This is a genomic window from Tropicimonas sp. IMCC6043, assembly GCF_004146235.1.
Lineage (GTDB): Bacteria > Pseudomonadota > Alphaproteobacteria > Rhodobacterales > Rhodobacteraceae > Tropicimonas.
The window spans coordinates 1-57,671 of sequence record NZ_SELO01000025.1 but is presented as its reverse complement, the minus strand read 5'-3'; the positions used below and the strand labels follow the sequence as shown (position 1 = coordinate 57,671).

Below are 57,671 nucleotides of genomic sequence, written 5' to 3'. Positions count from 1 at the left end.
GTCGCGGATATTCGAGAGGTGATCGACAGCAATCTGACCGGAACAATCCTGGTCACCCGCTGTGTCGTGCCGGGGATGATCGAGCGCGGGGCCGGCAAGATCATCAATCTCGGGTCGATAGCCGGCATCGTCGGACGTGACCGTCGAATCTATCAGCCGTCCGGGATGAAGGGGCAGCCGGTGGACTACGCCGCCGCCAAGGCCGGAATCATCGGACTGACGCGCGATCTCGCCGGCTGGTTGTCGCCGATGGGAATTAACGTCAACGCGATCTCGCCCGGCGGGTTCGGCCCGCGCGACCTGCCCGACGATTTCGTCAGCGCCTATGGCGACAAGACACCGCTGGGGCACATGGGACGCGACGGGAAAGACATTCTGGGGGCTGCCCTGTTCCTGGCATCTTCGGCGTCGGACTATGTCACCGGCCAGAACCTTGTCGTCGACGGTGGCTTCTCGATCTGGAAATAGCCCGCGAAGACGCGAGCCCGGCGGCATGGAGGGGCGCCATGACCGCCGCACCGACGGCACTCGGCGCGTCAGGCGGCGCCAGCCATGGCCGTTTCTGTCAGGGGATCATTGCAGGCACTCATCTGAGCAATGAGATGCTCCATCATAACCGCAACCCGCTCCTGTGATCTGTCGCCGGCCGCCAGATTGTCGGTCTCGAAAGGATCGGCCCGCAGATCATAGAGTTCTTGCGCGCCGCCCTTATGCCAGACCAGCTTCATCCGGTCGATCTCGATCATCCGCCAGGACTCGGCGCCCATCCAGTCGCCCAAGGGCCTGTGAAGCGCGAAGAGCGGCCGGTCCGACGGTGGCATCCCGGACGACAGGTCAAGGCCGCGCCAGTCCTTCCGCGCTTCCAGTCCGCACAATCCCGCCAATGTCGGTGCGACGTCTATCAAGCTCACCGGCGCGTCGGTCCGCATACCAGATGGCAATCCGCCGGGCCAGCGCCAGACCATCGGCACCCGGATTGAGTCCTCGTAGGCGACCATCTTGTGCCAGAGGCCATGGGCGCCCAGGTTCTCGCCGTGGTCGGACAGGAAAAGAATGATCGTGTCGTCGGTGATCCCCTGTCGGTCGAGCTCTGAGAGCACCCGCCCGAGCTGATCGTCGATCAGAGAGCAGAACCCCCAATAGACGGCAAAGCTTTTGCGCCAGACGTCGAAATCGACGCCGTGATCGAGAAAGAGCCTCCGGTAGTAGCTGGTTCGGTTCACCTCGGGTTCACCCGGCTGAGGACCGAAATTCCGCGGCTCGACGACATCCGCCGGATCATACATCGAGAAATACGGTTCAGGTATCATGAAGGGCGGATGCGGCCCGTTGAACGCGCAGACTTGGAAGAACGGGCGCGTCACGTCGCGCGTCCGAAGTTGCTCGATCGCGAAATCCGCGATGTAGGCGTCGTTCGTCTTCTGCGGCGGCATGTCGAGCGGCAGGGCCACAGGCGTGGACATCGAGGGCGTGCGATGGGTGCGGACGCGCGGATCGTTGAACGTCCACCCGTCCACCAGCCCCTGCTCACGACACCACGCGGAATAGTCTCGCGTGCTGTCGCCCGCGTCGCGGTCGGTGAAACGCCCGATGTTGTCGTGACCCATATGCCATTTCCCGGCATAACTGACCTCGTATCCATTGGCCCGGAACAGGTCCAACAACTGGCACTCGGTCAGAGAACTCGTCTGATTGTCGAGCATGTCGTTCTCATGCGGATAGAGCCCGGTGAACAGACTCGCGCGCGCCGGCAGGCAGAGCGGGCATGGCGTCATCGCGCGGTCGAAGCTCGTGCCGTCCCGCGCGAGGCCGTCCAGATGCGGCGTGCGGCAGGGTGTCTCGCCGCGAAATCCCATTGTGTCCGGGCGCTGCTGGTCGGAGATGACAAGAAGAACGTTAGGACGATCCGCCATCGTCACGCTCCATGAAATCCGGAATCCATCTGTCCGCCGCCAGCCGGATCCGCTCGACATCCTCGATCGTGGCCCCGTGATAGGGCCACATCAGGCGAGAAGAGATCTGCGCCCAACCTCCCGCAGCCGCCATCGCCTTGTCACAGGCGTATCCCGGTGTTCCCGACGCCAGGATCGGCGCGATAGCCTCCTCCATGAAGCGCGCGATGCGCTGCTCGATGTCCGCCGCCGCGTCCGGGGTGCTCCGACAGGTCGCAGCCCAGCGGACCGCTCCGCTCGGGTTGAGGCAGACCATGTTGGAATAGGCGCCATGCGCACCCTGCCCCACTCCACTCGCATAGAAGTGGCCGGGGATGAAAACGGACCATCGCTCCAGAACCGGCCGCATCTGCGCGTACCAGGCGGTGCCGCCGCCACCGCATTTCAGGCCGATCAGGGCCGGAACCGCGTCTGCCACCACTTCCAACTGGCTGGGCGAGAGAACCGTCTTCGCGTGTGGCGGGTTATACAGCACCAGGGGACAACCGCTGGCAGCCTCGGCACATGCCGTCAGAAAGGACAGCGCTGTCTCCAGGTCGATCGGGGTCCAGTCCGGCAACGTCACCTGGATCGCGTCCGGGCGCAGAGCGGCGGCCATGGCCACCCGATCGAGACTGCCATGTGGCAGAGGATGCGCCGCGCCGAGCTGGACGGGCAGCCCCGTCGCCCTTGCGGCCCGCACGGTCCTCTGCATGACCTGCCCGCACGTCGCATCGTCCTGGCAATGGAATTCGGTTGCAGTCCCGTTGCAGTAGATGCCGTCGCACCCTGCCTTCGCGAGGAAGCTCGTCTGCTCTTCGATGCAGTCCAGACGCGGGCTGCCGTCCTCCCGGATGTCGAGAAGGACGGTCGCCCAGACGCCGCGCAGTTCCGCCGCCTTCAGCATGGTCAGTTCTCTCCGACGGCATCCCGGCGCGTGGACAGATGGGTGCGCACGGCATCTGCCGCCGCCTCCGCGTCGCCACGCTTGATGGCCGAAACGATGGATTCGTGCTGTGCGATGACCCGGCTGTGGATCGCCTTGAGGTTCGGCCCGCTTTCGGGATTGAACAGGCCCCATTCGATCAGCGCGCCGTGGAACGCATCGACCACCGAGTTCCCCGAGATCGCCACCAGCACAAGGTGAAAGGCTCGGTCGGCATCCCGGAACGCCTCGGCCTCGCCGCTGGCGACCCGGCAGGCGCTCACGGCATCTTCGAGGACGCGTATATCGTCATGGGAGGCATCGCGTGCCGCGTCGAAGGCCGCTGCCGTTTCCAGCATCATGCGCAACCCGTAGAATTCCAGGCGCCGCTCATCATCGGCCAGCATGGCCGACACCATGTCAGTGATCGCATTCATCGCGCTTTCCGGCGTCGGCTCGATCACAACCGGCGCAACGCCCCGTTTCAAGCGCACGAATCCCTTGCGCTCGAGCATCAGGAGCGCTTCCTTCACCGACGGCCGGCCGACATCGAACATCTCCATCAAGGTCCGTTCCGAAGGCAGCTTGCTTCCGGCAGGGAACTCGCCACTGCGGATTGCATCCAGAATCGATTCCTGGATCTGTTCACTCAGTCGCGTGCGGCCGAGGGTCGTCTCCATCTCAAACCTCGACTTCGGCCGGCTCACCGAGGAGGCGTTCGGCCGCTGCTTCCAGCGCCTTTTTTGCCTCCGTGCCAAGCGGCGCAATCGGAGCCCGGCAGGACCCCATCGGGATCCCACGCAACTCGAGCAGATATTTCAGCGACGAGTTGACGCCGTGCGTTACCAGAACGTCGATCAGTTTGTTCATCTGGACCTGAATCCCGCGCGCACGTTCCACATTTCCTTTCGCATAGGCGCTCGCCAGCGCGAGCACCTTGTCGGCCTGCACGTTATAGGTGGAGCCGACACCACCATCCGCTCCCAGGGCGAGACCCGCAAGCAAGGTTTCATCGAAACCGTTCAGGATGGTCTTGTCCGGCATCTCGCGGCGAAGCCGCTCCAGCGCATAATGGTCCGAACAGGTGTTCTTCACGCCCACCACGTTGGGAAGGCTCATCAGTTCGGCAAGTTGCCCGGTGCTGAACCGCACACCGGACAATGCCGGAAAGTTGTATACGAGAAACGGCAGATCCGACGCCGATGCCAGCGCCTGGTAATGCGCCTTTATCTCGGCAAAGGAAAATCCGTAGTAGAACGGCGGAACGGCCGAAACCGCATCATAGCCCGCCTCGACCGCCGTCTCGATCAGATCCAGTGAAAGCCGTTGGTTGATGTCGCCGACATGGGCGATCAGCATCGTGCGTCCGCCGGCGGCCTCGGCAGTCTGTCGGAGAAGCGTTTTGCGCTCTTCCGGCTGCATGAGAAACGCCTCGCCTGTGCTTCCGCCGACATACAGCCCATCCAGTCCGGTTGAGATGACATGGTCAACCAGGGCCCCAAGCGAACCTGCGTTGATGCCACCGCCATCATGAAACGGGGTCAACAGCGCAGCATAGTATCCCGAGAGCAGTTTCTTCTCCACGAGCGATCGTCCTCAGATTGTTAGATGCCAAAGTGGCATGACATGTTGACACCATGCTAGGTTGCTAGGTAACGTTCGTCAACGGTAAGTCTTGTCTGTTTGAATGTCGCGAAAGGGAGGACGACAAATGAACCATGCCACCAAAACCCTGGTAGTTGCCTTGGCGCTCGCCGCTATGGCCGGGACCGTACAGGCGCAGGCGCTCAAGTTTTCCACGAATGGAAAAGGAAGCGATCCCGACGTCGCGGCCATGAACGCCTGGGCGGAATATATCGAGGCGAACTCGGGCCTCGAGGTGGACGTGTTCGAGGGCTCCTCGCTCGTCGAACAGGGGAAACAGGGGCAGGCTCTGGCGCGTGGCACGATCGACGCAGCATTTATGTCGCCGGCATGGTTCGCCGAGGCCGCGCCGCAATGGGAAATCCTCGCGACGCCCTATCTGCTGAGCGGTCCGGAGCATATCTGCGCCTTCCGCAACAGCGAGTATTGGGATCAGATGGTCGGCGAGGTCGAGGATGCGATGCAGCTCAAACTGCTCGACGCCGCCTACCAAGGCACCCGCACACTGAACCTGCGCAAGAAGAAGGACGTGAAAACGCCGGCCGACCTTGCCGGCATGTCGCTGCGGGTGGTGCCGTCGCCCTCCAACATCCTGATGGGCGAGGGCCTCGGCGCAAATCCGACGCCGGTTCCGTTCTCCGAACTCTATCTCGCGCTCCAGACCGGCACGGTCGATGCGCAGGAAAACCCGCTGACGCTGATCTACTCCCAGAAATTCTATGAAGTCACGGAGCAGATCGTGAACACCAAGCACAAGGCTCTCTTGCAGATGCCCGCCTATTCCTCGCGCAACTGGGCAAACCTGAGCGAAGAGGAGCAGAAGGTTATCGCCGAAGGTGCCGCTGTTGCGATGGCCGCCTACACCAAGGACGTGATCGATCAGGAAGCCTCCCTTCAGGAGAAGATCGAAGCCGAGGGCGTCGTCTTCACCGATCCCGACCGCGACGCTTTCCGCACGTCGGTTCAGGAAAAGTTCCTTAACAGCGAACTGGCCGCCAAGTGGGAACCGGGCATGTTCGAGAAGATTGCGAACCTGGAGATCCCCGAAGAGTGCCAGAACCTGGCACAGGACTGACCAAGATCCCGCGCCGGGCGCCCCAGGGCGCCCGGTGACGTCTGAAAGATCCGGAGAGGCAGATGGCAGAAGAGGCGCGTGCCCCGATGTCAAAGCTGGGGCTTTGGCACGGGCGTTTCCTTCGGTTGTGTGAATGGATCTCGGCGACAATGTTCGCCGTGTTGTTCCTGACATTTGTCGCACAGGTGTTCTGGCGCTACGTGCTGCGCGACCCGCTCGTCTGGACCCTCGAGGTCGCAGGCATCCTCTTCGTCGCCCTGAGCCTCTTCACGGCAGCCACGCAGATGCCCCTGCGCGAACATGTTGCGCTCGACCTTGTCATGGACATGCTTCCAAAAGCGATCTCCCGATGGCTTCGGGTGGTCTCTCTGTTGGTGTTCTCGGTGATCATGCTTTTGTCGATACCGGACACCATTCGCGTGCTGGAATGGATGTTCAAGGAGTTCACCTTCGCCCTCCACTTCAACCTCGGCTACCTGTTCGTGCTGATGATCGGTTTCGTCTGTGCCTACGCGGCCAAGGCGCTCTTCGACGGATGGCACCTCGCGCACGACGGGGCCCGGAAAGGCGACGCGGATGTCTGACGCCATGCTCTGGGCCACGGCCTATTTCGGCCTGCAGATCCTTTTCGGCCTGCCCATCGGCTTCGTGATGATCTCGACTGTCGTCGTCTGGTCGCTGGCCTCCGGCAACGATGTCAGCATGATGGCCGAACGGGTGATCTTCGCCTCGGTCGAGAACATCGTCGTGATTGCGATCCCGCTCTTCATCTTCACCGCGAAGGTCATGGACCATGGCGGCATATCCGACAGGCTGCTGAAATTCTGCCTGGCGCTGGTCGGCCACAAGCCCGGCGGGCTGGCGCAGGTCAACATCGTCTCATCGATCATCTTTTCGGGCATGAGCGGTGACGCGACCTCCGACGCGTCGGGGATCGGCCAGGTGCTGATCAAGATGATGCGCCAGGAAAACCGCTATCCGCCCGCCTATGCTGCCGCGGTGACAGTGGCCTCGTCGTCGATCGGCCCCATCATCCCGCCTTCCATCCCGATGCTCGTCTACGCCTTCTTCTCGGGCGCGTCGGTTGGCGCCCTGTTCCTTGCAGGGATCATTCCAGGGCTGCTGATGGGACTGGTGATGATGGCGCTCGTCGCGTGGCAGGCCCGCCGCCGCGGTTTTCCGACCGAGGAGAAGCCGGCACGCGGTGCGCTGCTCTCCACCACGATCAGCGCGATCGGGCCGCTGCTGATGCCGGTCATCCTGCTGGGCGGGATCTATTCCGGCGTCTTCACGCCGACCGAGGCCGCCGCGGTCGCCGGAGCCTATGCGATCCTGCTCTCCGTCTTCCTCTACCGGATGTCTTCGTGGTCGGCCCTCTATGACGCGCTGGTCGAGAGCGCACGCCAGTCCGGCATGGTCTTCCTGCTGATCGGCGGCGGCTTTGCGCTGAACTATGTCTTCACGGTCGAGAAGGTGACCGAAGCGATCACCACCTACATCCTCGCGATGCAGTTGACCAATCTGCAACTGCTGATGGTCGTCCACCTCGCCTTCATCATCATGGGCATGTTCCTGACCAAGGCGCCGATGATGTATGTCGTCGTGCCTGCCCTGCTTCCCGGGCTGATCGCGGCCGGGATCGACCCGGTTCATTTCGGCGTCATCATCGTGCTGAACATGATGATCTCCATGATCACGCCGCCGATGGGCCTGATGGTCTTCATCGTTGGCGGGCTCTCCAGGATCCCGGTCGGACCGATCTTCCGCGAGAGCGCGCCGTTCATCGTGACGCTCTACGCGGTGATGATCCTGATAACGGTGTTTCCGGAACTGGTACTCTGGCTGCCCAATCTGGGGAGTTAAGCGGGATGACCTTCCGAAACGTTCTTTTCATCGGGGTCGACCAGATGCGCAGCGACGTTGCCGGGCCGGAAAAGACAGTGCCGGCGCTCACGCCGCATCTCGACCGCCTGCATGCCGAAAGCGCACGCTTCACGCGGGCCTATTCGCCCTGCCCTCTTTGCTCCCCGGCTCGCGCCTCGATCTTCACCGGCGACTATGCGTTCCGGCATGGCATGGGCACGAATTGCGACATGTATCACAGCCTGTCCACCGAATTAGCCGATCCCTCGCGCCTCTTGCACCATCCCCTGCTGGACGCCGGATATCGCTGCGGCTTCATCGGCAAGTGGCATGTGGGGACGACGCTCGGCCCGGGAGCCTTCGGCTTCGAGGGCATGGATCTTGCCGGCTATGGCAACGTGACCCGCTCCAGAGGATTTCTCGACTACCTGAAGCGGAACGGGCTGGACTACACCGTCGAGCCGACGACCTATTTCAACCCGGACGAACAGACGATGGCCGCGGGCCGCTGGCACGGACCGGTGGAATCCACCCCGTCCTACTACCTCACCGAGGAGACGATCGGGCTTCTGTCAGAGTTCAAGGCGTCCGGCGCCCCCTTCTTTGCCACCGTGCAATACTGGGACCCACACCAGCCGCATCTCGTCGCCGACGCGTTTCATGGAATAACCGACCGCTCCACGCTGTCGCCATGGTACAACTTCGCCGACGACCTGATGTCCAAACCCCGCCGCGTGAAGCGCGAGCGCGACGATTTCTATCGGCTGCATCCGCGCACGGAGAACGACCTGATCGAGTATATTGGCCAGTATTGCGATCACATGGCCATGCTCGACGCCCAGATCGGCCGGCTGCTTGCCTGGCTCGACGAGAGCGGGCTTTCCGAGGACACGCTCGTCGTCTTCACGTCCGACCACGGCGACATGACAGGGGCGCATGGCGGGCTCATCGACAAGGGGCTGCTCTACGAAGAAGCGATCCGCGTTCCCCTGCTCTTTCGGCACCATTCGGTCCGGCCCGGTCCGCGCGACATCCTCGCCACCAATATGGACATCATGCCCACCCTCCTTTCCGGTCTCGGGATAGAATACGGCGAGCGGCATGGACGCGACCTGACCGCAGCACTGAAGGACCCCGCCACCCGGGTGCGGGAGGCGCTTCTGATCGAGTATCACGGCCTGCGGTTTCTCTATTCGCAGCGGGCACTCCTTTCGGAAGACGGCTGGAAATTCATCTTCACCCCGGGCGACGAAGATGAACTCTACGATCTGAACGCGGACCCGGATGAGCTCGACAACCGCATCGATGATCCAGCCGCGAAGGCTGTCCTCGACCGGATGCGCGACCTGATGATCGCCGAGACCGCCCGGCAGGAAGATCCGCTGCGGGATTGCGTCGCCAAGTTCAACGGCCGCTGGCGCACCGGATCGGGTCAGTTCGATGCGACAGCGGCGTATCTGAAGACCTGAAGCGCCCCACCAATCCGGCCAAGATCCGGGCCGACCAGGGCGGCGCGTTCATGTCTCGGGACATGCGCCGTTGTTCCTACGGGCGGTGTCGTCGACGTCTCGCGACCGGGCAAATGTCCTTCCAGTCTTGCTGGGATGGGTCGCGCCGAGTCCGCACTGCTTCGCAACCGACGGCCACCGTGCCCATCAGCTCCAACGACTCGAGCGGCGTACTGATTGCGCAGCATTCTGAGGGAAAGCGTCTCGACGACATTGGCGTATTTCGCTTCGTGCGTGTTTCCGAACAGATGCGCGCCGCCAAGAAACCTTGGCCGTCGCGCAGGCTGCTGTCCGCGAGCCGCACAGAACGGGTCAAAGCCGCCCGCAAAAGATCAAATCCAGTGCAAGGCGCACAAAAATGCGGCAAGGTAACGGCAGAATATCCCGTCACAGACCACTTCATCTTGCGCGACAAAAGTGGCCATGCTCTCAATTCTCAAGACAACCGAAAGTATCGACGGCAATCGAGCCCCATCCCCCTCCAGCTGAGGGCATGGGGCTTTCTGTATTCGGCAAACGCCAGGTGAACGAAACGTGGAAAGCGCATTCCAGATCGGGCTGATCTTCTCGCTGAGCGGACCCTATACGGCATTGGGTCGGGCCTCTCTCGATGGCGCGCTCATGGCGGTGGACGAGATCAACAGCGAAGGGCGCGTGTTCCTGCAGGCGATCCACGGCGATCCGGAAGGGGTTCCCGCCCGGTACGAACAGTTGGTCGAGGAACTGACACGGAACGGTCGTGTGCGGCACATCGTCGGCGGCATCACCTCCTGGTCCCGCAAGGACATGATCCCGGCACTGGAACGCAAGGGGGCGCTTCTGTGGTATCCCTGCCCCTATGAAGGCTTCGAGTGCAACGATCACGTCGTCTATCTCGGAGCCTGTCCGAACCAGCATCTGCTGCCGCTGATGGACCATGTGATTGCCAACGGCAAACGCCGGGCCCTGCTGGTCGGGTCGAACTATGTCTGGGGCTGGGAGACGCTTCGCGTGGCCCGGGAGCAGCTTTCCTCGCGGGGCGTGGAGATCGTCGGCGAACGGTATCTGCCACTCGGGGACACCGACTGTTCCAGGGTGATTGCCGACGTCGAGACTTTCGCGCCGGACCTGATTGTCGACAGCCTGATCGGCCCATCGAACCACGTCTTCATGCGCGAGCTCGGGCAAATCGCAACGGGTGCAGAGCGTCCCCTGATCGTCAGCGCCAACCAGACCGAGGCCGACCTTGACTGCCTCGGCCCGGCAGCGGACGGGATGCTGTCAATGGGCGCTTGGTTCGAGAGCCTGGCCGGCGATGCCATGGACGATTTTCGGGCGCGCATCGCTGCACGGTACGGCGACGATTATCGCGCGTCCTGCAACTTCGCCACCGCCTATGCCGCCGTCCAACTGCTGGCCAAGGGCCTGACAGCCGCCGGATGCGACGATCCGGATACAGTGTTCTCGGCCCTGGCTGGGCACCCCCACGACACCGTGCTTGGCCGGATCGAGATCAATCCGGTGTCCCGGCACACGAGCCTTGTGCCGAGGCTGGCTGTTGCCGATTCCGGCGCGTTTCGGATCATCTCCGATGCGGGGCAAGCCGTGCCTCCCGACCCCTATCTGACCGCACTGCCCACCCGGCCCATCCGCCGCGCTCCCAATCTGAGGATCGTTTCATGACCGGCGCTCTTGAGATCAATTTCGCGGGGCGCACCGCAGCAATCCTGCACCCGGCAAAAGGCGTCCGAAAGCAGCTCATTGACCGTTTGTCGGCCCTTGGTGTTGTGGCCGCCGGTCACTGGCCAACGCTGCCGGAAGCGGACTTGGCGTTCGATTTCCTCTTGGTCGATATCGACATGGGCCATGATGAGCAAATCCCCTGGGAGCCCGGCAGCGCGCCGATCCCGATGATCGGCCTGATCCGCTCCGAGAGCCCCGGACGGCTCGACTGGGCCCTGCGGCATAACTTCGACGCCTTCCTGTCCCAGGCGGCTCCGGGGCTGATCTATTCCAGCCTCGTCGTGGCAACCGCGAAATGCGACGAACGACAGCGCATCGCCATGCGCGAGGCCGAAACCGCGCGACGCGCCGGGATGCGGCAAATGCTGATCCAGGCGGTCATTTCGCTCATGCAGCGGGACGACATTGACGAGATCGCGGCGCTGAAGCGCCTGAGGGCCTTTGCCATGATCGAGCGGCTGCCGCTCGAAGACGCAGCAGCACGTCTGCTGGAAAAGTCGGAAATGAAACGCGGGGGCGGTCGGCGGTGAGTGAAACGGCTGCGATACTCGCTCGACCTGCAAGGTCGCGCAACGTCGCCTGGGTTCTGCGCGAATTGTTGCGCCGGCCGCGCTCGGCCTTCGGACTGATCGTCATCGTCATCCTTGTCGCTGCCGCGCTGCTGGCGCCCTGGATCATGCCCTACGACCCGAATGACCAGATGTTCGACGGGCTGAGCCTGGAGGGCGCGCCTCTGCCGCCATCTTCCCGGTTCTGGCTCGGAACGGATCTTCTGGGGCGCGATCTCTTCTCCCGCCTGATCCTCGGCACCCAGACCTCGCTTATCATCGGGGTGCTCGCCAATGGCATCGCCATTGTGCTGGGCGCGACCGTCGGCATCACCGCCGGCTATTTCGGCGGCTGGGTCGGCGGCGTGCTCATGCGCTTCACCGACCTGATGATGGCTTTCCCGGCGCTGCTGCTCGCCATCGTGCTCGCCGCGATCTTCAAACCCTCGCTGCTGATCGTCGCGCTCGTCATTGCCATGGTGAACTGGGTCCAGATGGCACGGGTGATCTACACCGAGACGCGCTCCCTTGCGCAGCGGGAGTTCATCGATGTGCAGCGCGCCATCGGATCGTCGACATGGCGCATCCTCGGTCGCCATATCCTGCCGCATCTCGTCTACTCGATCATTGTCTTCGGAACGCTGGGCATCTCGACGACCGTGCTTCTGGAAGCCACGCTCAGCTATCTCGGGGTCGGCGTACAGCCCCCGACCCCCTCCTGGGGCAACATCATCTACGAGAACCAGACCTATTTCGCCAACGCGCCATGGCTGGTCTTCTTTCCCGGCATGGCCATTCTGCTTCTGGCGCTGTCCTTCAACCTGCTCGGCGACGCGCTCCGCGACACGCTCGACCCCAAACTGAAGGGGCGGCACTGATGTGGGGCTACCTGATCCGTCGGCTCGGCGAGTCGCTGCTGATCCTGCTCGGCATCAGCCTCGTGACGTTCGCGCTGCTCTACCTTGTGCCGGCCGACCCGGCGCGCCAGATCGCCGGCCGTTCCGCCACCGCAGAGACCGTTGCCAATATCCGCGCCCAGCTCGGGCTGGATCAGCCGTTCTACGTCCAGTATTTCCGCTACCTCGGCAACCTGCTCTACGGCGATCTCGGCCGCTCCTACCTCCAGCGAACGGAAGTCTCCGAACTCATCGCCGCGCGCATGCCGGCAACGCTGCTGCTGATGCTTGCGGCCATCGTGGTCGAGCTGATCATGGGGCTCACCATCGGCGCCATCGCCGCCATCCGGCGCAATTCCGCCCTGGACCATTCGCTGATGGTCTTCTCCTTCGTGACCATCTCGGCACCGCAATTCGTCGTCGGCATCCTGTTGCTCTACGTCTTCGCGGTACAGCTTCAATGGTTTCCGATTGGCGGCTACGGCACCTTCTCCCATCTCGTTCTGCCCGCCATCACCATCGGGCTTCTCGGAACCGGCTGGTATTCCCGCATGATGCGCTCCTCGATGATCGACGTGCTGGCGCAGGACTACGTCCGGACCGCCCGCGCCAAGGGACTTGGACGGTTGCGCATCCTGGTGCGCCACGTCGCCCCCAACGCGATACTTCCCATCATCGCCATGATCGGCATCGACATCGGCCTTTTCATGTCCGGCATCGTCGTCGTCGAAAGCGTGTTCGGCTGGCCCGGGATCGGCCAGCTGGCCTGGCAGGCAATCCAGCGCGTCGACATCCCCATCATCATGGGCGTCACGCTGGTCTCGGCCTGCTTCATCGTCCTGGGCAACCTGCTGGCGGATCTCGTCGCGCCGCTGGTGGACCCGAGGATAAAACTGAAATGACGACGAGAAAGAACCAATCCGCCCAGCCTCGCCTTTGGCCCGGAATCAAGCCGAAGGCGCCGGGCCAGCGCCGGACCGAGGGCTGGCGCTTTGTCGAAGCTGGGCGCACCGCTCAGACGTCGGAAGACGGTGGCTGGCATAACGCGCTTCCCACCCACGTATCAGCGCCACCCCTCGGTCCGGCGCTGGCCCGGCTCCCGTTCCGCGGGTGTCCGGCGCATCCCCCTGAACGAAACCCAACAGGAGAGAGAAAACAATGAAGACAACATTGATGACCAGCGCCCTCGCGCTCGCGGCCGCTCTCGGCACGGCGCAGGCACAGGATTTCACCGACGCCAAGCAGGGCGGCTCGATGATCGTCACCTACAAGGACGACGTCTCCACCCTCGACCCGGCCATCGGCTACGACTGGCAGAACTGGTCGATGATCAAGTCGCTCTTCGACGGGCTGATGGACTACGAGCCGGGCACGACCGTGCTCAAGAAGGACCTCGCGGAGGATTACACCATCTCCGAGGACGGAACGGTCTTCACCTTCAAGCTGCGTGAGGGCGTGAAGTTCCACAACGGCCGGGAACTCACGGCCGAGGATGTGAAATATTCGCTCGACCGCGTCACCAACCCCGAAACTCAGAGCCCCGGCGCAGGTTTCTTCGGCTCCATTGAGGGTTATGACGCGATGGCTTCCGGCGAGGCGACGAGCCTTTCCGGCGTAATGGTGATCGATCCCTACACGGTCGAGATCAAGCTTTCCCGCCCGGACGCGACCTTCCTGCATGTCATGGCGATCAACTTCTCCTCCGTCGTGCCGAAGGAAGAGGTCGAGAAATATGGCCCGGATTTCGGAAAGAACCCGGTCGGCTCCGGCGCCTTCAAGCTCGCCGACTGGACGCTCGGCCAGTCACTCACCTTCGAGCGCAACATGGATTACTGGCACGAGGGCGTGCCGAAGCTCGACCAGATCACCTTCGAGATCGGGCTTGAACCCATCGTCGCGCTCCTTCGCCTTCAGCAGGGACAGGCCGACATCCCGGGTGACGGCATCCCGCCGGCGAAGTTCCTCGAAGTGACCGAAGACCCGGCCTACAAGGACTTCGTGATCGAGGGCGGACAGCTCCATACCGGCTACATCACCATGAACGTCAAGATGCCGCCCTTCGACAACGTCAAGGTGCGCCAGGCGATCAACATGGCGATCAACAAGGAGCGCGCGGTGCGCATCATCAACGGCCGCGCCGTGCCGGCGAACCAGCCGCTGCCGCCCACCATGCCGGGTTATGCGCCGGACTACGAGGGCTATCCCTACGATCCCGAAGCCGCCAAGGCGCTGCTCGCCGAAGCGGGCTTCCCGGACGGGTTCGAGACCGAGCTCTTCGTCTACAACACCGACCCCAACCCGCGCATCGCCCAGTCCTTCCAGCAGGACCTCGCGGCGATCGGCATCACCGCCGAGATCCGCAACCTCGCCCAGGCCAACGTCATCGCGGCCGGTGGCGAGCCGGACCAGGCGCCGATGATCTGGTCGGGCGGCATGGCCTGGATCGCGGACTTCCCGGACCCGTCGAACTTCTATGGCCCGATCCTCGGCTGTGACGGCGCGGTTCAGGGTGGCTGGAACTGGTCCTGGTACTGCAACGAAGAACTGGATGCCGCGGCCGTCGAGGCCGACGCGATGACCGACCCGGCGATGGCCGCGGAGCGCGAGGCCAAGTGGCGCGACATCTACCTGAAGATCATGGAAGACGCGCCCTGGGTGCCGGTCTTCAACGAGCAGCGCTACACCATGCGCTCTGCCAAGCTGGGTGGTCCGAACGAGATCTACGTCGATCCGGTCCACGTTCCCGTCAACTACGACTATGTGTTCTCCAACGATGTGCAGTAACTGCGACCACACGATCCACGGTCGTCATCATCATTTCGGGTGGGATCGTTCGATCCCACCCGTCGCCACCGTGGCCCCGGGCGAGAGCGTGTTTTTCGAATGCCTCGACAGCTCGGGAGGGCAGCTTTCGACCGACGCAACGCTCGACGATCTGGCCGCGCTCTCCTTCGACAAGGTCAACCCTGTCACCGGGCCGGTCGTGATCGACGGCGCCGAGCCGGGCGACGTGCTCAAGGTGACAATCGATGCCTTCACCCCCTCCGGTTGGGGGTGGACGGCGAACATTCCGGGCTTCGGCCTGCTCGCCGACCAGTTCGGCGACCCGGCGCTGAACATCTGGAAATACGATCCGAAGAGCCTCGATCCGGCACTCTACTGCGAGATCGCACAGGTGCCGCTCAAGCCCTTCGCCGGAACGATAGGTGTCGCGCCGGCCGAGCCGGGACTGCACTCGGTCGTCCCGCCGCGCCGGGTGGGCGGCAATCTGGACATCCGCGACCTCGCCGCGGGCACCACGCTCTACCTGCCGGTGGAGGTCGAGGGGGCGCTGCTCTCGGTGGGCGACACCCATGCCGCGCAGGGCGATGGCGAGGTCTGCGGCACGGCCATCGAGAGCCCGATGGACGTGGCGCTGAGCTTCGATCTGATCAAGAACGAGCCTCTGAAGTTCCCGCGTTTCACCACGCCGGGGCCGGTGACGCGGCATCTCGACACCAAGGGCTACGAAGTGACGACAGGTGTCGGACCGGACCTGATGGCCGGTGCGCGGGACGCGCTCTCGGCCATGATCGACCTGATCAGCGCGCGCTGGAAGCTGAGCCCGGTCGAAGCCTACATGCTCTGCTCGGTCTGCGGCGATCTCCGGATCTCGGAAATCGTCGACATGCCGAATTGGGTCGTGTCCTTCTACCTGCCGCGCGCGGTCTTCGAATGAGCGCTGCCGCTGAAATCTCCGGGCGCGAAGCATCGCGCCCGGTCCTCACCGTGAAGGGCTTGACGATCCAGGTCGCCACGCCGGAAGGCGCCAAGATCGTGGTCGAGGATCTCGGCTTCACGCTGAATCACGGCGAGACCTTGTGCCTTGCCGGCGAAAGTGGCTCCGGGAAGTCGATGACGGCGCTTGCCATCATGGGCCTGCTGCCCAAGCCGATGGCGCGGATCGCCTCCGGCTCGATCACGCTCGCCGATGGCACGGAGCTGACCGGGCGAAGCGAACGGGCAATGCGGAAAATCCGCGCCCAGCGGATCTCGATGATCTTCCAGGAGCCGATGTCCTCGCTCAACCCGGTGATGACCATCGGCAAGCAGCTTGAGGAAGTGCTCCTTGAACACGGCATGTGTTCCCGCAGCGAGGCCCCTGCCCGCGCGCTCGACCTGCTGCGCGACGTCCAGCTTACCGAGGCCGAGAAGCGCCTCGCCCAATATCCACACGAGCTTTCCGGCGGAATGCGCCAGCGGGTGATGATCGCCATCGCGCTGGCCTGCAATCCCGAGATCCTGATCGCCGACGAGCCGACAACCGCGCTCGACGTTACCGTGCAGGCCGAGGTCCTCGAACTGATCCGCGCGCTCCAGCGCGAGCACGGCACCACCGTCCTGATGATCACCCACGACATGGGCGTTGTCGCCGAAATGGCAGACCGCGTGGTTGTCATGCGCAATGGCAAGCAAGAGGAGGCCGCCCCGGTCCGCGAACTCTTCGCCGCACCGAAAACCGCCTATGCGCGGGAACTGCTCGCCGCCGTTCCCCGGATCGGTGCCGCCCCGACACGGCCGGAGCTTGAACGAACCCGCCACACGGTCGATGTCGAGGACCTCTGCGTCCGCTTTCCGATGCGCGGCGGCCTTCTGAACCGTGTCAACGCCCGCCTGCACGCCGTCGAAGGCGTGAATTTCCGCATCGCGCCCGGCGAAACGCTGGCGCTGGTGGGCGAATCCGGGTGCGGCAAATCCACCATCGGCAAGGCCATGCTCTCGCTCGTCCCGTACGAGGGGTCGATCCGCATCGAGGGCCAGCAGATGGCGGGCCTTTCCCCGCACGCGCTGAAGCCGATCCGCCGCAACGTCCAGATGATCTTCCAGGACCCCGGCGCCTCGCTCGACGCCCGCATGACCGTCGGCAAGCAGGTCGCCGAGCCGCTGGTCGTCCACGGCCTCGCTTCCGGTTCCGAATTGCAGGACCGCGTGGAGTGGTTGTTCCGCCGAGTCGGTCTGCCTGCCGATCATATCGACCGTTTCCCGCACGAATTCTCCGGCGGCCAGCGTCAGCGCATCTGCATTGCCCGTGCCCTCGCCCTCCGCCCCAAGGCCATCGTTGCGGACGAGAGCGTCTCTGCACTCGACGTCTCGGTGCAGGCTCGCGTGCTGGAATTGCTGCGCGAGCTGCAGGAGGAGGAAGGGCTGGCCTATCTCTTTATCTCCCACGACATGGCGGTGATCGATCAGGTGGCCGACCGGGTCGCGGTGATGAACCTTGGCCAGATCGTCGAGAGTGGTAGCCGCGACCAGGTCCTCCGCGACCCGCAGCACGCCTACACCCGCCGCCTGCTCTCGGCCGTTCCTTTCCCGGACCCAACCCGCCAACGCCCGCCGGTCATCGCGCGCGAGGGGCCGGTGGGCTCCCCAGTTCGTCCGCTGGACGACCCGGCCCCGCGCTTTCCTCTCGCAGAGGTTGCCCCGGGCCACTGGGTCGCCGGCGACGCCGCCTGATTTCCCGAAAGGACGCCAACCATGAGCTGGAAAACCGCCTATCGCTCCTTCTACTACGAGACCGCCGAGGAGCCCGAGGATATCGTCCTGCCACCGTCCGAGACGGCGCTTCTCGTGATCGACATCCAGAATACGTATCTGGAGGTTCCCGTTGACCCGGCCGAGGCCAGACGCTGGGCACCTTTCCACGAGCGGATGCACGAAATCGTCATCCCCAACACCCGCAGCCTGCAGGACTGGGCGCGCGCGAGCGGCGTCGAGGTCATCCATGCGCGTATTGCCTGCTTGAAGGAAGACGGCCGAGACCGTTCGCTCAGCCAGAAGAAACCGGGCTTCAACTACCTCCTCTTGCCGAAGGATCGCGAGGACAGCCAGATCGTCGCGCAGGTCGGGCCGATGGGCGACGAGATCGTCGTCACGAAGACCACCGACAGCGCGCTGACCGGCACAAACCTGCGGATGATCTTGCACAACATGGGCATCCGGAACGTGATCGTGGCCGGTATCTTCACCGACCAGTGTATCTCCTCTTCCGTACGCAGCCTGGCCGACGAGAGCTTCAACGTGGTCGTCGTCGAAGATTGCTGCGCGGCCGCCACCGAGGCCCTGCACCGCCACGAGCTGGAAGTGATCAACATGATCTACTGCCACGTGGTGAGCATGGCGGAGGTCATGAGCTTCGAGAAAGGCTAACGGGTTGTCAGCAAACGGCCCAGCCCGGCGGCGCCACCATCACCCACATTGCAGCGCGGACAGACGCCCGGCCAGCCTGTATTCTCCAACCGGAACCGCAAGCACCCGGCCAACGACCCAAGATCAACATTGAAAGCGACGATTATGAAAGAATTCGACAAATACGCAGTGGAACGCGCGCTTGACGCGCTACCTCAGACCTATCGCGGTCCGGGGGGAGTCGCGGGTGTGGTGAAGGATGGCGAGGTGGTTGCGGCTCGTGCCTGGGGGTATTCGGATCTCGGCGCGCCTCGCCCGATGACGACCGCGACAAGGTTGCCGATCTGCTCGATCTCCAAGCAGTTCACCTGCGGCGTCCTGCTCGACAAATTGCCAGATTTCGAGCGGCTCGACGGCGATGTGCGGGATTTCCTGCCGGAGTTTACCGGCACGCTTCCGCGCATCAGGGACCTGTGCAACAACCAATCCGGGCTGCGGGACTATTGGGCGCTCACCGTTCTGCACGGCGCCGAAGCCGAGCAAACCTTCGCGCGCGCGGACGCCCTGCCGATCATCGCGAAAATGAAGACGGGGCATTTCGAACCCGGGACACGCTATTCCTACTGCAATTGCAACTACCGCATCGTCTCGGAACTCATCGAACGGGAGACCGGCCAGACGCTGGAGGACCTCTATAAGGAGGTGATCTGGGGGCCGGCTGGCATGAAGACCGCCGTTCTGACGTCAGATACCCGGCACCCGGAAGACGATGTGGTCGGCTACGAAGGCTCCGACGCGACGGGCTTCTTTCCTGCGGACAACGGTATCTACTGGATCGGGGATGCTGGAATCTCTGCCTCGCTCACAGATATGCTTGCCTACGAGGCCTGGATCGACGCAACGCGGGATGACCCCGATAGCCTTTACGGCAAGCTTTCGGCTCAGCCCAGCTTCAGCGACGGAAAACCGGCCGCCTATGGCTTCGGCCTCGCCCACGAGACCATCGGCGGCGTCAAGGTCACTGGCCATGCAGGGGCGCTGCGCGGGTTCCGTGCCCACCGGATGCACGCCGCCGCGGCGCGACTCTCCGTTGTCGTGATCTTCAACCACGAATCCGACGCCCACGCCGCGGCCAGCGATGTCCTGAAAGCTGCGCTCGGCCAGGATACGACGGTGCCGGCCCCGGTCTCTGAGGACTGGGACGGCCAGTGGATCTGCGACGACACCGGGCTGCTGACCCGGATCGAAACCGATCGCAAGGGCGCGACCCTTCGCTTCGCCACCTTCCCCGATCGCCTCGAGTCCGGACAGAATGACAGCCTGACCGGACCAACAGTTACTGTACTCCGCGGCCAGGGCGGTTCGGAGCCGACCCTTTCGATGACTCGAACAGATGAAAACCTCTCGACGACGCTGACGCCGCTACCGGCAGTCACCACAGGCGATGGCGCGGAGATCGCAGGGCGCTACGAGTCGGGCGAGCTGGACGCATCGATGGTGATCGAAGGACGGGACGGCGCAGTGTTTGCACGGTTCGAGGGCTTGCTGGGCAAGGGGATCATGGAACGGATGTACCCGGTCGGTTCGGATACCTGGATCGTTTCAACCCGCCGCTCGATGGACGCGCCGGCCCCCGGCGACTGGACCTTCTCCGTTTCCCGCGCGAACGATGGCACGGTGGACGGCGCCACGCTCGGTTGCTGGCTGGCCCGGCAAATCCCCTACAGGAAGTCGGCGTGAGGGATCTCCCGCCTGCTATAGGCGCGCAGCGCCGGGAACCCCGGACGGCACAGGCCGCTGCCGAGCGGGACCGGTGTAACGTGACACTTCGTTTTCCGTCCCAGTTTATCCAGTCCTCGGAACGCCAAGGAGTTGGAGCGACCTCGGAAGGAATGCTCGTGTTATCAGCACTGCGCGAGTCTGGCGTGATTTCTCGGACCGGTCAGTCTGGTCATTTCCCGAGCATGATAGCATCCCGGCAGGACGATTGCCGCATCTGCTTCTGCGGCCAACGCTAGGACCGACTCAGAATGCATCGCTTCCGCTTCATCCTCTACAGGCCGATCCAGTTCATTCCGGTGCTGTTCGGGATATCGGTCATCACTTTCGTCCTGGTTCGGCTCATCCCGGGTGACCCGGCACGCATCATCCTCGGAACGCGCGCCTCGCCGACGGCACTCGCCAATATTCGCGCGCAATACGGGCTCGATGAGCCGATGTGGGTGCAATACCTGTTTTTCCTCAAGAACCTTGGGGCCGGGGAAATGGGGCGCTCGACGCTCTACAAGATCGATGTGCTCAAGCTCATTGCGACCAGGATCGAACCGACGCTTGCCCTCGTCGCGGCAGCGGTGATCCTCTCGCTGCTGATCGCGGTGCCCTTCGCTGCACTCTCGGCGCGCCGGCAGGGACGGCCAACCGATCACGTCGTGCGGATCGTCTCCACCGCCGGCATCGGCTTTCCGCCCTTCTGGCTCGGGGTGATGCTGATCATTCTCTTCTCGGTGAAGCTCGGCTGGCTGCCGGTTTCGGGTTATGGCAACACGCTGGGCGAAAAGATCCAGCACCTCATCCTTCCGGGCCTCACGATTGCGCTGTCGCTCTCGGCCGTTCTGACCCGCAGTCTCAGAGCTGGGATGATCGCCGGGCTGAAATCCGACGTCGCAACCGCCGCCCGCGCCAGGGGAATGCCCGAAAACATCGTGTTCTGGCGCCATGTCGTGCCAAATGCGCTTGTGCCAACGGTGAACCTGCTGGCAATCAATATCGGCTGGCTGATCGGCGGAACCGTCGTGGTGGAGAGCGTCTTTGCAATTCCCGGAATGGGGCAGTTGCTCGTGCGCGGAATTTTCACCCGCGACTACATGGTGGTGCAGGGGGTCGCCATGACCTTTGCCGTTGCCACCGTCCTCATCAACCTGCTCGCCGATATCCTGACCGTCGCGCTCGATCCACGGGTGGACCTCTCATGATACGCCGTTCAGCCCTGTCCCTCGCCCCCACCTGGCCGCGCTACATCTCACGCAGGCCGATGCTCGCCGTCGGCGCCGGCATCCTTGCCTTCTTCGTCCTGATCGCCATTTTCGCACCGATCGTGGCACCCTTCGATCCGATCCTGCAGGACCCGAAGGCCCGGCTTCAGCCGCCCTCGTTCGCCCATCCCTTCGGCACCGACAATTTCGGTCGGGACGTCCTTTCGCGCGTCATCTGGGGAGCGCGGATCGACCTGCAGATCGCGCTGATCGGTGTCCTGTTCCCGTTCCTGATCGGGACGGTTATCGGCACCGTGGCGGGGTTCTTCGGCAAGACCATCGATACCGTCTTCATGCGGATCGTCGATATCATTCTCGCCTTCCCCTTCCTCGTTCTGATGCTTTCGATCATCACCATCCTCGGGCCCGGTCTGTCGAGCTTCTACATCGCGATGGCGCTGGTGGGATGGATCAGCTACGCGCGGCTGATCCGGGCGCAGATTCTCGTTCTCAAGACTCAGGATTTCTCCGTTGCCGCCGAAAGCCTCGGCTTCAGCCGATCGCGGATCATGTTTCGCCACCTGCTGCCAAACGCGCTCGCGGGCTCCCTCGTGTTCGTGATGTCGGACGCCGTGCTTGTGCTGCTGAACGGTGCCGCCATCAGCTATCTTGGCCTTGGCGTGCAGCCGCCGACCGCCGAATGGGGTGTGATGGTTGCCGAGGCGCAGGGCTTCATCACCCAGGCATGGTGGATCACGCTGTTTCCGGGCCTTGCCATTGTCACCCTCGCCTTCGGTTTCTCGCTGCTCGGCGATGCCATGGGCGATCTTCTGGGGGTGCATGAATGACCACGCTGCTCGAAGTTCGGGGCCTTTCCGTCGCCTTCCGGGATCACGCCGAAGAAAGGCAATTGTTGAGCGATATCGATTTTTCGCTCGGAAAGGGCGAGATTCTCGGCCTTGTCGGCGAGAGCGGCTCCGGCAAGAGCCTCCTTTGCCGGACGATCGTTGGCCTGATGCCGTCCTCCAAGCTGCACCTCGATGCCGGCTCCGTCCGGCTCGACGACGAGGAGATCGCGAGGCTGCCCGAAGCCGGGATGCTGCGTATTCGCGGCAAGAAGATCGGGATGATCTTCCAGAACCCGACCAGCCATCTGGATCCGGTGATGCGGATCGGGGATCAGATCGTCGAGGGTTTGCGCTTTCACCGTGGCCTTGGCCGGACGGAGGCGCTCGAAGAGGCGCGCAGCATTCTCGGACAGGTCGGCTTCCCGGACCCGGCGCGCGGCCTCAAGAGCTACGCGCATGAATTCTCCGGCGGCATGCGCCAGCGCGCCATGATCGCCATCGCACTGGCCTGCGATCCGGAAATCCTGATCGCGGACGAGCCGACGACGGCGCTCGATGTCACGATCCAGGCGCAGATCCTGAAGCTGCTGATGGATCTACGCGCCATGCGCGGTCTGTCGATCATCCTGATCACGCACGATCTCGGCGTCGTCGCGCAGACCTGCGACCGGATCGCGGTCATGCGGCACGGCCGTATCGTCGAGCAAGGGGAGAAGCGTCAGCTTCTTGCCAATCCGCAGGCAGCCTACACTAGGGAACTCATCGCCTCGCATCCCTCGCTTCCCGACGAGGAGCACAGGCCGCTGGAACATGAGCGATCCCACGTCCGGCCGATCTTCGAAGTCGATGATCTCGATGTTGCGTTCCCGATCGGCGGCGGGCTGTTCCGGAAACGCCGCGACTTCCGGGCACTGAAGAGAGTCAGCCTGCAGATCTTCCCCGGCGAGACGGTCGGCATCGTTGGCGAGAGCGGTTCCGGGAAATCGACGCTGGCCCGTGCGATGCTGGGGCTGACGCCGATCTCTGCCGGGCATGCAACTTTCGACGGGTCTGTCCTGACACTGGAGCGCGAGGCAACTCTGAAGCGACTCCGATCTGAGGCGGCGATGGTTTTCCAGGATCCGTTCAACGCCCTCAATCCGCGGTTCACAATCGGCGAAACCATCGCCGAAGTGCTCCGGACCCAGGGCGAGACGCCGCCCGAAAGGATCCGGGAACGCGTGGGCGAGTTGCTCGACATGGTCGGGCTGGAGCGGAACTTCGCCGGCCGCAAGCCGCGCAGCATGTCCGGCGGGCAATGCCAGCGGGCCGGAATTGCGCGGGCACTGGCCGTTAATCCACGGGTCATCATCGCGGATGAATGTGTGGCCGCGCTCGACGTGACGATCCAGGCCCAGATCATCGACCTCTTCCGCCATCTTGCCGAGACGACCGGGCTGACACTGGTCTTCATCGCCCACGACCTGGCGATCGTGCGCAACCTCTGCGAACGCGTCATCGTGATGCATCATGGACAAATCGTGGAAGAGGGGCAGTGCGACGAAATCTTTCGCAGCCCGCGCGAAGACTACACCGCGGCCCTGATAGCCGCGATCCCCGATATCGACCCGGACCGCCCGATCGGCGGAACGGCGGTTCCGGCCGAACTACAACCCGCCTAACGAACCAATAGGAGAGAAAAAACAATGATTGCCAAATTGTCCCGTATCGGCCTCGTTGCCCTGGCCACGACAACCGCGCTGGTCTCGGTGGCCGAAGCCGCTGGCGTGCTGACCATCGGCCGTCGCGAGGATTCCAGCACCTTCGACCCGATCAACACCGCCCAGAACATCGATTTCTGGGTTTTCATGAACGTCTATGACGTGCTCGTTCGCGTCGACAAGACGGGCACCGAGCTCGTGCCCGGCCTTGCCGAAAGCTGGGAGATTTCCGACGATGGCACGGTCTATACGCTGCACCTGCGCGACGCGAAGTTCTCGGACGGCTCGGCCATCACTTCCGAGGACGCCAAATACTCGCTCGAGCGTGTGCGCGATAGCGAACTGTCGCTCTGGTCGGACAGCTACCAGATCATCGAGACCATGGAGACGCCGGACGACAAGACGCTCGTCATCACGCTTTCCGGCCCGTCGGCCCCGTTCCTCTCCACACTCGCGATGCCTGCCACCTCGGTGATCTCCAAGGCGGCGATGGAAGAAATGGGCGAGGAAGCCTATGCCAAGAAACCCGTGGCGTCCGGCGCCTTCGTCGTCGACGACTGGCTGCGCGGCGACCGGGTGATCCTGAAGAAGAACCCGGAATTCTGGGAGGCCGACCGGGTGAGCCTGGATGGCGTGGAATGGGTTTCGGTGCCCGATGACAATACCCGCATGCTGAACGTGCAGGCCGGGCAGCTCGACGCCTCGATCTTCGTTCCGTTCTCGCGGGTGGAAGAACTCCAGCAGGACGAGAACCTCACTGTCCATATCGAGCCCTCGACGCGGGAAGACCACCTGCTGATCAACCACGAGCATGCGCCGCTCGACGATGTGCGCGTCCGCGAAGCGCTCGATTACGGAATCGACAAGCAGGCCATCATCGACACCGTGACCTTTGGTCAGGGCGAAGTTGCCAACAGCTTTATCCCGAAAGGCGCGCTCTACCACAGCGACGACAACGGCGCGCGGCCCTATGACCCTGAAAAGGCCAAGGAACTCCTTGCCGAGGCGGGTGTCGAGGACCTGACGCTGGACTACATCGTCGAGGCCGGCCACGAGGTCCAGGAACAGGTCGCAGTCCTGCTCCAGCAGCAACTCGCACAGATCGGCGTCACCGCGAACCTGGTCAAGGTCGACCCGAGCGCGAGCTGGAACATGCTCGTGGATGGGGACTACGACGTGTCGATGAACTACTGGACCAACGACATTCTCGACCCGGACCAGAAGACCACCTTCGTCGTCGGTCATGACGTCAACATGAACTACATGACCCGCTACCAGAACGACACGGTCAAACAGCTTGTTGCCGACGCCCGGCTGGAGCTCGACCCGGCCAAGCGCGAGGAAATGTACAAGGATATCCAGACACTCGCCAAGGCGGACGCACACTGGATCGACCTCTACTACAGCCCTTTCATCAACGTGAGCCGGAAGGGCATCGAGAATTTCGACCAGAACCCGCTCGGCCGTTTCTTCCTCGAGGATACTGTCAAGTCCGAGTGAGTTGCGGCTGGCCTGCGGGCCACGACAGAAAGAAACCTGCGGCCTGAATTCAGCCGGTTGTCTTTCATTGTGAGCGTACAGGCCATGGTCGCGCGACCATGAACGTTCATCGTCTCGGAGCCCCCGAAGTTCTCTTCGGGGGCTTCGTGTTTCGGAGATTTTTTTGCCGGACCTTTCAGCCGATAGCGCGGTCAGGCCAAATCGAACCCACCATGCCAGGAGCGGGATCGTTGTTAGTTATCCAGAGCTTCGCTTAAAACACTCGGCGAGAACGGCTGCGCGGCTCTTCTTGAGGTTTGCCTTTGAGCAGAGACTACGCAGTGAGTTCGATTGGATGAAGATTGAGGGAGGGAGCACCGGCAATCTTCGCATCCACAGGGAGCGTTGCATTGCCCGCACTCGCCGTTGGAACAGAAAGCGCGAGTTTTACGACCCATTGTTGAGGCAGTGACCGGTTACCTGACCTGTTGCAATAATTTCACTTGGCACGACCTTCCTTCGTCATCCCGAGACGCGACGAGACCGCCCTGCCCCGCTCAACCAACTTCCCCCTGACACCCGCCCGTTCAGGCGCATTCGAAACGCCCCAGGGCCATTTCGACGTCGCCCTTAAGTTGAGGGAACCGTTCCGAAAACAATCCTCCGATGCGCCGCAGGTCCTCGGCTCCATCCCCCTCGAGCCGGATCGTGACTTTCGGTTCGGTGATCGAACGGCGGACAAGCAGCCAGCCACGAGGCCAGACCAGACGGACGCCGTCGATCCTCTGCACTTCGGCGCCAGCAAGGCCGGCCGCGCAGTCCTCCAGCAGGGCGTCTATATCGGGCGTTTCCATGCCGATGCGAATATCCTCGGACATGAACATCTCCGGCAACTCGTCCACGAAGGCGGAGAGCTTGCGGTCCTGCCGGGCAAGCCAGCCGGCAAGGCGGAGCGCAGTGTGCAGCGGGTCATCGCGCCCCTGGATCTCGCCGAGGAAGATATGGCCGGAGAGCTCCACGCCTGCGATGGCGTCATGCTCCAACACCATCCGTTTCATATAGGCATGTCCGCTCCGGCAGCGGCGCGGCGTCCCCCCGAGTGCCGAGACAGCACGCTCCAGGTGCATGGAGCACTTAATGTCGAGGATCACGGTGTCGCCGGGATTGCACTGCACCGCACCTTTGAACAGGATGATCGCCAGCCGCTCGGAACCGAGGATGCGGCCGGTATCGTCGACCACCGCGATCCTGTCGCCATCGCCGTCAAAGGCGACGCCGAAATCCGAACCGGTCTCCTTCACCGTCCGGACCAGCGTGACAAGCGTCTCGGGCAGGGCGCAGTCGGGATTGCGCTCGGTGAAACTGCCGTCGATATGGTCGAACAGCGCCGTGACCTCGGCACCGAGATCGGCAAAGACCTTCGAGGCAACGCCCGACATGCAGCCATTGCCCGGATCGACCACCACCTTGAGGCCTGCGAGCGACTGACCGCCGAAGCTCTGGACCATGGCCTGCATGTAGTCGCCGACCACATCCTCGACCCGGCGGATGCGGGCCGGGGATTCGGGCGCAATCTCGGCTGTCTCGGAAGCCTTTTCGGCGAGGAATTTGATGTCTTCCGGCGTCGGCGGCAGCTCGCCGTTCATCACCTTGAGGCCGTTCCATTGCGGCGGGTTGTGCGATGCGGTGCAGATCGCGGAGGCCTGTGCGCCATACTGGTGCTTGGCCCAGTAGATCGCCGGAGTCGGCACCCGGGGGCCAAGCTCGACAATGCCGATGGGTGCCGTGGCAAGCCCGCGCAGCAGGGCCGCCAGCAGCTCGGGCGTCGAATGCCGCCCGTCGCCCCCCAGCACAACCGTGTCGCCATCCGCTCGCGGACCGGCGGCCAGCAGGCGGCCAAACTCGCGCCCCACGCGGGCAAAGATGTCGGCGTTGACCTGGTCGGGGAACGTGCCACGGATGTCGCAATCCTTGAAGGCGACGGTGTTCATCGGGGCCATGTCGATCTCCTGTTCTGGGCGCCGGCGCGGACGGCCGGCGGGCGGCCGTGTCAGGCCGTCATGAGCGGAATACGGGCCGCGCCGATGGCGGCCTCGGTTTCGGCGGCACTCTCCGGGATGAGCCCGAGATGGCGGGCACGGATGGCTGTGAAGACCGGGTTCTTTGCGCCGCCCCCGGCCGAGAGCACGCGTGTGGGGCGCTCGCCGCCGGCCTCGGCAATGGCCGCGTAGCATTGCGCCTCGATCCGGGCGATGCCCTCGAAGAGGCCATGCAGGAAATCCGCGTCATCGGCCGGGCGCGGTTCGAGCCGCGGCGGCAGGTCGGGGTCGTTGACCGGGAAACGCTCGCCCGGCTCCATGAGCGGGTAATAGTCCAGCGGCGAGGCGCGCGCTGCGTCGATCCGGGCGCTGAGCGCGACCAGCTCCGCATCGGAAAAGAAATGCCGCAGCACCCGCCCGCCGGTGTTGGAGGCGCCGCCGACCAGCCAGACCTTGCCGACGCGATGCGAGTAGAGCCCGCGCGCCGGATCATCGATCCGGGCCCGGCTCAGCGCCTTGATTGCCAGAGTCGTGCCGAGCGACGTGACGGCCACCCCGGCCTCGAGCGGCGCGGCTGCGAGGAAGGCGGCAATGCTGTCGGTTGTGCCGGCATGGACCTGCACGCCGGCGGGCAGGCCGAGTTCGCGGCCGAGATCCGCACGGATCTCGCCAAACGCTTCACCAAGCTGGTAGGCGCGCGGCAGGATGCCCTCGGGCAGCAGCGAGATGATCCAGTCGGGCCAGTCGCCGGTCTCGGGGTCGACCCCGGTCTTGAGAGCGTTCATCACGTCGCTCTGCCCGCCGATCCCGGTGAGGCGGGCCGCGATGAAGTCGGCTTGGTGCAGAAGGTATCGCGCGCCCTCGGCCTCGCCGGCCAGCCGCATCGCGCGGGCCAGCGCCGATCCAGATCCGCGGGCGATATGCGGGTCCGGCGCGAAGTCGGCAATTCGCGCGGCTTCTGCCGTGAAACCCTTCGAATTATACATCAATGCGCGGCTGACAGGGCGCAGATCGGCGTCGGTCAGCAGCATCGTGCCGGAGGTGCCATCGACGCAAATATGACCGATCTCCTCGGGCGACCGTCCGACCTCGCGCAGTTTCTCCATTTGTGCGGCGAGACAGGCACGGGTGGCCTGCCACCAGAGGTCGGCATCGATCCGGTCGGGATCGGGCTGCGGCAGGTGGCCGGTGCTGGCCATGGAAAGCACGGCTCCATCGGGACCCACCACGGCGCTGCGAATGCCGGAGGTGCCGAGATCTATGCCCAGGGACAGCATCGGCTCAGCCCTTGGCCGCCAGCCACTGGCGGTATTTCTCGGCATCCCAGTTCAGCAGCTCGGCCTCGGCCTCGGGGCCGATCGGCTCGGGCGCCCAGGCCTTTGGCAGGCGTCGGAAGATGTCGGACAGGCAGGTCAGCATTGCCCGCTGCACCGAAGTGGCGCTCCGGCGGATCTGGATGCCCTGCCCCGGAAGCACGATGACCGGGGGTGAAAGCTCGCTATCGGCCACCGGCAGACCGGCACCGAGGAAGACCACATGGTCGGGATAATAGGAACCACCGGTGATCGCGGCGCAGACGCCTTCGTCCATCGCCATCCAGCTTTCCGCCTCGGCCCAGTCGAAACCGTCCAACGGTTCGGCGCCGGGGACGGCACCGACCACATGGGCGGGCGCGCGGTAGAGCCTTCCCTCGACGCGTTGCATGAGGTTATCGGTCTCGGCGGTAGTGTGGCCACAGACGATAAGCCCATGATTTTCAAGCAGGAACAGCCGGGTTTCGGGGGTGGCCCGCTTGAGGATCTCGGCCGTCAGTGGCAGGCCGGGCTTGGCATAGGGCACGAAGACCGGGTCGAAATCGGCCAGCAGCTTGCGCGCGACCTTGCGGCCGGCGAGCGAGACGACATGGCTGAGGGCGGCAACCGAATGGGTATGAGCGACGACGCGCCAGTCGAGGGCAGCGTGGAAGGTGGTCTCGATGGAGGGGCGCAGCTCGCTTTCGGGATCGAGCACGGTGGATTTGCAGGTGCCGTCGCCAGCGCCGTAGGCTTCGGACTTTGCGGCCATGCGGTCGACGGCAACGAAGATCTCCGAGGTCTCGGCATCGGCCAGTTCGAAGCCCGACGCCTTGATCCACATCACCGTGTCATCCTTGATCGAGGTATTGCCGCCCGGGCCCTGGATACAGAGCGGGTCGGCGCCGATCCTGGCCGAAAAGGCGCGGAAATTATCGGTCAGAAGGGTGTTCATGGCCTTGCCTCACGTAGTTCGGGGCGTCATCGGGCAGCGGCCTGCCAACGAGGGGACACCCCGGGCGATGCTTCGATTGAATGATGGCAGGGCGTGCCGCCATCCAGCAGCACGCCCCGCTGGGCGCCCGCGCCCACAGCCCCCCTTTGCGGGGGAAGAGTCAGTGGCGACAGGGCAATCCATTGCCTGACCCGGTCAGGACGGATCATCCGGGGTCGGCGGCCAGAGAGAGGCAAGATAGTCTTCGACCTCTTCAGGCTTCATCGCCGGCGCCGCCTTTTCGACCGCACCCGGGGGCATGTCACCGAAATAGAACTGGAAGCCGGGGATGAACTGCCGGCGCTTCCTCAGTGGCATGCCCTCGTAGGGGAAGACATCGGAGCGCGCATTGGCATGTTTGTCATGGCAAGGCAGCACGTAGTCGGCACGCTTGTCGATTTCCTCGACCGATTTCCACCCCTCCCAGCTATTGACGAAACGCGCCGGCACCCAGTAGCGCCAGCCCTCCTCGGCATTCGGTTCGAGGTTGCGCTCCTGGAAGATCGCGTCGCCTGCGACCACGATATCGCCCGCGGAGGTCGCAACGGTCACGGCCATATGGCCGACCGAGTGGCCCGGCGTGTGGAACATGGTGATCCCGGGGAGCACTTCGCATTCCTCGTCCACCGCCTCGAAGACACAGCCCGTATAGGCCGGCTCGATGCCGAGATAGCCGGATTCGTAGGTGCGGTAGTAGAGCGGCAGCGGGTTGAACGCCATTTCGATCTCGGCCTTCGGCGCGATGTAGCGGGCGTTCTTGAACTCCTTCATGTTCTGCACGTGGTCCCAGTGCAGGTGCGTGAAGACGATGGCGTCGATCTCGTCGGGATGCACGCCGAGCTTCTGCTCAAGATGCTCATGCACCTGGAGGCAGCCGCGCTTCTGGCACTTGTGGTGATATTTCGTGGCCCGCGGCTCGTCGCAGAGGCCGGTATCGATCAGGATCTTGTGCTCGCCGGTGTCGACATAGTGGCAGTAGACCGGATTCCAGATCTTCTTGCCCGCCGGGCCCTTCCAGAAAATGTAGGTGCCGAGGTCGCCCTCAAGCCAGCCGGTATTGATCGGATAGATCTTGGTCTCGTTGACGCCCATGGCGGCCTCCAGAATCGATTTCCTTGAGCCACAAATACAAAGAATGCTTTCTGCATGCAAACTAAATCCAGCAGGTGCTGGAACTTGCCTTTACTTGTGTTTGAAAGCCTCGAGAGTCTGCATGAAGCTGGCGGCCATATGCTCGCGCATACCATCGGAAGCCACCTTCGAATCGGCGGAAAAGATGCTCCGCAGGAGCGATTCGTGGCTCTTGGCCGATGCGATCAGGTCTTCGGTCGTCGCGAACTTCTTCGCCCGGAACGGCCCGGTACGGCGGCGAAACTCGCTGGCGAGCTCCCACATGTATTCATTGCCGGTCGCACGGTAGATTGCGTGATGCAGGTCCTCGTTCGCGTGCATATACGCGATGCGGTCACCCGACTCGGCGGCGCGGACGCATTCGGCTTGTGCCAGCTCGATTTCCGAGCGTGAAAGCAACGTGAGCCTCTGGGACGCCATCCGGGCACACATCACCTCGATTTCATACATAACTTCAAATATTTGCGATAGCTCCTCGCGAGAATACTGAGCCACGCGAACACCGCGCTTCTCGCCCGCCACGAGGATTCTTTGGGCCACGAGCTGGTTCAGTGCCTCTCGCACCGGCGTCCTCGAAACACCGAGCTGCTCGGCTAGGCGCACCTCGTCGACACGCTCGCCGGGATCGAGCACACCGGTGGCAATGCTATCCGTCAGGGCCGCCACAACCTTTTGCACCGCTGAAATCTTCGGGCCGTTCGCGCCCACTTCGCCACCCCGCGCCATGCGTCTCTCCTGTGTTGTTCTTTGCCTTGGCGGCGCGACTCTCCCGCGACCGCAAGATCAATCTAGGAGCATTTTGGTCTCGTGGCAATTTTGCATGTTTACATTTATGTTTGCATGCATAAAGTCGAGACAGCTGCGAAAGGGGACGCTATGCCCAAGATTCGGCTCGATGGACTTGTGAAGCGCTACGGCGCCGTGGAGGTGCTTCACAATATCGACCTAACCATGGAAGAGAACGAGTTCACGGTTCTGGTCGGACCATCGGGTTGCGGGAAATCGACGACGCTACGCATGCTGGCGGGTTTGGATATCGTCAGCGAGGGCGAGATCTACATGGACGACCGGCCCATCAGCCGCCTTGAGCCGAAGGACCGGGACCTGGCCATGGTGTTCCAGGACTACGCGCTCTACCCGCATATGAATGTGGCTCGGAACATGTCCTTTGCGCTCAGGCTGCAGAAACGCCCGAAAGAGGAAATCGACCTCAAGGTGCGCGAGGTCGCCAAGATCCTCGGGCTGACGGAATATCTCAACCGCAAGCCGGGCGAGCTGTCGGGCGGCCAGCGGCAGCGGGTAGCGATGGGCCGGGCGCTGACGCGCGATGCCGGCACCTTTCTGTTTGATGAACCGCTTTCGAACCTTGATGCGAAGCTGCGTGGTCAGATGCGGGCGGAACTTGCCCTGATGCGCCAGCGTGTCCAGAAGAACATGGTCTACGTGACCCATGATCAGGTCGAGGCGATGACCCTGGCCGACCGGATCGTCGTCATGCATGGCGGGTATATCCAGCAGCAGGGCACGCCCGAGGAACTCTTCAAGCGCCCCGTGAACAAGTTCGTGGCCGGCTTCCTTGGCTCGCCACCGATGAACTTCATGGATGTGACGCTGGAGGAAACTGGCGAGAAATTCTTTGCCCGCGGTGACGGGTTCCGCATCGCGCTTCCGGGCAGGTTGGCGGACCGCGCGCGTCGCGTGGGGCAGAGCGAGCTGACGATGGGCATCCGCCCGTCCGACCTGAACTTCGACGCAGCCGCTCCCGACAGCGAGGCAATGGATCTGCGGGTGTCGATCTCGGAATATATCGGCGCGCAGTCAGTGCTGATCTGCAAATGCGGCGAGGCGACCGTGACCGTCGAGGTCAAGTCCGAAACCCCCATCGCCCTTGGCGAGACTTTGCGTTTCGCCGTCCGGCCGGAGGGGATCCAGCTTTTCGACAAGAAAACCGAAGACGCGCTATGAGCGCAAAATGGCTAATGGGAGGAGGACCCAATGCTGAAAACTCTTGGAATCACCATCACGGCGACGATGGCGCTCGCCGCGACGACCGCGCTGTCAAACCCGTATGAGGAATATGCGGGAACAACGCTTGTGGTGAACTTCCCCTCGCACCCGCACTACGACGCGGTCATGAAGGTACTGCCCGAGTTCACCAAGGAAACGGGAATCGAGGTCGAGGTGGACATGCTCCCCTACCTCAAGATGCGCGAACGCCAGACGCTGGAACTGACCCAGGACGAGGGCGCCTATGACCTGATCACCTATGTGGTCTTTTCCAAGGCCGACTATGTCTATGCCGACCAGCTGGAAAACCTCGCCAAGTATTTCATGAACCCGAGACTTGCCGACCCGAAATACGATGCCGAAGACCTGATCGACGGCTATGTGCAGAATATCGGCGTCGCCGGCGGCAAGAAGGGCTACCTTCCTGGGCCGACCGGCTCGCTTTTCGGCCTGCCGCAGGGCTCCGAGACCTCGGTTCTTATCTACCGCAAGGACATTTTCGAGAAGCACGGCCTGAAGGTTCCGGAGAACTACGACGAGCTGCTCGAAGTCGCATGCAACATCCCCGAGCTTGAGCCCGGCATGGGCGGCATGGCCTCCCGTGCGGCCTCCGGCCACCAGGCCAGCCACGCCTTCCTTCTGCACCTTGCCCCGCTCGGCGGCCGTGTCTTCGACGACGAGTGGAACCCGATCATCAATAACGAGGCCGGTGTCGCGGCGGCAAATGCGCTCAAGACCATCGTGGATTGTGGCCCCGAAGGGTCGAGCGCCTTCGGACCAGCGGAAGCGGCAAACTCCTACATGAACGGCAACGCGGCCATGTTCATGGACTCCATCGCCTTCGCACCGAACTTCGAAGATCCGGAGAAGTCCAAGGTTGTCGGCCTGTCGGGCTATGCCATGCATCCCGAGGGCGTGCGGCGCGGGTCCCAAACCGGCGGTTTCGGAATCGCCATCCCGGCGAACGCGCTCAACAAGGAAGCCGCCTTCCTGCTGATGCAATGGCTGACCTCCAAGCATGGCGACAAGCTGGTGGCGATGGCCGGCGGAAACCCGTCGCGCTTCTCGACCTATGCCGACCCGGACGTGCAGGCCAAGTACCCCTATGCCAAGGTCTTCGGCGAAGCGCTTGAATATGCCGACCCCGACTGGCGCCCGATCATCCCCGCCTGGGGCAAGATCAACGCCGATATCGGCACCACCATGTCAAAGGTGCTGACCGAGGGGCTCGACCCACAGGAAGCGCTGGACGGCGTTGCCGAACGGACCCGCGATCTGATGGAAGAAGAAGGCTACTACATCTGGCAGGACTGATGTAGCGCCCGCGGCCCCTCCTCCCCCGGGGCCGCGAAAACGGGCCGGGCCGCGACACGCGGCCTGGTCCCTCCCGGGACATTCACCCTGTCAGGAGTGATCGTGTGAGCAGCCAGAGTTTCAACCGACTGACGCCCTATCTCTTCATGGCCCCTGCGGCCATCATCATGGCGATCGCGCTGTTCTATCCGCTGCTCTACATGGTCTTCGGCTCGTTCCGGTCCTGGGACCCCAGCCAGTCGCTTTCGGAAACGGAATTCGTCGGGCTGGCCAACTACATCAAGCTTCTTGGCGACGAGGCCTTTCGTGAAAGCGTCTCCGTCACGCTGACCTTCGCCGGAACGGTGGTCGTGGCAGAGATGTTCATCGGCGTGGGGCTCGCGCTGATGCTCGACCGAAATATCCGCGGAATGTCGTTGCTTCGCACGCTCTTCATCCTGCCGATGATGATCGCGCCGGTCGTCGTCGGCCTTGTCTGGCGCTTCATGTACCACCCCACCGACGGGATCTTCAATCGCTGGCTAACCCAACTCGGATTGCCGCGTGTCGACTGGCTGGGCGATCACGCGCTGATGTCGGTCATCATTGCCGATATCTGGCAATGGACACCCTTTATCTTCATCCTGTCTCTTGCGGCCCTGCAATCCTTGCCGCGTTCGGCACTGGAAGCCGCGCGGATCGACGGCGCCACCGGCTGGCAACAGATCATCCATATCAAGCTGCCGCTCATGGCGCCTGTTCTGATCGTCACCTGCCTTCTGCGCCTGATTGACGCCTTCAAGGTGCTCGAAGTGATCCTGGTCATGACCGAGGGCGGACCCGGCCTCTCGACCGAAATCCTGGCGCTCCGCATCTCCCGCACGGCCCAGGAATTCCGCGAACTCGGCGAAGCGGCGGCGATGTCCAACTACCTGCTGCTGCTGCTGATGGTGCTCACGCTCGGAATGTTCACCTTCACCCGCTGGCAGGAGGCCCGCGCGCAGCAGCTCAACAAGGTCAAGCAGGAGGAGGGCTGACCCATGGCCGATAACAGCCAGTACGACAAGCAGAACCCTGCCTTCTACGCCCTTCTCGCCGCACTCATCTTCATGTCGATCGGCCCGGTGCTGCTGCTCTTCGTGAACTCATTCAAGCTCGATGTCGATATCATCTCCGGTACCAGCGGCCTGTTCTTCATGCCGACGATCCAGAACTACGAGACGGCGCTTTGTGACATCCTTTGGTACGAACCCGACCATATCGATTATTGCGCGATCCGTTTTGGCGGCGCCTTCATCAACTCGCTGATCATCGCCCTGATCTCGACCGTGATGACGCTGATCATCGGCTGCATGGCGGCCTATGCGCTGGTCCGCTTCCGTTTCATGGGCCGCGAGCCGATCTCATTCGCCACGCTCGCCGTGCGCATGGTGCCGCCGGCGGTCCTGTTGGTGCCGGTCTTCGGGCTGTGGAACAACTCCTTCTGCATCGACAATGCCACGATGGTCGGCGGCTGGATTCGGGACGTCTTCGGTGGGCGGGGCGATGTCTGCCTCGCCGGGACGCGTGCGGGCATCATCCTCGTCTATATCGCGATGAATCTGCCCTTCGTGATCTGGATCCTGCAGAGCTTCATCGTGCAGGTGCCGCGCTCGCTCGAAGAGGCTGCCCGGGTCGATGGTGCGGGCCCCTTCCAGGTCTTCTTCCTCGTGGTCCTGCCGCTCATCAAGCCGGGGCTTGCCGCGGCGGCGATCTTCACCTTCCGCATCGCGTGGAATGAATACCTTCTTGCCTCCGCCTTGGCCGACCGCAACACGATGACGGTGCCGATCCTGATCGTGAACAATACCAGCGAGTTCAACATCGAGTGGGGGGTGATCATGGCCACCGGCATGTTGCTGGCGATCCCGCCGATCATCTTTACGCTCTTTGCCTCACGGCAGATCATCACCGGCATGACCGCCGGCGCCGTGAAAGGGTAGGTCGATGGCAGAAACGGTTGCCCTCCTCGGCACATTCGAAACGAAACCCGAGGAGTTGCATGCGCTTTCGAACATGCTGACCGGGCGCGGGCTCAAAGTCCTCTCCTTCGATCTCTCCCTCTCCTCCGGCGGCGACGTGCTGCCGGGCGAGGAGAAGCTGCGGCGGATGGCGGCGATGGTCGAGCAGACCTCGGCCGGCATCGTTGAGGCCGCTCCCGACGCGGTTCTTGCCATTGGCGGCGGCACGGGCAGCGAGATGGCGCTGCGGGCGATGCGCGCCTTGCCGCTCGGCCTGCCCAAATTCCTGATCACCACGCTGCCTTTCGACCCGCGCGCAGCCTTGGCCGACAATGACGTGACCCTGATCCCGACGCTCTGCGATATCCAGGGCATGAACGCCCCGCTGCGCCGGATCTTCCATCGCACCGCAACCATGGTGGCCGCCGCGGCCCGCGCGCTGCCGGAAGATGAGGCGACCCGGAGAGCCGTTGCGGTTTCGCTTCTGGGCGTCACCCAGCAGGCAGGCGAAAAGATCCTGCAACGCCTCAGGGATGCCGGGCAGGAAACCGCGACATTCCATTCCAACGGCTTTGGCGGCGCCGCGCTGGCCCGCTTCGCAGCCGGGGGCGCGCTGAGTGGCGTGATCGACATGACGGTGAACGAGATCGTGCGCATGCATGTCGCCGGGGCGCATGTGCCGATGCCGACGCGCTTTACCTGCGCCGCCGCCCTGCCCCGTATCGTGCTTCCGGGCACACTCAGTTTTCTCGATGGGGGTGTCCGCGACCAGATGCCGGAGGCCTACAAGGCGCGACCTCATTACCGCCAGTCGAGCTATTTCACCCATGTGCAGCTCACCGAAGCGGAGATGGACAGGGCTGCCCGTGCGCTCGCCGCCGACCTCAACACGTCCAGCGCGCATTGCGAGGTGCTCGTACCAATGGGCGGTTTTTCCAGTGAAGACCGCCCCGGCGGCGCCATCGAGAGCCTCGCCCTGCGCGAGCAAGCTGCCGAGATCTTCGAGGCGGAGGCGCGCGCCTTCACGGTGACCCGCCTCCCCTATCACATTGCCGACCAGGAAACCGCCGATGAAGCGGTGTCCCGGCTCCTCCGTCATCTCTAGCTAGAAAGACCTCCCATGTCCGACACACTCGACCAGGCCGACATTCTCGCCAAGAAGGACGAACTCATCGCCACCGCAAAGCGCAGCTTCGAGGTGGGTATCCAGACCAATGCCGGGGGCAACCTCTCGGTCTGCCTGGATTCGCGCGAGGCGATCGTCATCAAGCCCTCCGGTGTCGGATTCAACGAATGCACGCGGGAGAACCTGCAGGTTGTCCTCATGGACGGAACGGTGTTGCCTTCCGAGGTCGAGCTGAAACCGTCCAAGGATCTTGAATTCCATCTCGAGATCTACCGCCGCCGCGCCGATATCTCGGCCATCGTGCATTGCCACAGCCCCTGGGCCACCGGCTACGCCAGTGCCGGGCTGGAAGTTCCCTGCCTGACTGTGCAGACGGTCGAAAAGATCGGCCGCATGCCACTGGTGCCGCTCACCGATAATCTCGGACCGCAGACCGCTGCAATGATCGGCCCGGTCTTCGACGATCCCAAGATCCGCGCCGCCGTGCTGGCCAACCATGGCGCCATCGGCACCGGCAAGACGCTGAAGGCAGCACAATACCTTGCCGAGATCATCGAGGAGACCGCGCATATCGCCTTCGTCCGCGACACGCTGGTGCGCAGCCTTGGCCTCAAGACCCCGCCCTCGCCCGAATACGGCACCGCCATGGACGAGAGGGCCGCGCTGGAGAGAGCCTGACACGTTGCTGCGGGCACCCGCGCTCAACGCCACCCTGCGGGCGAACCGAAGGACCGCCGCGTGATTGCAGATATCACCAAGGACGTGGCTTGGCGGGCTTCGCGTATCGGCAGTTGCGCGGATCGGCTTGCGGCCTGGGTCGCATGCAACACGAGATAGGTCTGGCAATGACGGGATTCGCCCATCGCATCGATTGTGTCGAAGTCGCTGCACCCATTCTCCGGCTTTGCTGGGAGATGGGCTGGAACGAGGCCAATGGCGGAAATTTCAGTTGGCGTCTCGACGCGGAGGAATTCGACGCGGATATGCGGCACTTGCTGTCAGAAGCCATGCCAAGGGATATCGTCCTGCAAAATCCGCAGCCGGAACTTGATGGCGACTACTTCCTGGTGACCGGCGCGGGACAGTTCTTCCGCCGAGCGACGAGCCATCCGGACGACGTCTTCGGAATTGTCCGGATCGTCGACGAGGGGCGTGTTTGCCGGACGGTATGGGGGTTTGGCGGCGGCGGTCGACCGACATCCGAACTGGCGACCCATCTCACTGCGCATGCGGTCCGAAAGGAGCGCTCCGAGGGGCGCGAAAGGGTCGTCCTTCATTGCCACATACCCGAGTTCATCGCGCTCGGTTTTCTCTTGCCACTCTCGTCCGATGTGTTGACCCGCGCGCTCTGGCAAATGATGCCCGAATGCTTCCTCGTCTTTCCCGACGGTATCCGCGTGGTGCCGCCAATGTGTCCCGGCAGCGCCGAGATCGCCCGTGCCTCTGCCGAAGCGCTAGCAGAGAGCCGGGTCATTTCCTGGGCTCATCACGGGATATTCGCTTCCGAAGAAAGCCCCGACTCCGTCTTCGCACTGGTGGAAACCGTCGAAAAGGCAAGCGGCATCTATCGAAAGCTCCTCTCCGCAGGCGGCCCGAAATACGAACTGGATCTCGGCATTCTGGAGGAACTCGCCAAGAAGCTGGGGGCCAGCCTGGTGGCTCCTCCGAACATTCCAAAGGCGCGGGCGGGGTCCTAGGCGGCGCGTCCACCTGGTGGGCTCCGCAGCGAGCAGATTCCACACCCGGTTTTCGTTCGCTTTCCGCTAGATCCGGGAACTTCCCTTCCGACGAGGATCTCGGCCACTTTAACGTCTCTTTGTCGAGGAGACCTCCGTACCGGAACTGGCGCTCGTTGCGGTAATTTGGTGCCGAACGAATCCAGTGTTCCTAGGCTCCGCATCCCCTGTGCCTTCTCCGAATTAGCTGCGCGCGATACCAGATCCCGGAACCGCCCGGCGGGTCACTTATCCCGCGGTCGCACGCCGTTGAGGAATATCGCGATCGCCCTGTCGCGACGGGCAGCCTTTTCCTCGGGGCTGCGGAGGATGCGATTAGGGTCGAGCAGGCACGGGATCGTGTCACCAAAGACCATGTCGACGAGCAGGTCCGCGGCTGCCGAGATCTCTTCGGAGGCGAGATCGATTTCCCCCGCCCGGGCCGCGTGTTCGAGTTCCTCGCGGAGAAGGCTAGCGACCTGCCCCGGCCCCATATTGCTCAGCCGGCGGCCCATTTCGGGAAAACTGCGAGCTGCTGCGATGACCGTACGAAGCATCTCGATGACAACGGCTGGTGACTTTTTGTCCGGGTTCAACGTGAGAAGAATGCGAAGCCGTTCCTCAAGGGAAGCCTCGCGTTCATCGGGACGGAGCGGGCGGAACAGGGTCCGGCTCATGCGCGAAAGCCCTGCACCAAGAAGTTCTTCCCGGCTGCGATAGAGATCGTAAAGCGTGCGTTTGGACATGCCGGCGCGGCGGGCGATATCGGCCATTGTCACGTTCTCGAGCCCGCGCTCGGAAAACAGCTCGATGGCGCAATCGAGCACAAGCGCCTCGCGCTCGGCCTGGCACATCTGTTTCGGGCGGCCGCGCTTTCGCGTCGTCGCATCGAATTTCCGGTCCGCCCCCTCCGTCATGTCAGACACCTCCCTCCCCCGCGCAAGGCACCGACAAGTCCCGTGCAGGCGTCGCTGTCGACCTTTACAAAACTCTTTAGTTTCCTTAATTGCCGGAATCAAGAGATCCGCCGTGCAGGCGGATATTTCCTTCGGAGTCCGACATGCCGCTCAATCGATACTCCCTGCCGATTTTTCTCGCGGGTTTCGCTCTTCTTCTTACCGTGCCCTTCGCGCAGGCGCAGCAGCAAGGCGGCGAGCGTCCACCAATGCCGGTCACGGTCGTGACGCTGGAGGCAAGCGACGTGACGCTGACATCGACGCTGCCCGGCCGTGTCACGGCCTCCGGCGTTGCGGAGGTGAGGCCGCAGGTGAGCGGGATCGTCACCGAGCGACTCTTCGAGGAAGGCAAACCCGTGGAGCAGGGTGCTGCGTTGTATCGTATAGATCCGGCGAGCTACGAGGCCGCGAAGGCGGTGGCGGAGGCCAGCCTTGCGCAGGCCGAAGCGCAGTTCCGGGCCGCCGACCGTGAGAAGACCCGCCAGGAAGAGCTGCGCCAACGCAATGTGACCAGCCAGCAGGTTCTGGACGACGCGATCGCGGCGCTCGATGCGGCTGCGGCTGCCGTGAAAGTGGCGGAGGCGCAGGTGCTCGCCGCCACGATCGACCTCGACCGCACGACGATTTCCGCGCCGATCTCAGGCACGGTGGGCCTGAGCCAGACCACGCAGGGCGCGCTGGTTACCGCCGGTCAGGCGAATGCGCTAACGGTCATCCGCAAGCTCGACCCGGTCTATGTGGACGTGACGCAATCGGCGGCGGAGATCCTGCACTGGCGGCGTCAGGGACAGCGCCTGGCCGAGGATGAAAATGTGCGCGTCTCGCTGCGTCTGGCCGATGGTGGGCTCTATGACCACGAGGGGATCCTAGCGGCAGCGGAGCCGCATGTGAACGAGCAGACCGGCGTGATCGTTCTGCGGCTGGAGTTCCCCAACCCCGACTTGTTCCTCCTGCCAGGGATGTATGTGCAGGTCGAACTGCCGCAGGCAAAGATCGAAAATGCTATTCTCGCTCCCCAGGAGGGCGTAAGCCGCGATCGGCGCGGGCGCCCCGTGGCCATGGTGGTCAATGCCGAGAACCAGGTCGAGTCCCGGGAGCTGAGCGTTCAGCGGGACATCTCCAACCAATGGGTCGTCACGGAGGGTCTTGCACCAGGCGACCGCATTATCGTGGCCGGCCTTCAGAAGGTCTCGCCCGGCATGACAGTGGTGCCCGAAGAGCGCGCCGCGGCCGCTCCGGCCAGCAACTGACCAGTTTTCGCGGAGGCTTTCATGGCACGCTTCTTTATCGACCGGCCCGTCTTCGCCTGGGTGATCTCGATCCTCATCATGGGCGTCGGCCTGCTGTCCATTTTTACGCTTCCCGTCGCACAATACCCGCAGATCGCCCCGCCCTCCGTGCGGATCAACGCGCAATATCCCGGCGCCTCGGCCGAGACCGTGGCCAATACGGTCACGCAGATCATCGAGCAGCAGATGACCGGTCTCGACGGCCTGCGATACATGTCGTCGTCTTCGACATCCGCGGGAACGGCCACGATCACCCTGACCTTCGAGACGGGCACGGACCCGGACGTGGCGCAGGTGCAGGTGCAGAACAAGCTCGCGCAGGCCACCACTCAGCTTCCGGAGACCGTTCAGCGGCTCGGAGTTCGCGTCGAGAAGACGACATCGTCTTTCCTGATGGTCATCGGTCTGATCTCGGAAGACGGGCGGCTCGAACAGGCGGACCTCTCCGATTACCTGAACACGAGCATGGTCGACGAGTTCTCGCGGATCGAGGGCGTGGGCGGGGCGCAGGTCTTCGGCGCGCAATACGCCATGCGGATCTGGCTCGATCCGTCCAAGCTCGCGGCCTTCGAGATGACGCCTTCGGACGTGGTCGCCGCGGTCTCGGCGCAGAACGCGCAGATCTCAGCGGGTGCTTTCGGCACGCTGCCCGCGCCGGACGGACAACAGCTCAACGCCACGATCACCGCGCAGTCCCTGCTCTCGACGCCGGATGATTTCCGCAACATCGTTTTGCGCTCGGAAACCGATGGCGGCCTCGTTTTGCTGCGTGACGTCGCGCGCGTCGAGGTCGGTGCGGAGAACTACTCCATCATCGCTCGTTATAACGGACAGCCTGCCTCGGGCATGGCGCTCAACCTGGCATCGGGCGCCAATGCGCTCGACACGGCGAAGCGGGTGAGGGACAGACTCGAGGAATTCTCCCAGTATTTTCCCGAGGGCGTAAGCTACGTCATCCCGTATGATACGACGCCCTTCATCGAGATCTCGATCCACGAGGTGCAGAAGACGCTTTTCGAGGCGATCGGGCTCGTCTTTCTGGTGATGTTGCTCTTCCTGCAGAACTTCCGTGCAACCCTGATCCCGACGCTGGCTGTGCCGGTTGTGATCCTCGGGACCTTCGCAATCCTCTCGGTGGCCGGTTTCACGATCAACACGCTCACCATGCTTGCGATGGTGCTGGCCATCGGCCTCCTGGTCGACGACGCCATCGTCGTGGTCGAGAATGTCGAACGGATCATGGAGGAGGAAGGGCTCTCTCCGCGTGAGGCGACGCGCAAATCCATGGGACAGATTACCGGCGCGCTGATCGGCATCGCGCTGGTGCTCTCGGCTGTGTTCGTGCCCATGGCCTTCTTCGGCGGGTCCACCGGGGTGATCTATCGACAATTCTCCGTCACAATCGTCTCGGCGATGGCCCTGTCGGTGCTGGTCGCGCTGACCCTGACACCGGCGCTCTGCGCGTCGCTTCTCCGGAACAAGGACGCCCATCACGCCAGGCGCGGACCGCTGGGCTGGTTCAATATTGCTTTCGAAAAGATCACCGGCGGCTATTCCGGCACCGTTGGTTATCTGATCCGGCGGCCCTTCCGGGTATTGGTGATCTATGCGGCGCTCGGTTACGGCATGGTCTTCCTGTTTCAGAACACCCCCACCGGCTTCCTGCCCGCCGAGGACCAGGGCATCCTGCTGACCCTTATCCAGGGGCCGACCGGTGCCTCCGCCGAGCGGACACAGGCCGTGGTCGAGCAGGTCGAAACCCATTTCAAGACCGCCGAGGCCGAAAATGTGCAATCCACTTTCGGCGTCGTAGGCTTCAGCTTCGCAGGACAGGGTCAGAATATGGGCCTTGCCTTTATTCGAATGAAGGATTGGGAGGATCGCCCCTCGCCCGCACAATCTGTGCAGGCTGTGGCGGGGCGCGCCTTCCCGGCCTTCATGGGAATCCGCGACGCGATGGTCTTTCCCATCGTGCCGCCATCGGTGCCGGAACTCGGCAACGTCTCGGGCTTTGATTTCTTCCTGCAAGCCCAGAGCGGGCAGACCCATGAGCAGATACTCGCGGCACGCAACCAGCTGCTTGGCATGGCCTCGCAAAGCCCGCTTATCGGGTCGATCCGGCCGTCGGGAATGGAAGATGCCGCGCAGTTCAAGCTCGATATCGACTGGCGCGCTGCGGGCGCTGTCGGAGTAACGCCGGCCAGTGTCGGCACCACGCTCAACATCGCCTGGGCGGGTAGCTACGTGAACGATTTCAACGACAACGGTCGGATCAAGCGTGTCTATGTCCAGGGCGAACCGGATAGCCGTGCGACCCCGTCCGACCTCCAGAAATGGCGCGTGCGCAATACAAACGGCGATCTCGTTCCCTTCGCCAATTTCACCAGCGAAAGCTGGGAATACGGGCCGCAGGGCCTCAACCGCTACAACGGCATTCCCGCGATGCAGATCCAGGGTTCGCCCGCGCCGGGTGTGACCACCGGTGAGGCCATCGCCGAGATCGAGCGCCTCGTGAGCCAGCTTCCCCCCGGCTACAGCGTCGCCTGGACCGGCCTGTCTCTGGAGGAACTGGAATCGGGGGGCTCCGCGCCCATGCTCTATGCGCTTTCGCTTGCAGCGATCTTCCTCTGCCTAGCGGCGCTCTACGAAAGCTGGGCGATCCCCTTCTCGGTCATGCTGGTGATGCCGATCGGGGTGCTTGGCACGATGGGCGCGGCCTATTGGTTCGGCTTCGAGAACGGCGTCTTCTTCCAGGTGGGCCTGCTGACGGTGATCGGCCTGACCGGCAAGAACGCGATCCTGATCGTGGAATTCGCGCGCGAGCGCTTCGAAGCGGGCGAGGATCTCTATACCGCCGTGAAGGAGGCCGCGCGCCAGCGTTTCCGCCCGATCATCATGACCTCGCTGGCTTTCACCCTGGGTGTCGTTCCGCTGGTGCTCTCCACCGGTGCCGGCGCCGGCGGACGCACCGCCGTCGGCTCCGCCGTGCTTGGCGGAACGATCACTGGGACGGTGCTGGGTATCGTGTTCGTGCCTCTGTTCTTTGTGATCGTCGTGCGGATCTTCAGCCGCAAGAAGGTGAAAGAGCGGTCCGGAGCGCCTGCTGCCGCAGGATGACAGGTTGCGTGCAAAGCGACCGGCCCAGAACGTGGCGACCGTGAACCTCGCCATGTTGGGCGCGTTCGCAAGAAAATGCGCATAGAGGCTGTCCAGGAGCCAAGCACACCGCACGGCCACTTGAGCTATCGTCGAGCGATACCTAACGGCACTCCAGTCCCCTTCGACGGCAGGGATTGCGGCCCGATTGTTGCACTTCTGCTGCGCCGGTTGCGCTTTGGGCCCTTCCGAGGGACCGCAGCAGGTCAGTAGCGATGGCCTTGGGCCGACTCGTCCTGCTGCAAGCCTGGTGCCCAAGACACACCCCACGATCCGGAAGCGTTGAGGCCCGGACCACCGCCGGTGGCTCTTCTACGACCCGCACTAAGGGGCTGCGCGCACCTCGTCTTCGGACACCGCGGCTGCATAGGGCAGATCAACCGACGGCATACCGATATTGGTCGACCTATCCGGGTCACGCCCCGTCATCGTGACGCAGGCGAAGAGGAACGGGTAGACCGTGTTCTCCACCACCCGGACCGGAGCGACCTGCCCGATGGCCTCGAGCGTCTCGGCGGAGAGGCGGTGGTCGCACCCCACGGCCTCGAGCCTAACCGGGTCTATCCTTGGCGTATGCGCCGCCTCTTCGACATCCATGCCATAGTCCACCACGAAGGAGATATGCTGAAGGACGGCCGGAGGAACGCGCCGCCCCCCTGCCCCGCCAAGCGCAAGGATCGGGGCGCCGTCGCGGCTGATCACCATCGGACAGGCGTTGGTCAGGGGCCATTTGCCCGGTCCGATCGAGTTCGGACGGCCAGGTTCGGGATCGAACCAGAACATGCCGTTGTTCATCAAGAGGCCCGACGACGGCAGCGAAACCTTGGAGCCGAAGCGCGCACCCATGGTGTTGGTCAGCGCGGCCATCCCGCCGTTGCGGTCGACGACGCTGACATTTGTCGTGCATTTCTCGATCGGGTTGTCGTCGCCCATGCTGGTATAGCGCTCTTCCCATAGCTCGCGCATCTTTGCCGCGAACGTCGCGTAATCCTGCGGACCGGGGGCGCCGCCGGGCACGCGCTCCATCTGCCCGACCCGATCGAAGAAACGCATGACGGTCGGCGCGCCGTTCAGCCCCGGAACGCCCAAGAGGTCGCAATCCCGGTAGGTGGACACGAGGGGCGCCGAGGCGGTCGCGCGGTAGCCCGCCAGACCGGCAAGCGTCCAGTTCCGGCCAAGCGCCTGCATGTCATCGACAATGGTTTGTCCGATCTCGCCTTCGTAGAAATCGCGCGCGCCGCGTGCCTGAAGTTTCCGCAGGAAATCCGGCATCATCGGGTCGCGCACGGTTTCCGGCGCGTCGTCGCTTTCGCTGACCGGCGGGAAAAATCCGTCGCGCAGGAAGACGTCCCGCGTGTGCGGGTATTTGCAGATCTCGCGCGCTTCGACGGCGATCGCGAAGGTCGTGTACCAGCCGACCGGAATGCCCCGCTCGGCCAGAGGGATGACATATTCCAGCGCATCGCCCCAACTGATCGTCCCGTAGGTCTCCAACGTCAGCGCCAGACCGTCGACCGCCCCGGGGACCAGGATCGACCAAGGGCCGTTGGTATTCCTGTCATCCTTGACCTTCGGCCACTGGAAAGGACCGTGCCGGCCCGGCACATCGGCCAGCGGATAATTGTCCGTGGATACGTCTTCGGCTGATTTCATCGAGAAATTGACGGCCCCACGACCCTTCTGGCCCAGATCAGCGACAAGAAAGCCGCCGCCGCCCAGACCGCTGCTCCAGGGTTCGACGACGTGAAGCGCAAGCGCGGTGACGACGGCGGCGTCAACCGCATTGCCGCCAGACGCCAGTGCACGGGCACCAGCTGCGGCGGCAATGGCGCTTTGCGCCGAGACCACGCCGTTCGGCGTGCGGACGGCGGGCTTCGAGAGCGTCCAGTGCTGGTGCCGCTTCTCGGTTGCCAGGACGGGCTGCTTCATGATGCGGCCTCGGTCAGGAAAAGCGCGGCGGCTTCGGGAGAAAACCGCTCGATCTGGCGAGGATCCGGCGTGATGCCGAGACCGGGTGCCGTCGGGATATCCAGCATGCCATCGGCGTCCAGCGTGTACGGCTCCGCCGTCAACTCGTCGAGATACGCGCTGCCCACGATATATTCGACAAGATCGACGTTGGGCAAAGCGGCGGCGATCTGCAGATCGGCGGCCAGACCAAGGGCCGTGTTCCAGCCGTGTCCGACATACCGAACGCCGAAGTCCTGCGCTGCTCGGGCAATCCGCATCTGCTCGGAGATGCCGCCCACCTTGGTCACGTCCGGCTGAACGATGTCAAAGGCCCCCTGCACGAGGAAGGGAAGGAAGGACTGGCGCCGCGTCATGACTTCACCGCCCGAGATGGGAATCCGCGCCGATTTCCTGAGGGTCACGAAATCCTCCAGCGCGTCGGGGATCAGCGGCTCTTCGAACCATCCGACGTCGTGATCGGCCAGCATGTCAGCGGTGCGCATCGCCCATTTCAACCCGTTGGGCCAGTAGGCGTCGCTTGCGCCCGCATCGACGAACAGTCTTCCGCCCGTCGGCAATTGCCCGGCGGCGGCGGCCACGATCGCCTCGTCGAGCTTGGGGTCGTCGACGCGCCCGAACGGCCCCCATCCGATCTTGAACGCCTTGAACCCCTTGTCGCGGTAATAGGCGATTTCCTCAGCCATCTTCACGGGTTCGTCCATCAGGAGCGAACAATAGGGCATCACCTTCTCGCGGTGTCGGCCTCCGAGCAAAAGACACAGCGGAAGACCGGTGACCTTACCGAGAACATCCCAGAGCGCGATATCGATCCCGCTGATCGTGTGCGTCAGCGTGCCTCCCCGTCCGAACCAGAAGCTGTTCTGATGGAGTTTCTCGGACACGCGCTGCGGCTCGAGGGCGTTTTCGCCCAGGTAGAACCGCTCAAGGTGACGGACCGCCGCCCGGACCAATTCGCCCTCCGCGAACACGCTGCCGAAGCCAACGATACCTGCATCCGTGTGAACCGCGATCAACGTGTGGATGGAGTCGTTGGGCCGGATCTCGCTGGACCAGCCTCCGGGCGGGCTTTCACCGAAAAGCGGCGCAGCCACAACTCGTTCGATGCCGACAAACGGCAACCCGCCCGAACCATCGCTCTTCATCACAGTCTCCTCGTGCTGCCCGGTACTGAATTATTGACACCCCGGAAAATAGTATACAATCATACGAAAAATAAAGACATGAAATGGAGGCCTTGTATGGCCAGCGAATCCGCCAGCCGCATCGCGGGAACCATTGACTTCGAGAAGGACGGGCGGCAGGCGGAATACCTGCGCGCACCGTTGTCCAGGAACACCTCGGGTTGGGGCGTCGTCGAGATTCCGATCGTCGTCGTCAAGAACGGAAGCGGACCGACGGTCCTGCTCACAGGCGGCATCCACGGGGATGAATACGAAGGCCCCATCGCGGTGTCCGAACTGGCGCGCACGCTGGACCCGGCCACGATACAGGGCCGCGTGATCATGATGCCTGCGGTGAATATCCCCGCGGTGATGGCGGACAAGCGGCTGTCGCCCGTGGACAACCGGGACATGAACCGCTGCTTTCCCGGAAACCCCAAGGGCACGTTCAGCGAGATGCTGGCGCATTACCTGGATTCCGTGATCCTTCCGCACGTGGACGTATCGGTCGACCTGCACACCGCCGGGCATTCCGGGGATTCTGCGCCTTCGACAAACATGCACCATGTCGGCGACCCTGACCTTCTGAAGCGGACGATGGACGCGGCCGCTGCCTTCGGCGCGCCCTTCAACGTCGTCTTTGGCGGCGTCGATGAAGGGGCGACGCTGACTTCTGCAGTCGAGCGGCGGGGAATCCTGTCGCTGGGCACCGAGCTTGGCGGTTGGGGGCGCGTGAACATCGAAGGTGTCCGGATCGGCCGACGCGGCATTCGCAACATCCTGAAACACTTCGGCCTGATGGACGGCGAGGTCGAGACCGGCCAGCCGGACGGCAGTTCCGGAACGCGCCACATGATGGTCAAGGACGCGGAATGCTATTCCTTCGCGCCGGGTGCGGGAACCTTCGAGCCCTGCAACCTGGTCGGCGAGACCGTCAGGGCCGGAGAGCCAGCGGGATTCCTGCATTTCGTGGAGGACCTGGACCGGGAACCGCTGAAGGTGACCTACCGGCGCGACGGCATCCTCTGGATGTCCGCCGGCCCCGGACGGGTCGCGCGCGGCGACACGGTCGCTGTCGTGATGAGCGATTTCGAGACCGATTGAGGACTGCCGCCAATGCCACGAATTTTGCTACTGGACTGCAAGCAAGAGATCTCGTCGTTCAATCCGCTGAAGTCGGAATACGAGAACTTCCATGTCACCAGAGGCGACGAGTTCTTCGCGCACCGTGGGCTGAACACCGAGATCGGCGGCGCCCTGAGCGTGTTCGAAGCCGAACAGGATATCGAGGTTGTTCCGTCGATTGCTGCCCGCGCGGGCAGTGCGGGACTCCTGTCTTCAGAAGGCTGGGCGCGCCTTTCGGCCGAGATACTTGAAACGGTCGCGGCAAAGATCGCCACGTGCGACGCGGTCTATGCCTCGCTGCATGGCGCCATGGCGGCAGAGGGAGAACTCGATCCCGAAGGTCATCTTCTGACCGAGATCCGCAGAATGCTGGGTCCGGACAAGCGGCTGGTCATCTCGCTGGACCTGCACGGCATCTGCACAGACCGGATGTTGCGGCAGATCAACGGTCTGACGTTGTATCACACCTATCCGCATGTCGATTTCGGCGACACGGGCGCGCGCGCCGCCCGGCTCCTGCTGCGCCTGATGGCAAATGATGCACGCCCGCAGATCGCGCGCGTCGTCATTCCGGCCCTGGTTCGCGGAGACGAACTGGTCACAGCCACGGGCTGCTACGGCGACCTTATCCGCGAATGCCAGCGGATCGAGCGCGACGGCACGGCGCTGGCCGCGGGCATCATGATCGGCAACCCGTTCACCGATGTCCCCGAGCTCTGTTCGCAAGTGCTTGTCACGACCGAGGCCGACGCCGCCAGCGCCAAGCGCGAGGCGCTTCGCCTGGCCGAGGAGTTCTGGCCGTTGCGGCACCGGATGCAGGGCAAGCTGATACCTCTGGATCGCGCGATCCTGCAGGCCAGAACGATGAAGGGACCGCTTGCCTTTACCGACGCGGCCGATGCCACGTCGTCGGGAGCCACAGGCGACTCGAACGCGATCCTGCGGGGTCTTGCCGACGCCGCCTATCAAGGGAGGGTGCTGGCACAGATCGTCGACGCCCCTGCCGCGAAGGCCGCCCACAAAGCGGGGATAGGTGCCGAGATCGACGTGACCCTTGGCGGCTCGATTGACCCGCAACGCTATGCGCCGATGCCGGTCAGGGCCCGCGTCAAGCTCCTGTCAGACGGGAAATCCCGCCTGGAAACCATGCAGACGCCGCTTGATGCCGGTCCGACGGCGGTTCTGACATTCGGCAACTTCACGGTCGTCGTACTGAGCAAGACGATCAGCCTTTTCGACCGGGCGATGTATTATGCGAACGGCTGCAATCCACGGGATTTCGATCTGACCGTCGTGAAATCGCCGCATACCGAGTTTCACATGTACGACGCCTGGGTCGAAAAGAACTTCAACATCGACGCACCCGGGGCGACTTCGGCGGATCTTCCCAGCCTGGGCCACACGATCTGCGCCCGTCCGATGTACCCGATGGAACCGGATACGGTATTCTCCCCGGAAGCGATCGTGTACCAGAGAGAGCCTTCATGAAAATCGAAGATGTCGACTTCTTCTACCTGTCCATGCCCGAGGTGACGACGGCCGCCGACGGAAGCCAGGATGCGCTTCTGGTGCGCGTTTCCGCCGGGGGGCTTGTCGGGTGGGGCGAGTGCGAGGCCGCTCCGCTGCCGTCGATCGCCGCTTTCGTCTGCCCGATGTCGCACGGCGCCTGCCGACCTGTTGCGGCGTCGGTTCTGGGCGCGTCACTGGAAAGCCCAGCGGATATCGCGTCCATCGCGGCGAAGGTTGCCCATGACAGCATGGACCTGCTTCAGGCGGCGCATACATGGTCCGGCATTGAAATGGCCCTTTGGGACCTGTTGGGAAAGAAGTGCGAAGAGCCAGTCTGGAAGCTGCTTGGATACCGCGAGACGGCGCCGAAAATCCCCTACGCCTCGCTTCTGTTCGCGGACACGCCGGAGGAAACTCTTGAGCGCGGACGCGATGCCCTTGGACGCGGGTTCAGTGCGATGAAGTTCGGCTGGGGGCCGATCGGAACCGCCGATATCGCCGCGGATGCCGACCAGTTCCGCGCGGCGCGCGAAGGGATCGGCGAGGACGCGCACCTGATGGTCGATGTGGGGCAGATCTTCGGCGAGGACGCCGACGCCGCGGCGCAAAGGTTGGGTGCGCTCGAAGATGCAGGCGCAACCTGGTTGGAAGAACCGTTTTCGGGTCACGCTTTCGAAGCCTACGCCGTGCTGTCCCGAGTGGGTTCAAAGGTCGGAATCGCCGGCGGAGAGGCGTCGCACAATGTCGCGATGGCCCGTCACCTGATGGACTTCGGCAAGGTCGGCTTTATCCAGATCGACTGCGGCCGGATCGGCGGGATCGGCCCGGCGCTGGAGGTTGCCGAACTGGCCAGCGCCCGGGGCATTACCTATGTGAACCACACCTTCACCACGCATCTGGCGCTCAGTGCATCGCTACAGCCCTATGCGGGCATGGCAGATCATCGGATCTGCGAATACCCGGCACAGCCCAGCGCGCTCGCGGAGGCTGTCACATCGACACCTCTGTCGCGCGACGCCAATGGCGAGATCAGCGCACCGGACGTTCCCGGTCTCGGGATCACGGTCGATACAGTGGCGCTGGCCGGCTATCTCGTGGATACGGAGATCAAGGTGGGAGGAAAGCTGCTCTACCGCACCCCGGCGCTGGTGTGAGCGGCCATGGAACGGCGCCCCAACATCCTTTTCCTTTTCTCGGACCAGCACGCGCGGTCGGTCTGCGGCGCTTATGGCGACACGCTTGGGGTCAGTCCGAACCTTGACGCTCTGGCCCGCTCCGGCGTCACCTTCACGAACGCCTATTGTCCCTCGCCGATCTGCACGCCGTCCCGGATGTCGCTGCTGACCGGGCGATGGCCGTTCGAGCAGCGATGCTGGACGCTGGAGGACGTGCTGTCGTCGGGTCTGCCGACCTATGCCCATTCCCTGGGAGCCGCCGGATACAAGACGGTGTCGGTGGGCCGGATGCATTCCATCGGACCGGATCAGCATCACGGGTTCTCGGAAAGGCTGGTCGGTGACTGCGGCCCCAACTGGCTCGGGGTCGAACGTCAGAAACTCGGTCCGTTGCTGGGTGCGCAGGGACCAAGCGGCCCGGGGCCGAACGGGCTGGCCCGGTCGCTTGCCTTCTCGGGCAAGGGACAATCCGGCTACGAGGTCGTCGACGACGCAACGACCGAGGCGACCTGCGAGCGCCTTGCCGATCTCGGGCGCGCACGTGCGGCGGGCGACGACACACCTTTCTGCATGGTGGCAGGATTTATCCTTCCGCATTGCCCCTTCGTGGCGCGACCTGAGGACCATGACCTGTTCGCGGGCCGCGTTCCGCCTCCGCGCATTCCATCACCCGAGCCGGGCGCCGAGCACCCGTGGCTGCGCAAGTGGCGGTCCGAGGCCCACACCGAGAACGCCAGCGCCACCGACGTGGACCGGGCACGCACCGCCTATTGGGGACTGGTGCATGCGCTGGACACAAAGATCGGCAGGATACTTCGGGCGCTGGATTCGGCGGGTCTTCGGGAAAACACGCTGATCATCTATGCCTCCGATCACGGCGAGCATGCCGGGGAGCGTGGGCTGTGGTGGAAGAACACGATGCACGAGGCGTCCGTCGGCGTCCCGCTGATCATGTCCTGGCCGGGAAACCTGCCCGCGAACACGCGCTGCGACCGGGTATGCAACCTGATCGACGCGGGCGCGACGATGATCGAAGCAGCGGGGGCGCAGGAATTGCCCCGGTCCCGCGCCAGAAGCCTTCTTGGCGTCGCCCGCGACCCAGGCGCGGCCTGGATGGACGAGACCTACAGCGAATACGTCACCGACCTGTCTTCGCCCTGGACTGGGTCGGAGGCCACGACCCAAAGGATGGTTCGGGCCGGCCGTTGGAAATACGTTCACGTCGAGGGTTACCGGCCGATCCTGTTCGATCTGGCGGCGGACCCGGATGAACAGACCGACCTGGGCGACAGCGACGCGCATTCGGCGATCCGCGAAAGCCTGTCGGAGAAGGTGATGGACGGATGGGACGCGCGCGCCATACGGCGCGAGGTCGACCTGCAGTCAAAGGAAAAGGCCATATTTCGCGACTGGGGTGCCCGGACGAAACCCCGGAGCGCCGCGCAACTCCTGATTGCGGACGAGGACAGCTGGCTGGACCCGTTGCCCTAGGCTCTTGCCGCGGCAAGCCGGCCCGCCAATCCGCTGCGCATCTCTCCGATCAGGGCGATGCCCTCGTCGTCTTCCAGTCGCTTCGCCTCGGCCAGCATGTCGGACGCAAGCTCGTCGATCGTCGGTGCGAAATCGGGATAGTGTTTGAACCTCTCGAAACCGCCATCGTCCCTCGGTGTGAGGAAGACGTTCAGCTCCTCTTCCGGGTCGAGGGCCAGGTTGTACAGCTCGTGATCTCCGTTGTCCGACACGATCAGTTTCCAGTCGTCCGTGCGCCAGGCGCGTTGGTGGAAGCCGCTGATATGCGTGATGTTCTGCACGTAATGGCCTGCCCGCCAATCCGCAGGTGCCTCGCCGCGCAGCAGGGGAACCAGGCTTCGTCCCTGTAGCTCGGGCGGCAGGGGGACACCTGCGAGTTCCAACATCGTCGGCGTCAGATCCTGGATGCCGACTGGTGCCGCGCACCGCGAACCCGGCGCAATGCCGGGGCCTTCCACGATCATGGGAATGCGCAGGGAGTCGTCGGTGCAGACGAACTTGTGCTCGCCTTCGCGCCGGTACCAGAACGTATCTCCGTGATCCGAGAAATAGATGACCACGGTGTTGTCTCGAAGTCCCGCCGCCTCGATCGCGTCGCGCACACGCCCGAGGTTGTGATCGAGTGCGCTGACGGCGGCATAATAGCCCGCGAAGGGAACGCCCTTGCCCCGGTAGGGTTCATAGAAGCGCCGCGGCGCCGAGTAGGGATCGTGCGGCGGGTAGAAGCTGAGCACCATTGCGAAAGGGATATCCTGCCCGCGTTGCTCGGACAGCCAGCGCGTGGCGGCATCGGTCGCGCGGTCGGGGCGGTATTCGCCGTCCAGCTTGCCGTCGATCCAGTGCCCGCGGCGCGAATTGAAGCTTTCCTCCCAGTGATCGAAGAAGGGAGGATGTGCCTCGCCCAGATGCCACTTGCCGAAATGTGCGGTGGTGTAGCCTGCCGATTTCAGCCGGTCGAACACCGTCAGCGGTATGTTGGAATGCGTCGCGAAGGCGTTGTCCACGCCGTAGAGATTGTCGATGACCCGGTGGCGAGACGGGTATGTACCGGTCCAGGCGGTCGCGCGCGCGGGCGTGCAGACCGGCCAAGGCGTCATCGCCGTGTCGAAACACACGCCGCGGGAGGCCATACGCGACGTCTCGGGCGTTGCCGTGAAACAGTTTCCATAGCAGGCAAGCGAATCCATGCGCTGCTGATCCGTCATGACGATGACGAGGTTCGGTTTGGTCATCCCACACTCCTGACGTGATTGGCCTGGCTGGTCTCCGCGAAATGGCAGGACACAAGACGGCCATCTGACAGCGGCCTCAGCCGTGGCGCGTCGGTCTTGCATCGATCCTGCGCCATCGGACAGCGGGTATGGAACCGGCAGCCCGGTGGCGGATTGGCCGCGCTGGGAACGTCGCCAGGTATCGTGAAGAACGACTTCCGGCCCTTCTGGGCCGAAGGGACGGAATCGAGCAAGGCCTGGGTATAGGGGTGCGCCGGCGCATCGAAGAGGCTTTTCTTGTCCGCGATCTCGACGATCTGGCCCAGGTACATCACCGCGACCCGGTCCGAGATATGGTGAACGACGCCGAGATCGTGCGAGATGAAGAGGTAGGTCAGGCCAAGCTCGCTCCGAAGGTCCTGCAGAAGGTTCAGGATCTGGGCCTGGACAGAAACGTCCAGTGCCGAGACAGCCTCGTCGCAGATGACGAGCGAGGGGTTCAGCACCAGGGCGCGCGCGATGCAGAGGCGCTGGCGCTGACCGCCGGAGAACTCGTGCGGATATCGGCCAGCATGCCAGGACGAGAATCCGACAAGGTCGAGGACCTCGCGCAGCCGGGTCTCGCGCGACGCGCTGTCGCCGACGCCGTGCACGACCAGCGGTTCGATCACCAGTTCCCCTGCCGTCATGCGCGGATTGAGCGCACCGAACGGGTCCTGGAAGATGATCTGAAGCTCCTTTCTCATCGTCCGCATCTCGGCCGGAGAAAGTGCCAGAAGATCGCGATCCCTGTAGCGGATGTGGCCACTGGTCGGCTCGACCAGGCGGAGGATCAGCCGTCCGGTCGTGGTTTTCCCGCAGCCGCTTTCGCCGACCAGTCCGAGAACTTCACCGGGTGCAACATCGAACGAGATGTCGTCCACAGCCAGGATGCTTCTGCGATGACGCGCCAGCCCGCCCCGTCCGGTGACGAACTCCTTGCGCAGATCGCGCACCGACAGAAGCGGTGCGTCAGTCACCGCGACGTCCCTTCAAAGCGATACCCGGTGTTGCGGATACAGGCCGCTTCATGTTCGGGTCCGACCTGGACCAGAGACGGTACGGCCGCGTCACATTCCGGTCGGGCATAATTACAGCGCGGGGCAAACCGGCATCCCGGCGGAAGCTCGGTCAATGGCGGCACACTTCCCCGTATGGCGTTCAGGCGCTCGGAGACGTGTTCGATCCCCGGGATACTTTCCATGAGTGCCTCGGTGTAGGGGTGTCTTGGATTCTCGAAGATGTGTGCCGCGCCGGCCTTTTCCAGGATCTGCCCGAGATACATGATCATGACCCGATCAGTGAAAGCCGAGACGACGCCAAGGTCGTGGCTGATCAGGACGATGCCCATCTTGTATTCGTCCTGAAGGCTCAGCATCAGGTCGAGTATCTGAGCCTGAATCGTCACGTCTAGCGCGGTGGTCGGTTCGTCCGCGATCAAGAGCTTCGGCTGACAGATCAGTGCCATCGCGATCATGAGCCTCTGTCGCATCCCCCCCGACAAGCGGTGCGGAAAATCGTCGATCTTGTGCTCTGGCGACGGGATGCCCACGCGTTTCAGCGCATCGAGCGCCATCTCGCGGGCCTTTCTCCGGGATACGCCCAAATGACGCCGCGCGGTTTCGCCCAGCTGATGACCTATCGTCAGAACCGGATTGAGCGCGGTCATGGGCTCTTGAAAGATCATCCCCATTGCCGACCCGCGAAGGTTCTGGAGTCGCGTTTCCGGCTGCGCCAGAAGGTCTTCGCCCAAGAGGCGCAGCTTTCCTGCCCTCAGAGTCCCGCCTTTCGGCAGAAGGCGCATGATCGCAAGCGCGGTCATGCTTTTCCCACTGCCGGATTCGCCGACAATTCCGACGATCTCTCCCGGATCGAGCCGGAAGGATATGTTGTCGAGAATGCGCGTGCTGCCGAAGGTGACCGTCAGATCCTCGACTTCAAGCAAGGGAACCTGGTCCGTCGAGACAGTCGGCGCTGCCCGCAATCCTTCAGTCGGCTCTTCGGTTCCCTGCATCGTGGTTAGGCCCACTCCCTGTTCGCCATCGTTGGCCTTGCCTGCCGGCTTGGATCGTATACTATTATACGATCCTGAATTGGCAAGCGTCGGTACGCATTCCCATGAACAATCCGAACATCATCTTCGTTCTTGTCGACCAGATGCGACGCGATGCGCTGTCCTGCGCCGGTGACATGAACGTCAGAACACCCAATCTGGATGCGCTTGCCAATGCCGGAGTTCGGTTCACGGCGGCGAACGCGTCTTTCCCGGCCTGCGTTCCCAGTCGGTTTTCGATCCTGACCGGCAAATACGCTCATACGCGCAACGTCCCCGCACTGGGATACAGGCTGTCACCTTCCGAGCATACCTTGGGTGAAGCCATGAAATCAGCCGGCTACGGCACGGCCTACGTTGGCAAATGGCATCTCTACTCTGCCTATGGCGTCAGCGGCGGGCTGACACTGTCGCAGGCCTCGCGAACGCCGGTTCCGGCGACGCACAGGCGCGGGTTCGATACCTGGCGGGGGTTCGAGCTTCGCAACGACTACTACGACAGCTACATATTCCACGACGCCGAGACCACGCCCCGCAAGCTGCCGGGCCATCAGACCGACGCGCTGTTTCGTATCGCCGAGGATTGCATCCGCGACCGCGACCTCACGAAACCGTTGTTCCTCACGCTGTCGGTCGAGGCGCCCCACCCGCCTTTCATGGCCACGCCGGAGCATCTTGCGCGCAGGCAGGCGCGCGGCGCGCTTCATCTTCGTCCCAACACGGACATTCACGGCATCAGGTTCTTTCCGCCAGAGTGGTATGAGCCCGACGGACCGGCGGGAGCCGTCGACCCTGCGGATCCGGCGTCGGTCGAGCGCGTGTTCGAGGCCAACATGCTGGCCTATTACGCAATGATCGAGCAGATCGACGACAACGTGGGCAAGCTGCTTCGGCTGCTGGACGAGGAACGGATGACCGACAACACGATTATCGTCTTCATGTCCGATCACGGCGAACTTGGCGGCAGCCACGGGCTTCTGGGGAAGGCAGAACCCTGGGAGGAATCGGTCGGAATCCCGCTGATCGTGGCGGGAGCCGGCATTCCGGCCGGAAGGACGACCGGAGTTCCCGTGTGTACGGAGGACGTTTTTCCGACCTTCGTCGGTCTGGCCGGTGGCGCCGCCCCCGATGGTTTGCCCGGCATCGACCTGTCGGATTTTCTTCGCGGGGCGTGCGACGAGCCCGAGCGCGACGGAGTCCTGCTGGAGTTCGTGACAGAAACGCGCGCAAACCGCGGCTATTACGACGAAACATGGCGCGGCATTCGGACGAGATCGCATAAATACACGGTTCTCGGCAACCGACGCGGCGCCCGCCCGTGGCAATTGTTCGATCTCGAAACCGATCCCTGCGAGCAGAGAAACCTGCTCGACGAAGCGGGAAACGAAAGCCTTGCGGCCGAGCTGCACGGCAGGTTGTCGACGCTGCTGGACGACGCAGAGGACGATTTCGCCCTCGCGCCCGCGTTCGGGCAGCCGGGACGGGCCTGCGTCGCGCCTTAGAGCGTTCCCAAGCTGATCGGATTCAGGATTCCCAAGATGTGGCGCCCATGGTTCTCTGTTTGTGAGGCAGATATAGGGGGTAGGAATGGGCAAGCCACATCCTATGGAATTGCGGGAGCGCG

The 57,671-nt window shown here is 63.5% G+C and carries 48 protein-coding genes (1 of these 48 running past the window's edge); 33 read left to right on the top strand and 15 right to left on the bottom strand.

The annotated features are described in order from the left end of the window. Nucleotides 1-468, top strand: the 3' portion of a protein-coding gene (locus EU800_RS18730) for an SDR family NAD(P)-dependent oxidoreductase (RefSeq protein WP_129634578.1). 339 nt of this gene lie to the left of the window's left edge; 468 of the gene's 807 nt are visible here — the last part of the coding sequence; its start codon lies off the left edge, out of view; it ends in the stop codon at nt 466-468. Nucleotides 469-536: 68 nt separating this feature from the next. Here EU800_RS18730 and EU800_RS18725 read toward each other — a convergent pair whose 3' ends face one another. From EU800_RS18725 to EU800_RS18710, 4 genes are read right to left on the bottom strand one after another with little or no spacing between them, the layout of a single operon-like run. Beyond that, nucleotides 537-1,913: a sulfatase gene (locus EU800_RS18725; RefSeq protein WP_165354731.1), complete on the bottom strand. Its 1,377-nt coding sequence runs from the start codon at nt 1,911-1,913 to the stop codon at nt 537-539. After that, complete coding sequence (locus tag EU800_RS18720; RefSeq protein WP_129634574.1) at nt 1,897-2,838, bottom strand: dihydrodipicolinate synthase family protein; 942 nt, start codon at nt 2,836-2,838, stop codon at nt 1,897-1,899. The genes EU800_RS18725 and EU800_RS18720 overlap by 17 nt, the downstream gene beginning before the upstream one ends. 2 nt (nt 2,839-2,840) lie before the next feature. Further along, the gene (locus EU800_RS18715) at nt 2,841-3,536 is read right to left on the bottom strand and encodes an FCD domain-containing protein (protein WP_129634572.1); all 696 of its coding nucleotides are present in this window, start codon (nt 3,534-3,536) and stop codon (nt 2,841-2,843) included. Nucleotide 3,537: 1 nt separating this feature from the next. Then, entirely contained in the window at nt 3,538-4,440 is a 903-nt protein-coding gene (locus tag EU800_RS18710) for an N-acetylneuraminate lyase (RefSeq protein ID WP_129634570.1), read from the bottom strand. Nucleotides 4,441-4,567: 127 nt separating this feature from the next. On the opposite strand from EU800_RS18710, the gene dctP reads away from it, so the two are divergent. From dctP to EU800_RS18620, 18 genes are all read left to right on the top strand, one after another. Then, nucleotides 4,568-5,575, top strand: coding sequence for a TRAP transporter substrate-binding protein DctP (gene dctP / locus EU800_RS18705; protein WP_165354730.1), 1,008 nt, complete (start codon nt 4,568-4,570; stop codon nt 5,573-5,575). Nucleotides 5,576-5,637: 62 nt separating this feature from the next. Then, nucleotides 5,638-6,159 carry a TRAP transporter small permease gene (locus tag EU800_RS18700; protein ID WP_129634566.1) on the top strand — a complete coding sequence of 174 codons (522 nt, stop codon included), beginning with the start codon at nt 5,638-5,640 and terminating at the stop codon, nt 6,157-6,159. Next, on the top strand, nt 6,152-7,438 hold the full coding sequence (locus tag EU800_RS18695) for a TRAP transporter large permease (protein ID WP_129634564.1): 1,287 nt from the start codon (nt 6,152-6,154) through the stop codon (nt 7,436-7,438). The genes EU800_RS18700 and EU800_RS18695 overlap by 8 nt, the downstream gene beginning before the upstream one ends. Before the next feature lie 5 nt (nt 7,439-7,443). Next, nucleotides 7,444-8,907 carry a sulfatase-like hydrolase/transferase gene (locus EU800_RS18690; RefSeq protein WP_129634562.1) on the top strand — a complete coding sequence of 488 codons (1,464 nt, stop codon included), beginning with the start codon at nt 7,444-7,446 and terminating at the stop codon, nt 8,905-8,907. Nucleotides 8,908-9,086: 179 nt separating this feature from the next. Then, entirely contained in the window at nt 9,087-9,473 is a 387-nt protein-coding gene (locus EU800_RS18685) for a hypothetical protein (RefSeq protein WP_129634560.1), read from the top strand. Between the two features lie 7 nt (nt 9,474-9,480). Continuing rightward, nucleotides 9,481-10,608, top strand: coding sequence for a transporter substrate-binding protein (locus EU800_RS18680; protein WP_165354729.1), 1,128 nt, complete (start codon nt 9,481-9,483; stop codon nt 10,606-10,608). Beyond that, nucleotides 10,605-11,198: an ANTAR domain-containing response regulator gene (locus EU800_RS18675; protein WP_129634556.1), complete on the top strand. Its 594-nt coding sequence runs from the start codon at nt 10,605-10,607 to the stop codon at nt 11,196-11,198. Before EU800_RS18680 ends, EU800_RS18675 begins: the two co-directional genes overlap by 4 nt. After that, a complete protein-coding gene (locus EU800_RS18670; protein WP_165354728.1) occupies nt 11,195-12,094 on the top strand; it encodes an ABC transporter permease in 900 nt (299 codons plus the stop codon). The genes EU800_RS18675 and EU800_RS18670 overlap by 4 nt, the downstream gene beginning before the upstream one ends. After that, entirely contained in the window at nt 12,094-13,014 is a 921-nt protein-coding gene (locus EU800_RS18665; RefSeq protein WP_129634554.1) for an ABC transporter permease, read from the top strand. The genes EU800_RS18670 and EU800_RS18665 overlap by 1 nt, the downstream gene beginning before the upstream one ends. A 256-nt stretch (nt 13,015-13,270) precedes the next feature. Beyond that, entirely contained in the window at nt 13,271-14,896 is a 1,626-nt protein-coding gene (locus EU800_RS18660) for an ABC transporter substrate-binding protein (protein ID WP_129634552.1), read from the top strand. Further along, on the top strand, nt 14,886-15,830 hold the full coding sequence (locus EU800_RS18655) for an acetamidase/formamidase family protein (RefSeq protein ID WP_129634550.1): 945 nt from the start codon (nt 14,886-14,888) through the stop codon (nt 15,828-15,830). Before EU800_RS18660 ends, EU800_RS18655 begins: the two co-directional genes overlap by 11 nt. Continuing rightward, nucleotides 15,827-17,605: an ABC transporter ATP-binding protein gene (locus tag EU800_RS18650; RefSeq protein WP_129634548.1), complete on the top strand. Its 1,779-nt coding sequence runs from the start codon at nt 15,827-15,829 to the stop codon at nt 17,603-17,605. The genes EU800_RS18655 and EU800_RS18650 overlap by 4 nt, the downstream gene beginning before the upstream one ends. 21 nt (nt 17,606-17,626) lie before the next feature. Then, a complete protein-coding gene (locus tag EU800_RS18645) occupies nt 17,627-18,298 on the top strand; it encodes a cysteine hydrolase family protein (RefSeq protein ID WP_129634546.1) in 672 nt (223 codons plus the stop codon). 144 nt (nt 18,299-18,442) lie between these two features. Continuing rightward, a complete protein-coding gene (locus EU800_RS18640) occupies nt 18,443-20,017 on the top strand; it encodes a D-aminopeptidase (protein ID WP_129634544.1) in 1,575 nt (524 codons plus the stop codon). 290 nt (nt 20,018-20,307) lie between these two features. Further along, nucleotides 20,308-21,249, top strand: a complete 942-nt coding sequence (locus EU800_RS18635) for an ABC transporter permease (protein WP_129634542.1) — start codon at nt 20,308-20,310, stop codon at nt 21,247-21,249. Beyond that, on the top strand, nt 21,246-22,097 hold the full coding sequence (locus EU800_RS18630) for an ABC transporter permease (protein ID WP_129634540.1): 852 nt from the start codon (nt 21,246-21,248) through the stop codon (nt 22,095-22,097). The genes EU800_RS18635 and EU800_RS18630 overlap by 4 nt, the downstream gene beginning before the upstream one ends. After that, nucleotides 22,094-23,758, top strand: coding sequence for an ABC transporter ATP-binding protein (locus tag EU800_RS18625; RefSeq protein ID WP_129634539.1), 1,665 nt, complete (start codon nt 22,094-22,096; stop codon nt 23,756-23,758). The genes EU800_RS18630 and EU800_RS18625 overlap by 4 nt, the downstream gene beginning before the upstream one ends. Nucleotides 23,759-23,782: 24 nt before the next feature. Continuing rightward, on the top strand, nt 23,783-25,297 hold the full coding sequence (locus tag EU800_RS18620; protein ID WP_129634538.1) for an ABC transporter substrate-binding protein: 1,515 nt from the start codon (nt 23,783-23,785) through the stop codon (nt 25,295-25,297). A gap of 566 nt (nt 25,298-25,863) precedes the next feature. Here the strand turns inward: EU800_RS18620 and EU800_RS18615 are convergent. The 5 genes from EU800_RS18615 to EU800_RS18595 all read right to left on the bottom strand — a co-directional run bounded on the left by EU800_RS18615 (nt 25,864) and on the right by EU800_RS18595 (nt 31,458). Next, nucleotides 25,864-27,276, bottom strand: coding sequence for a hypothetical protein (locus EU800_RS18615; protein WP_129634537.1), 1,413 nt, complete (start codon nt 27,274-27,276; stop codon nt 25,864-25,866). 50 nt (nt 27,277-27,326) lie between these two features. After that, complete coding sequence (locus EU800_RS18610; protein WP_129634536.1) at nt 27,327-28,592, bottom strand: FGGY-family carbohydrate kinase; 1,266 nt, start codon at nt 28,590-28,592, stop codon at nt 27,327-27,329. Between the two features lie 4 nt (nt 28,593-28,596). Beyond that, nucleotides 28,597-29,562, bottom strand: coding sequence for a class II aldolase/adducin family protein (locus EU800_RS18605; RefSeq protein ID WP_129634535.1), 966 nt, complete (start codon nt 29,560-29,562; stop codon nt 28,597-28,599). Between the two features lie 195 nt (nt 29,563-29,757). Next, nucleotides 29,758-30,693: an N-acyl homoserine lactonase family protein gene (locus EU800_RS18600; protein WP_129634534.1), complete on the bottom strand. Its 936-nt coding sequence runs from the start codon at nt 30,691-30,693 to the stop codon at nt 29,758-29,760. Between the two features lie 90 nt (nt 30,694-30,783). Continuing rightward, entirely contained in the window at nt 30,784-31,458 is a 675-nt protein-coding gene (locus EU800_RS18595; protein ID WP_129634533.1) for a GntR family transcriptional regulator, read from the bottom strand. A 150-nt stretch (nt 31,459-31,608) separates the two neighbouring features. On the opposite strand from EU800_RS18595, the gene EU800_RS18590 reads away from it, so the two are divergent. The 7 genes from EU800_RS18590 (at nt 31,609) to rhaD (ending at nt 38,855) form a co-directional block, all read left to right on the top strand. Then, complete coding sequence (locus EU800_RS18590) at nt 31,609-32,697, top strand: ABC transporter ATP-binding protein (protein ID WP_129634531.1); 1,089 nt, start codon at nt 31,609-31,611, stop codon at nt 32,695-32,697. A 30-nt stretch (nt 32,698-32,727) separates the two neighbouring features. Continuing rightward, nucleotides 32,728-34,053 (top strand): extracellular solute-binding protein, encoded by a 1,326-nt coding sequence (locus tag EU800_RS18585; protein ID WP_129634529.1) that lies wholly within the window; start codon nt 32,728-32,730, stop codon nt 34,051-34,053. Between the two features lie 104 nt (nt 34,054-34,157). Beyond that, nucleotides 34,158-35,069, top strand: coding sequence for a carbohydrate ABC transporter permease (locus EU800_RS18580; RefSeq protein WP_242500630.1), 912 nt, complete (start codon nt 34,158-34,160; stop codon nt 35,067-35,069). A gap of 3 nt (nt 35,070-35,072) precedes the next feature. Beyond that, nucleotides 35,073-36,014 (top strand): carbohydrate ABC transporter permease, encoded by a 942-nt coding sequence (locus tag EU800_RS18575; RefSeq protein ID WP_129634528.1) that lies wholly within the window; start codon nt 35,073-35,075, stop codon nt 36,012-36,014. Between the two features lie 4 nt (nt 36,015-36,018). After that, complete coding sequence (locus EU800_RS18570; protein WP_129634527.1) at nt 36,019-37,137, top strand: Tm-1-like ATP-binding domain-containing protein; 1,119 nt, start codon at nt 36,019-36,021, stop codon at nt 37,135-37,137. 15 nt (nt 37,138-37,152) lie between these two features. Next, a complete protein-coding gene (locus EU800_RS18565; RefSeq protein WP_129634526.1) occupies nt 37,153-37,836 on the top strand; it encodes a class II aldolase/adducin family protein in 684 nt (227 codons plus the stop codon). A 167-nt stretch (nt 37,837-38,003) separates the two neighbouring features. Continuing rightward, nucleotides 38,004-38,855 (top strand): rhamnulose-1-phosphate aldolase, encoded by an 852-nt coding sequence (gene rhaD, locus EU800_RS18560; RefSeq protein ID WP_165354727.1) that lies wholly within the window; start codon nt 38,004-38,006, stop codon nt 38,853-38,855. Between the two features lie 263 nt (nt 38,856-39,118). On the opposite strand, the gene EU800_RS18555 is transcribed toward rhaD, so the two are convergent. Continuing rightward, nucleotides 39,119-39,790 (bottom strand): TetR/AcrR family transcriptional regulator, encoded by a 672-nt coding sequence (locus EU800_RS18555; protein WP_129634524.1) that lies wholly within the window; start codon nt 39,788-39,790, stop codon nt 39,119-39,121. Nucleotides 39,791-39,933: 143 nt separating this feature from the next. Between EU800_RS18555 and EU800_RS18550 the strand changes: the two genes are divergently transcribed. After that, nucleotides 39,934-41,079, top strand: coding sequence for an efflux RND transporter periplasmic adaptor subunit (locus EU800_RS18550; RefSeq protein WP_129634523.1), 1,146 nt, complete (start codon nt 39,934-39,936; stop codon nt 41,077-41,079). Between the two features lie 21 nt (nt 41,080-41,100). Beyond that, nucleotides 41,101-44,235, top strand: a complete 3,135-nt coding sequence (locus EU800_RS18545) for an efflux RND transporter permease subunit (RefSeq protein ID WP_129634522.1) — start codon at nt 41,101-41,103, stop codon at nt 44,233-44,235. A 363-nt stretch (nt 44,236-44,598) separates the two neighbouring features. Here EU800_RS18545 and EU800_RS18540 read toward each other — a convergent pair whose 3' ends face one another. Next, nucleotides 44,599-46,203, bottom strand: coding sequence for a gamma-glutamyltransferase (locus EU800_RS18540; RefSeq protein ID WP_129634521.1), 1,605 nt, complete (start codon nt 46,201-46,203; stop codon nt 44,599-44,601). After that, on the bottom strand, nt 46,200-47,387 hold the full coding sequence (locus tag EU800_RS18535) for a mandelate racemase/muconate lactonizing enzyme family protein (RefSeq protein WP_129634520.1): 1,188 nt from the start codon (nt 47,385-47,387) through the stop codon (nt 46,200-46,202). The genes EU800_RS18540 and EU800_RS18535 overlap by 4 nt, the downstream gene beginning before the upstream one ends. Before the next feature lie 96 nt (nt 47,388-47,483). On the opposite strand from EU800_RS18535, the gene EU800_RS18530 reads away from it, so the two are divergent. From EU800_RS18530 to EU800_RS18515, 4 genes are read left to right on the top strand one after another with little or no spacing between them, the layout of a single operon-like run. After that, nucleotides 47,484-48,509, top strand: a complete 1,026-nt coding sequence (locus tag EU800_RS18530; RefSeq protein WP_129634519.1) for a succinylglutamate desuccinylase/aspartoacylase family protein — start codon at nt 47,484-47,486, stop codon at nt 48,507-48,509. Between the two features lie 12 nt (nt 48,510-48,521). Then, nucleotides 48,522-50,018 (top strand): M81 family metallopeptidase, encoded by a 1,497-nt coding sequence (locus EU800_RS18525; protein ID WP_129634518.1) that lies wholly within the window; start codon nt 48,522-48,524, stop codon nt 50,016-50,018. After that, complete coding sequence (locus EU800_RS18520) at nt 50,015-51,193, top strand: mandelate racemase/muconate lactonizing enzyme family protein (RefSeq protein ID WP_129634517.1); 1,179 nt, start codon at nt 50,015-50,017, stop codon at nt 51,191-51,193. The genes EU800_RS18525 and EU800_RS18520 overlap by 4 nt, the downstream gene beginning before the upstream one ends. A gap of 6 nt (nt 51,194-51,199) precedes the next feature. After that, nucleotides 51,200-52,705 carry a sulfatase-like hydrolase/transferase gene (locus tag EU800_RS18515; RefSeq protein ID WP_129634516.1) on the top strand — a complete coding sequence of 502 codons (1,506 nt, stop codon included), beginning with the start codon at nt 51,200-51,202 and terminating at the stop codon, nt 52,703-52,705. On the opposite strand, the gene EU800_RS18510 is transcribed toward EU800_RS18515, so the two are convergent. Genes EU800_RS18510 through EU800_RS18500 form a run of 3 tightly spaced genes read right to left on the bottom strand, consistent with a single transcriptional unit; the run spans nt 52,702 to nt 56,008 of the window. Continuing rightward, the gene (locus EU800_RS18510) at nt 52,702-53,976 is read right to left on the bottom strand and encodes a sulfatase (RefSeq protein ID WP_165354726.1); all 1,275 of its coding nucleotides are present in this window, start codon (nt 53,974-53,976) and stop codon (nt 52,702-52,704) included. The genes EU800_RS18515 and EU800_RS18510 overlap by 4 nt on opposite strands. Then, the gene (locus EU800_RS18505) at nt 53,973-54,974 is read right to left on the bottom strand and encodes an ABC transporter ATP-binding protein (protein ID WP_129634514.1); all 1,002 of its coding nucleotides are present in this window, start codon (nt 54,972-54,974) and stop codon (nt 53,973-53,975) included. The genes EU800_RS18510 and EU800_RS18505 overlap by 4 nt, the downstream gene beginning before the upstream one ends. Further along, entirely contained in the window at nt 54,971-56,008 is a 1,038-nt protein-coding gene (locus tag EU800_RS18500; RefSeq protein ID WP_129634513.1) for an ABC transporter ATP-binding protein, read from the bottom strand. Before EU800_RS18500 ends, EU800_RS18505 begins: the two co-directional genes overlap by 4 nt. 104 nt (nt 56,009-56,112) lie before the next feature. Here EU800_RS18500 and EU800_RS18495 point away from each other — a divergent pair, with 104 nt between their 5' ends. Then, complete coding sequence (locus EU800_RS18495; protein WP_129634512.1) at nt 56,113-57,549, top strand: sulfatase-like hydrolase/transferase; 1,437 nt, start codon at nt 56,113-56,115, stop codon at nt 57,547-57,549. The last annotated feature ends 122 nt before the right edge of the window (nt 57,550-57,671 follow it).

Coding starts and splice junctions, on each gene's coding strand:
- EU800_RS18650 (WP_129634548.1), top strand. CDS start 15,827: ATGAGCGCTGCCGCTGAAATCTCCGGGCGCGAAGCATCGCGCCCGGTC.
- EU800_RS18640 (WP_129634544.1), top strand. CDS start 18,443: ATGAAAGAATTCGACAAATACGCAGTGGAACGCGCGCTTGACGCGCTA.
- EU800_RS18675 (WP_129634556.1), top strand. CDS start 10,605: ATGACCGGCGCTCTTGAGATCAATTTCGCGGGGCGCACCGCAGCAATC.
- EU800_RS18500 (WP_129634513.1), bottom strand. CDS start 56,008: ATGCAGGGAACCGAAGAGCCGACTGAAGGATTGCGGGCAGCGCCGACT.
- EU800_RS18515 (WP_129634516.1), top strand. CDS start 51,200: ATGGAACGGCGCCCCAACATCCTTTTCCTTTTCTCGGACCAGCACGCG.
- EU800_RS18495 (WP_129634512.1), top strand. CDS start 56,113: ATGAACAATCCGAACATCATCTTCGTTCTTGTCGACCAGATGCGACGC.
- EU800_RS18575 (WP_129634528.1), top strand. CDS start 35,073: ATGGCCGATAACAGCCAGTACGACAAGCAGAACCCTGCCTTCTACGCC.
- EU800_RS18600 (WP_129634534.1), bottom strand. CDS start 30,693: ATGGGCGTCAACGAGACCAAGATCTATCCGATCAATACCGGCTGGCTT.
- EU800_RS18590 (WP_129634531.1), top strand. CDS start 31,609: ATGCCCAAGATTCGGCTCGATGGACTTGTGAAGCGCTACGGCGCCGTG.
- EU800_RS18570 (WP_129634527.1), top strand. CDS start 36,019: ATGGCAGAAACGGTTGCCCTCCTCGGCACATTCGAAACGAAACCCGAG.
- EU800_RS18585 (WP_129634529.1), top strand. CDS start 32,728: ATGCTGAAAACTCTTGGAATCACCATCACGGCGACGATGGCGCTCGCC.
- EU800_RS18690 (WP_129634562.1), top strand. CDS start 7,444: ATGACCTTCCGAAACGTTCTTTTCATCGGGGTCGACCAGATGCGCAGC.
- EU800_RS18720 (WP_129634574.1), bottom strand. CDS start 2,838: ATGCTGAAGGCGGCGGAACTGCGCGGCGTCTGGGCGACCGTCCTTCTC.
- EU800_RS18655 (WP_129634550.1), top strand. CDS start 14,886: ATGTGCAGTAACTGCGACCACACGATCCACGGTCGTCATCATCATTTC.
- EU800_RS18645 (WP_129634546.1), top strand. CDS start 17,627: ATGAGCTGGAAAACCGCCTATCGCTCCTTCTACTACGAGACCGCCGAG.
- EU800_RS18530 (WP_129634519.1), top strand. CDS start 47,484: ATGGCCAGCGAATCCGCCAGCCGCATCGCGGGAACCATTGACTTCGAG.
- EU800_RS18725 (WP_165354731.1), bottom strand. CDS start 1,913: ATGGCGGATCGTCCTAACGTTCTTCTTGTCATCTCCGACCAGCAGCGC.
- dctP (WP_165354730.1), top strand. CDS start 4,568: ATGAACCATGCCACCAAAACCCTGGTAGTTGCCTTGGCGCTCGCCGCT.
- EU800_RS18510 (WP_165354726.1), bottom strand. CDS start 53,976: ATGACCAAACCGAACCTCGTCATCGTCATGACGGATCAGCAGCGCATG.
- EU800_RS18525 (WP_129634518.1), top strand. CDS start 48,522: ATGCCACGAATTTTGCTACTGGACTGCAAGCAAGAGATCTCGTCGTTC.
- EU800_RS18695 (WP_129634564.1), top strand. CDS start 6,152: ATGTCTGACGCCATGCTCTGGGCCACGGCCTATTTCGGCCTGCAGATC.
- EU800_RS18610 (WP_129634536.1), bottom strand. CDS start 28,592: ATGCTGTCCCTGGGCATAGATCTCGGCACCTCCGGCATTCGCAGCGCC.
- EU800_RS18555 (WP_129634524.1), bottom strand. CDS start 39,790: ATGACGGAGGGGGCGGACCGGAAATTCGATGCGACGACGCGAAAGCGC.
- EU800_RS18625 (WP_129634539.1), top strand. CDS start 22,094: ATGACCACGCTGCTCGAAGTTCGGGGCCTTTCCGTCGCCTTCCGGGAT.
- EU800_RS18520 (WP_129634517.1), top strand. CDS start 50,015: ATGAAAATCGAAGATGTCGACTTCTTCTACCTGTCCATGCCCGAGGTG.
- EU800_RS18550 (WP_129634523.1), top strand. CDS start 39,934: ATGCCGCTCAATCGATACTCCCTGCCGATTTTTCTCGCGGGTTTCGCT.
- EU800_RS18565 (WP_129634526.1), top strand. CDS start 37,153: ATGTCCGACACACTCGACCAGGCCGACATTCTCGCCAAGAAGGACGAA.
- EU800_RS18545 (WP_129634522.1), top strand. CDS start 41,101: ATGGCACGCTTCTTTATCGACCGGCCCGTCTTCGCCTGGGTGATCTCG.
- EU800_RS18620 (WP_129634538.1), top strand. CDS start 23,783: ATGATTGCCAAATTGTCCCGTATCGGCCTCGTTGCCCTGGCCACGACA.
- EU800_RS18595 (WP_129634533.1), bottom strand. CDS start 31,458: ATGGCGCGGGGTGGCGAAGTGGGCGCGAACGGCCCGAAGATTTCAGCG.
- EU800_RS18540 (WP_129634521.1), bottom strand. CDS start 46,203: ATGAAGCAGCCCGTCCTGGCAACCGAGAAGCGGCACCAGCACTGGACG.
- rhaD (WP_165354727.1), top strand. CDS start 38,004: ATGACGGGATTCGCCCATCGCATCGATTGTGTCGAAGTCGCTGCACCC.
- EU800_RS18605 (WP_129634535.1), bottom strand. CDS start 29,562: ATGAACACCCTTCTGACCGATAATTTCCGCGCCTTTTCGGCCAGGATC.
- EU800_RS18630 (WP_129634540.1), top strand. CDS start 21,246: ATGATACGCCGTTCAGCCCTGTCCCTCGCCCCCACCTGGCCGCGCTAC.
- EU800_RS18660 (WP_129634552.1), top strand. CDS start 13,271: ATGAAGACAACATTGATGACCAGCGCCCTCGCGCTCGCGGCCGCTCTC.
- EU800_RS18615 (WP_129634537.1), bottom strand. CDS start 27,276: ATGGCCCCGATGAACACCGTCGCCTTCAAGGATTGCGACATCCGTGGC.
- EU800_RS18700 (WP_129634566.1), top strand. CDS start 5,638: ATGGCAGAAGAGGCGCGTGCCCCGATGTCAAAGCTGGGGCTTTGGCAC.
- EU800_RS18665 (WP_129634554.1), top strand. CDS start 12,094: ATGTGGGGCTACCTGATCCGTCGGCTCGGCGAGTCGCTGCTGATCCTG.
- EU800_RS18635 (WP_129634542.1), top strand. CDS start 20,308: ATGCATCGCTTCCGCTTCATCCTCTACAGGCCGATCCAGTTCATTCCG.
- EU800_RS18715 (WP_129634572.1), bottom strand. CDS start 3,536: ATGGAGACGACCCTCGGCCGCACGCGACTGAGTGAACAGATCCAGGAA.
- EU800_RS18535 (WP_129634520.1), bottom strand. CDS start 47,387: ATGAAGAGCGATGGTTCGGGCGGGTTGCCGTTTGTCGGCATCGAACGA.